Raw genomic sequence first — 56141 nt, 5'->3', positions numbered from 1 at the left:
ATGACCGATGACCGACTATGACTATATTCGCGATGGCAATGCGATCTATGAGCGCTCCTTCGCCATTATCCGTGAAGAAGCGGATTTATCCGCCTTCACCGAAGAGCAGGCGGATATCGCCATTCGCATGATCCACGCCTGCGGGCAGGTGGAAGCGGCCAGCCATTTCCGTTTCTCGGCTGACTTCGTTGCCGCTGCGCGGGGTGCGTTGCTGGCGGGAAAACCCATCCTCTGCGATGCGCAAATGGTTGCCCATGGTGTGACCCACGCCCGGCTTCCGGCTAACAATGCCGTCATCTGCACGTTGCGTGATCCACGCACACCGGAGCTTGCGAAAAAGATCGGCAATACGCGTTCTGCCGCCGCACTCGATCTCTGGGCGGATCATCTGGAGGGCGCTCTGGTGGCTATCGGCAATGCGCCGACGGCGCTGTTTTATCTTCTCGAGATGCTGGAAAAGGGTGCGCCGCGTCCTGCCGCCATCATTGGCATGCCCGTTGGCTTCGTCGGCGCGGCGGAATCGAAGGATGCGCTGGAGGCAAGTGCGCTCGGCATTCCCTATGCCATCGTCAAGGGGCGCATGGGCGGTTCGGCCATGACGGCCGCTGCCATCAATGCGGTTGCGAGGGCAGGCCTGTGAGTGCGGCTCTTTTTGAACATGCCAAAGGTAAACTGGTCGGTGTCGGCACCGGGCCGGGCGATCCGGAGCTTCTGACGCTGAAAGCGGTGCGCGCCATTGAAAATGCCGATGTGCTTGCCTTCTTCTGCAAAAAGGGCGGCAGCGGCAATGGTCGTGGCATTGTCGAAGCCTTCATCCGCCCCGGCACGCTGGAAATGCCGCTGGTCTATCCGGTGACCGTCGAAAGCGACAAGAACGGCGAGGATTATCGCGGCGCGATTGCCGCATTCTTTGATCAGTCGGCGAAAGACATCGCCGCCCATCTCGAGGCCGGGCGCAATGTGGCCGTGCTTTCGGAAGGCGATCCGCTGTTTTACGGCTCCTACATGCACCTTCATCTGCGGCTTTCGCCGTCCTATTATACAGAGGTGGTTGCGGGTATCACTGCCATGTCCGGCTGCTGGTCCATGGCCGGGCTGCCGCTGGTGCAGGGCGACGACATATTGAGCGTGCTTCCCGGAACGCTGGCGGAAGATATTCTCGCGGAACGTCTTTCTGGCACGGATGGAGCCGTGATCATGAAAGTCGGGCGCAACCTGCCGAAAATCCGTCGGGCGCTGGAAAAGGCCGGCAAGCTCAGCGAGGCGCTTTATGTGGAGCGCGGCACCATGGCAAACAGCCATGCGGTGCCGCTCATCGAGCGTGACGCATCGCCGGCCCCCTATTTTTCGCTGGTTCTGGTTCCCGGCTGGAAAACCAGACCCTCGACAGGTGAAAAGCCATGACCGGCAGCCTCGTCGTGGTTGGCCTCGGCCCCGGCAGCGCAGCGCAGGTAACGCCGGAAGCGCTGGCTGCCGTCGAGGTTTCGGAAGATTTCTTCGGTTATATTCCTTATCTCGACCGCCTGTCGCTTGGTCCTCACCAGCGCCGACATGCCTCCGACAATCGTGAAGAAATTTCCCGTGCCGAACAGGCGCTGCGGCTTGCGGCCGAAGGCGGCAAGGTCTGCGTGGTTTCCGGTGGCGACCCCGGCGTTTTCGCCATGGCAGCGGCCATTTGCGAGGCGATTGAGAATGGCCCGTCCGAATGGCGCGACATCGATTTTTCCGTAGTACCGGGTGTGACCGCCATGCTGGCGGTTGCCGCAAAGGCCGGCGCGCCGCTGGGCCATGATTTCTGCGCCATTTCGCTGTCGGATAATCTCAAGCCCTGGGGCATCATTGAAAAGCGACTGATCGCGGCAGCGGAAGCCGGATTCGTGATGGCTTTCTACAACCCCGTTAGCAAGGCGCGGCCGCACCAGCTCGGCACTGCTTTCGATCTTTTGCGTGCGCATCTGCCCGGATCGGTGCCGGTGATCTTCGGTCGCGCCGCAGGTCGGGCGGATGAGCGCATTCGGGTCGTGCCCCTGTCGGAAGCATCGAGTGATATGGCTGATATGGCCACGTGTATCATCGTCGGTTCGGTGGAAACTCGTCTGATCGAGCGTTCCGGCAAGGAACCTATCGTTTATTCGCCGCGGTTTTCGAAAAGGGAGAGCTGATGGCGGATGGCGGTGAGCGCAGACGCTATGTCCGGCACCGTCGCGCCCTTCAGGGGCGCGTCACCGAGAGGTTGCGGCCGCTCGATCATGATGACCGGCAGGCCAAGCCGTCTCGCCGCTTCGATCTTGCCGTAACTGGCGCTGCCACCAGAATTCTTGGAAACCACCGTCTCGATGCGGTTGTCCTCCAGCATACGGATTTCGTCATCCAGTGCAAAGGGGCCGCGCGCGGTGATGTAGCGCGCATCCGGTACGTTCAGCGGTGGCTCCACGGGGTCGACGCTGCGGATGAGATAATTGTGCCGGGATGCGGCTTCGAAGGGAAGAAGCTCCTGGCGGCCGAGAGCCAGAAATACACGCCTGCTTTCATCTCCGAGCACATTAACGGCCTGTTCGACGGTTTCGACGCTCTGCCACCTGTCACCCGGCTGCTGCTGCCAGGCGGGGCGCGAAAGCGCGACGAGAGGAATGTCGGCCAGCCTTGCCGCTTCAACCGCGTTGACGGAAATTCTCGCCGCATAGGGATGGGTGGCATCAACCAGAATATCGAAGCCCTCGGAGCGGATGAAATCCGCCAGCCCCGCCGCGCCGCCAAAACCGCCGCTGCGCATTGGTACCGGTTGTTCGACCGGCGAGAGCGTGCGGCCCGCCATGGACAGCAGAATTCGGTAGCCGGAGTCCTCTGCCAGCCTGCCGGCCAGAATGCGGGCATCCGCCGTACCGCCAAGGATGAGTATGGAGCGTGTCATGACGTCTGAATATTCCGGAACGGCCAGTTCTTCTACTGAAAAGATAGCTTCTAATGAAAAGAGCGCTGCCGCAGAAAAGAAAAAAGAGCCGTGGCTTTCCATCGTCGGCATAGGCGAAGACGGACTTGATGGGCTCGGCAAAAATGCACTCCGGGCGATCGAAGTGGCCGAGGTGGTTTTTGGTGGCAAACGCCATCTGGAATTGGCGGCTGCGGCCATTCAGGGCGAGGCGCGCCCGTGGCCGGTGCCGTTCGATGTGGAGATGAGCGGTGTTCTCGCATTGCGTGGCCGCCGGGTGTGTGTGCTCGCCTCCGGTGATCCGTTTTTCTATGGCGTCGGTGTTACGCTTCTGCGGCGGATTCCTTCCGGGGAGACAGTCTGCCATCCCTCGCCTTCCGCCTTTTCTCTGGCTGCGGCACGGCTTGGCTGGGCGCTGCAATCGGCCGAATGCGTTTCGCTGCACGGGCGCTCCATCGATCTTTTGCGGCCGAATCTGCAGCCCGGTGCGCGGATCATCGCGCTGACCTCGGATGAGCGTGACCCGACTTTGATTGCGGGGTTGCTGGCTGCGTCCGGTTTTGGCCGGTCGGAATTCATTCTGCTCGAGGCATTGGGCGGAACGCGTGAAAGGCGGCGGCAAGCCCGGGCGGCTGATTTTTCCTTTGATGATATCGACCCGCTGAATGTGGTGGCGATTGATGTCGTGGCGGATGAGGATGCGCGTGTCCTGCCGTTCACGCGAGGGCTCGATGACAGCCTGTTCGAACATGACGGGCAGATCACCAAACGTGAAATCCGGGCGGTGACGCTCTCCTCGCTGGCGCCCCGGCGTGGAGAATTGCTGTGGGACATTGGCGCGGGCTCCGGCTCGATCGGCATCGAATGGATGCTGTCGCATCCTTCGCTGCGCGCCATCGCCATAGAGCAACATCCGGAAAGGGCGGAACGAATCGCCCGCAATGCTGATGCTTTTGGTGTTCCGGGGCTGGAGGTCATGATCGGTGTGGCCCCGGCAGCTTTTGAAGGCTTGCCCACGCCGGATGCTATTTTTGTTGGTGGTGGCGGCAGTGAAGCAGGTGTGTTCGAGGCTGCCATGGAGGCGCTGAAACCCGGCGGTCGGCTGGTCGCCAATGCGGTGACGCTGGAAATGGAAGCGGTCTTGCTGGATGCGAATGCGCGGTTTGGCGGTTCGATGATCCGGCTGGAGGTTTCTCGCGTAGCGGCTGTCGGTTCCATGTCCGGCTGGCGTCCAGCCATGCCGGTGACGCAATGGAGCTGGGTCAAGCCATGGTGACCGTGGCTGGTATAGGCTGCTGCAAAGGCGTTCCTTCGGATGCGATCATCGCGGCCATACGCGCCGCCGAGCGAACCCTTGGCATGAAGGTTAACTCTTTGGCGACTGCTCCGCTCAAGGCCGGGGAAGCTGGCCTCGCGGAAGCGGCGAAAGCCCTATCGCTGTCGCTTGAAATCGTAACGCAGGAACGGCTCGAGGCAGTTGCCGCCGAGACGATGACATTTTCACAGGCCAGTCTCGATCACGCCGGAACGCCCAGCGTCAGTGAAGCCTCGGCGCTTGCGGCAGCTGGAGCAGGTGCACGGCTGGTTGCGCCCCGCCTCATCGTCGGTGATGTAACTGTGGCTATCGCAACGACGGGCAATGCGCCACGTGGTAACGACTGCGCTATTGAATACGGAGAAGAAGAATGACGGTTCATTTCATCGGCGCCGGTCCGGGTGCCGCAGATCTCATCACGGTGCGTGGGCGCGATCTGATCGCTGCCTGCCCCGTGTGTCTTTATGCCGGTTCGCTGGTTCCGAAGGCCTTGATCGATTATTGCCCGCCGGATGCCCGCATCGTCGATACGGCTGCACTTTCGCTTGATGAGATCGAGGCGGAATTTGTTGCCGCGGCAGAGGCAGGCAAGGATGTGGCGCGGCTGCATTCCGGTGATCTTTCCGTCTGGAGCGCCATGGGTGAGCAGATCCGTCGGCTGGAACGGCTGGGACTCGATTATACCGTCACGCCCGGCGTGCCCTCCTTCGCCGCCGCTGCCGCCGCCCTGCAGCGGGAGCTGACGGTGCCGGAAGTGGCGCAGAGCCTTGTGCTGACCCGCATTTCCGGCCGTGCATCGAAGATGCCTGACGGTGAGACGCTGAAGGCTTTCGGCGCAACGGGCACAACACTCGCCATCCACCTCGCCATCCATGCCATCGGCAAGGTGGTGGAGGAGCTGACGCCGCTTTACGGGTCCGATTGCCCCGTTGCCATCGTGGTGCGCGCCTCCTGGCCGGATGAGCGGGTCATTCGCGGCACGCTGTTCGATATTGAAGGCAGGCTTGCAGCGGAGCCGGTGGAGCGCACGGCGCTGATCTTTGTCGGGCGCGGGCTTGCCTCGACGGATTTTCGCGAGAGTGCACTTTATAGTACCGACTATGTCCGCCGGTTCCGTTCTCCGAAAGGAGATGCGGCGGGCTGATGCGACGGTGTGGAGGCGGTGCGCCCCTTGAGCGCGCCCTGACGATCGAAAACCACAATATCGAGCGCGATGGTGGGCGTGTTCAGCGCCGCCGCCGCGGTTACCCAGGCTTTTTCCGCAACGGTCGCCCCGAGGTCTATCCCCGCGCCTTCGGCCAGTTGAAAGGCGTGCGCGACCATATTGGCCTGACGGATGGCAATGGCGAGTTTGTCATCCCCTCCCGCCTCCGTGGCCAAAGCCGCCAGTGCTTCAAGGTCGGCAAGGCCTTTCTTGGAATGCACGTCGAGCATGCCCTGGGCGAGCTTGGTCATCTTGGCAACGCCACCGGCAATCGTCACCCGCTCGACCGGGTGGCTGCGCAGATATTTCAGCATGCCGCCGATAAAATCGCCCATGTCGATCAGCGCCGTTTCAGGCAGGCCATACAGCGCCTGCCCGGCCTTTTCGGAGGTGTTGCCGGTCGCGCCGAGCACGTGGGTGCAGCCGGTCGCCCGCGCCACATCGATACCGCGCCAGATGGAGTGAATCCAGGCCGAGCAGGAAAAGGGAATGACGACGCCGGTGGTGCCGAGAATGGAAATGCCGCCGAGAATGCCGAGCCTGCCATTCAGGGTTTTTTCCGCCAGTCTTTCTCCGTCACGAACGGAAATTTCGACTTCGAAATCGGCATCTGTTCCCGCCACTTCGCGAATGGCCGTCTCGATCATCCTGCGCGGTACTGGGTTGATGGCGGGTTCTCCCGGCGGCAGCGGCAGGCCTGGCCGGGTAACGGTGCCGACGCCCTTGCCGGCCTTGAAGGTGATGCCGCTTCCGGGTTCTCCCCGTCTGACCGTGCTTTCAATCAGGGCGCCATGGGTGACGTCGGGATCGTCTCCGGCATCCTTGACGACGCCGGCCCGGGCGAAGTTTTCACCTTTTTCCTCTGTCGCGAGGGAAAATGCCGGCCGTGCGCCGCTTGGAAGTTCGACCTCGACAGGGTAAGGAAATTTGCCGGTCAGAAGGGCGGCGCAGGCCGCCTTCGTGGCGGCTGCCGCGCAGGTGCCCGTGGTCCAGCCGCGGCGAAGGGTCTTTCCATCCGTTTCCATATGAATTCCTATAGCCGGGACGGCTTTTTCCGTCATCGTTAAAAAGCAGCCAAAAAGAATGTCGATACCGCAGATTTTAAACAGCATTGCCGCAAAAGGTCCGGTCTTTGAGGCCGGTCACGTCTGGCTCGCGGGCGCAGGGCCTGGCGACGTGCGGTATCTGACGCTGGAAGTGGCGCTGGCGCTTTCGCAAGCCGATGTCATCGTGCGTGATGCGTTGGTCAGCGATGATGTCGTCGCTCTTGGACCTCAAGCTGAAATCGTTTTCGCCGGCAAGCGCGGCGGCAAGCCCTCGGCGACGCAGGACGACATTACCGCGTCGCTGATCGATTTCGCCGCCCGAGGCAAAAAGGTGCTGCGGCTGAAGGGCGGCGATCCCTTCATCTTTGGACGCGGTGGCGAAGAGGCGGAGGCGCTTGTCCGCGCCGGCATTCCATTCCGCATATTGCCGGGCATGACCTCTTCGCTTGCGGCTCTTGCTTCTGCCCGTATTCCGGCCACCATGCGCGGTATCAGCCGCGCCGTGACCCTTGCCACCGGCCATGCGGCGGGCGCTGAAGAAGATCTTGACTGGCTGGCGCTGGCGAAAACGCAGGAACCCATCGTCGTTTACATGGGGCTTAAGAATATCGGCTCGATTGCTGCACTTCTGATGCAGGGCGGCCGTTCAGGCGTCACGCCGGTTGCGGTCATCATGTCGGCGACGACTGGGCAGGAGCGAATTTTTATCGGCAAGCTGGAAAGCATAGCTGACGATGCAAAGCGGGAAAACTTCGATGCGCCGGCTCTTATCGTCATCGGAGAGATTGTTTCGATGCGGGAACGGCTTGGAGTTTCAGGATCATGACGTCGCGGGCGATCATCATCGGTGCACCCCGTTCGGGGTCGGGCAAGACCAGCGTCACCATCGGTCTTCTCAGGGCATTTGCCCGGCGGGGCATCAAGGTGCGGGGCATCAAGACGGGGCCGGATTATATCGATCCCGGTTTCCACACCTTCGCCACCGGCACGCCCGGTCTCAATCTGGATAGCTGGGCCATGCAGCCGGATTTGCTGCGGCATCTGTTTTCACAGCAGACCGAGGATGCGGAACTCGTTCTGATCGAAAGCGCCATGGGCCTGTTCGACGGTATTCCGGTGGCGGAAAACCGCACCGGTTCAGCGGCGGATTTGGCGCGGCTGTTCGGCATTCCCGTGCTGCTGGTATTGGATGTGTCAGGCCAGTCGCAGACGGCTGCCGCTGTCGCCCATGGTTTTGCCCATTACGACCCTGATGTCACCATGGCGGCAGTGGTGCTGAACCGGGCCGGCAGTGAAAGACACCGGACACTCTGCACGGAAGCCATCGAAAAAATTGGCCTGCCCGTTGCCGGCTGTGTCCTGCGCGATCCCTCGCTTATCCTGCCTGAGCGGCATCTGGGGCTGGTGCAGGCCAGCGAACACCCGGAAATCGATGCGCATATAGAACGGCTGGCGGATGCGATGGAAAAATCCATCGATCTTGACGCCTTGCTTTCACTCGCTGCGCCGGTGAATGTGCCTTCCGGTTCGGTGGACGCAGCGATTGCACCGCCCGGCCAGCGCATCGCGCTGGCGGAGGATGCGGCTTTCACCTTCCTTTATCCGCATCTCAGGAAGCACTGGCATGCGGCCGGGGCAGAGATCGTGCCGTTTTCGCCGCTGGCTGATGAGGGGCCTGACGAGAGCTGCGATGTCTGCTGGCTTCCGGGCGGCTATCCCGAACTTTTTGCCGGAAAACTTGCCGATGCTACCGGTTTCAAGGCAGGTATTGCCCGTTTTGCCGCGACAAGGCCTGTTCATGGCGAGTGCGGCGGTTACATGGTGCTTGGCGAGGCGCTGGAAGATGCCGAGGGGGTGACCCATGCCATGACCGGGCTTCTGTCACATGCCACCAGCTTTGCGACGCGCAAGATGAATCTCGGTTATCGCCAGGCAACGATTGCGGCAAGTGGGCCGCTCGGCGTGGCGGGGGATGTTCTGCGCGGCCATGAGTTTCATTATGCGCGGGTTACCGATCCCGGCCGTGATGAGCCGTTTGCCCAGATCGCCGACGGGCAGGGCCGTCCGCTCGGGCCATCCGGTGGCAGAAGAGGTCTCGTTTCGGGCACCTTTTTCCACGCCATTGCCAGAAGCGGCTGATCGGCCTGCGTCATAACCTTTCCATGGGATGTGCGGCAAAGTGGAGCAAGCTGCGAAAGTTTGTAGGCTCTGGCCACTGGAAAGTGCTATAGATCGCCTCAGGGAACATGGAAAAGTGGAAATAGCGCCTGCAATACATGTTCCGTGAAGTCTGGTCGGATTGAAAGCTGTTTCATATTTTCCGGCCCGAGCCTGCTATCGCGCATTTTGTCCGAGCGTGCCTACCGATGATAAAGCCCCGATTTTTTCTCTCTGCCGCTCTTGCTGCATCCATTCTGCTGGCTCCCTTCGGTGGGGGGATTAACAGCATGTTCGCTCACGGCGGCGAAGATTATGCGACGCTGGAAAAGCTGGGCGCAGCGCTGTTCGACGATCCCAATCTTTCGATGAACCGGACCATGGCCTGTTCCACCTGCCATATGCAGGCGGCCGGGTTTTCCGATGCACGGGAGAGCGAGAAGGTCGGTCGGGATGTCTCTCTGGGTGATGACGGTATTTCGCTCGGCGACCGCAATGCCCCGACGGCGACCTATGCGAGGTTCACGCCGCCTTTCGGCAAGAATGCGGCGGGTGAGTATGTCGGCGGGCAGTTCTGGGATGGCCGGGCCTCGCTGCTGGAAGACCAGGCGGGCGGTCCGCCGCTCAATCCGCTTGAAATGGGCATGCCGGACAAAGCCTCTGTCGTAAAGCGGCTGAGGGAAAATCCTGACTATGTCGCAGCCTTCGGCACGCAATTCGGCAATGATGTCTTCCAGAGCGATGAAACCGCCTATGCCGCGATGACCAAGGCGTTGGCGAGTTTCGAGCGCTCGGACGAATTCTCGACTTTCGATTCCAAATATGACCGCTTCCTGCGCGGCGAGGAAAAGCTGACGGATCAGGAAGAGCTGGGCCGGGTTCTGATTTCCTCGACGCAATTTACCAATTGCAATACGTGCCATGAAATCCGCGGCGCCAAGGGGCTGGAAGACGGCCTGTTCACCAACCACAAATATTTCAATATCGGCGTTCCCGCCAATAGGGCGGTCAGGGCCGTGAATGGTTCGAAACCAGGTGCGATCGATCTGGGTTTGGCGCAAAATCCTGAAGTGGCCGGCGATCCGGCACAACGCGGCAAGTTCAAGGTGCCGACCCTGCGCAATGTCGCCGTCACCGGCCCTTATATGCACAATGGCGTGTTCAGGGATTTGCGCACGGTGGTGCTGTTTTACGTGAAATATAAAAGCAAGAAGCCCAGCCGACAGATCAATCCGGAAACCGGCAAGACCTGGGATGCGCCTGAGGTGCCTGAGAATATCGCCATGACGGAACTGACATCCGCGCCGGCGCTGGACGACAAGCGGGTGGATGCCATCGTGGCTTTTCTGAAGACGCTGACCGACCGGCGTTACGAGCATCTTCTGCCCAAGGAGGATGGGCAGATGGCGGTGCCGCCTGCCCAACCGGTTCCTGTCAGCGTTACGCCGAAAGCGCCTTGAATTCAGCGAGAACCGCGTCACCCATTTCACCGGTGCCGACCTGACGGCAGCCATCGGCCATGATGTCGGCGGTGCGGATGCCCTTGTCCAGCACGTTGGCGATTGCCGCTTCGAGCTTCGTCGCTTCGTCAACCATGTTGAACGAGTAGCGCAGGCACATGGCGAAGGAGGCGATCATGGCGATGGGGTTGGCGATGCTCTTGCCGGCGATGTCAGGGGCAGAACCGTGCACCGGCTCATACATGGCCTTGCGTTTGCCGGTTTTGGCATCAGGTGCGCCAAGCGAGGCGGAAGGCAACATGCCGAGCGAGCCGGTGAGCATGGCGGCAACGTCGGAGAGCATGTCTCCGAAGAGGTTGTCGGTCACGATCACGTCGAACTGCTTGGGCTTGCGCACCAGCTGCATGCCGCCGGCATCGGCCAGCATATGCTCCAGCTGAACGTCCTTGTATTTGGCGGCGTGGGTTTCGGTGACGACCTGGTTCCACAAGACGCCTGATTTCATGACGTTGCGCTTTTCCATCGAGCAGACGCGGTTGTCGCGGGTGCGGGCCAGTTCGAAAGCGACGCTGGCGATGCGCTCGATCTCGAAAGTGTCGTAGATCTGCGTGTCGATACCGCGCTTCTGGCCGTTGCCGAGATCGATGATCTGCTTCGGTTCACCGAAATAAACGCCGCCGGTCAGTTCGCGAACAATGAGGATATCCAAGCCTTCGACCAGTTCCGGCTTCAGCGAGGAGGCGGCGGCGAGTGCCGGGTAGCAGATGGCCGGGCGCAGATTGGCGAAAAGTTCGAGGTCCTTGCGCAGGCGCAGCAGGCCCGCTTCCGGGCGATGCTCGTAGGGAACGCCATCCCACTTCGGGCCACCGACGGCGCCGAACAGGATCGCATCGGCGGCAAGCGCCTTTTCCATGTCCGCATCGGAAATCGCCACGCCATGGGCGTCGTAAGCGGAACCGCCGACGAGGCCTTCTGAAACGGTGAAGCCGGCATTTTGCGCGCTGTTCATATAATCGATCAGCTTGCGGACCTCAGTCATGGCTTCGGGGCCGATACCGTCACCGGGCAGCAGGAAAAGCGAACGGACTGTCATGGGAACCCTCCTTGGGCGGCGCGCCGGAAAACATCATGAAGGGTTTTCGGTGGCGGCGAGCGCGGCGTCAAACTTGTTCCGTCCTATGCATGCCAAGTCGTACAGCAGCTGGACGGGATCGAGGGCGTCTTATCTCCGCCTCAAGGGCTTTTCAAGCAAAGCAAAAGCCGATCCGGTACGGTTTGGTACGGGATCGGCTTTTTTGAAGAGCGGAAATGCGGTCAGGCCCAGGGGCGGACCGAGGCATTCGCCTTTTCGAAAGTGTCGATGGCGCCGGAATGCTCCATGGTCAAGCCGATGTCATCGAGGCCGTTCAGCATGCAGTGACGCTTGAATTCATCGATCTCGAAAGTGATGGTGCCGCCATCGGGACCACTGATTTCCTGGCGTTCCAGATCGATGGACAGAACGGCATTCGATCCGCGCGAGGCGTCATCAAGCAGTTTTTCGAGGTTCTCGGCGCTAACTACAACCGGCAGGATGCCGTTCTTGAAACAGTTATTGTAAAAGATATCGGCAAAGCTTGTGGAGATCACACAGCGGATGCCGAAATCAAGAAGCGCCCATGGCGCGTGTTCGCGCGAAGAGCCGCAGCCGAAATTGTCGCCGGCGACAAGAATCTGGGCGTTCTGGTAAGCGGGCTTGTTCAGCACGAAATCCGGATTGGGTGAACCATCCTCAAGGTAACGCGACTCGGCGAAGAGGCCCTTGCCAAGGCCGGTGCGTTTGATGGTCTTCAGATAGTCTTTCGGAATGATCATATCGGTGTCGATATTGACCACCGGCATGGGCGCGGCGACGCCCGTCAGCTTGGTGAATTTTTCCATCTGTCGCTTCCCGTGTTTCCCTTGAACAGATCCGGCACGGGCAATGCCTGCCGGATGTTCTTTCTGGGGAAATACTGCAAAACTCAGCGCTTTAGAAGCGCAAACCCGCGTTCTTCGGTACGCCTCGTGCGGCGTCCTCGCATTTTGACCCGATTAAACGATCTCAGAGATCGATAATCGTGCCTTTGCCATCGTTCCAGACGCGCATGTCGCGCTGGTGGCGGGGCTTGACCGGAATGGGGGCCGGCTTAAGGCGCGCGGAAAGCATACGGGCAGCGCTGAGAACGGCGAGCACGCCGATGAAAGCGACCGTGAGCGATGCCGTGAAAAGAGCAGCCATGGCCAGAATTGCGATGCCGGAGGCGGCGATGAAAAATGAACGGATGCCTTGCATGATTCAACCTTTCTTTCCAGACGAATGTGGGCCTTCTTCTTCCGGCTTGCAAGAGGATTCAGTGGATTGTCAGCTTGCAGATGTCACAAAAGCTTGACACAAGTGCGGCATGGTCAATTTTTCTGAAAATATTCTTGTGAGACCGCGTCGCTCGTTGCTGTCGGTTCCGGCCATCAATGTCAGGGCACTCGAAAAAATCCGCGATCTCGATTGCGACGGCGTGATCCTCGATCTTGAGGATTCCGTCGCGCCCGACATGAAGGGCAAGGCGCGGGAAAATCTCCAAAAGCTGTTTTCAGACGCACCCTTTGCCGGGCGCGAGGCGATTATCCGCATCAATCCGCTCTCCACTCCGGACGGGAAGGCGGATTTGCAGCTCGTTCTTTCCTGCCGGCCGGATGCGGTTCTTCTGCCGAAGGTGGAGCAGCCCGCTAATATTCATGAAGTGGCCGACCTTCTGGCGGAGGCGGATGCGCCGCAGGCCATGAAGATCTGGGCGATGATCGAAACGCCGCTCGGTGTCCTCAACGCTGCGTCGATTGCCGATGCCGCCCACACGCCGGATGCGCGGCTTGCCGCTTTCGTCATCGGTCTCAACGATCTGCGCAAGGAAACCCGTGTTCCGGCCTTGCCCGGTCGCGCCTATCTTGTACCATGGATGATGCAGGTGGTGCTTGCCGCCCGAGCTTATGGCCTCGATATCATTGACAGCGTCTCCAATGATTTCCTCGATGTCGCGGCTTTTCAGGTTGAATGCGAACAGGGGCGAGCGATGGGCTTTGACGGCAAGATGCTGATCCATCCCGCCCAGATCGAACCCGCCAACCGGCAATTCGGCCCGGATGAGGCGACGGTTGCGGAAGCTCGCGAGATTATTGCCGCTTTCGCAAAACCGGAATCTGTGGAATTGAACGTCATCAACATGAACGGGCGGATGATCGAGCGGCTGCATGTGGTTGAGGCTGAGAGGCTGGTCGCCATGGCCAATATCATCGCCCAAAGAAAGGCAGAAAAGACGTGAAGGTCTATCGTTTCATAACCGGCCCCGATGACTCAAAATTCTGTCACCGGGTCACGGAAGCGCTGAACAAGGGATGGGAACTTGCGGGTTCGCCGAGTTATGCCTTCAACGCCGCAAGCGGTGTCATGCATTGCGGCCAGGCCGTGACCAAGGTGGTCGAAGGCAAGGAATATCATCCGGATATGAAGCTCGGCGAGCAATAAGACGCGCCGCGGCGGGGCTATCGCTCTGCAGCGGCCTCGTCGGCGCTTTCTTCTATCCGCTCCATGTCGTCATCCGACAGGCCGAAATGATGGCCGATTTCATGGATGAGGACATGGGTGATGATATCGCCCAGCGTTTCCTCGTTCTCGGCCCAGTAGTCGAGAATGGGGCGGCGATAAAGTGTGATGCGGTTCACCATCTCGCCCGTTTCCATGGTGAAACGTTCGGAGATGCCGCGACCCTCGAATAGTCCGAGGAGATCAAAGGGCGTTTCGAGCGCCATGTCCTCGAATACTTCATCGGTCGGGAAATCCGCGATCTCGATGATGAGATCCTTCGTCAAGGCGCGGAATTCTTCTGGCAGGTGGCCATATGCCTCGATCGCAAGCGACTCGAAGGCGGAAATTGTCGGCGCATGGCGGTCCCGCCAATCGTCGGTCTGGTCTATGCGGGCCATTTCTGCTCCTTGTTGGTAGGCCCATATAAACACTTGCTGCGCAAATTTCGAGACCTGACTGCTTCACCCGCCGAAAAAGCATGAAATTCTTGGCGTTACAGTTACTTTTCAAGCCGTCGTCATCTTGACATAAACCGGCGTCTCGCGTAATCGGCACCCAAATTGATGGCGTAGTGCGCCTTCTGTTTATTCCGCCCTCACAGGCGGCTTCACCGGCAGACATTCAAAGGGACCTCTTGTCCCGACGGGTTTCTACCAAATTCCGACTGATAAAAAGACGGCGAGCTTGCTTTGGCGGGCAGAGCCGGAACGAACATGAAAGGATAAAAAATGTTCGCAGTCATCAAGACCGGCGGTAAGCAGTACCGCGTAGCGGCCGACGCCGTGCTGACCATCGAAAAGCTGGAAGCAGAGGCAGGCGCAACTGTAGAATTCACCGAAGTTCTCGTTGTTGGCGAAGGCGCCGACGCCAAGTTCGGTGCTCCCTTCGTCAAGGGAGCCATCGTCAAGGCTGAAGTTGTCGAGCACAATCGCGGCAAGAAGGTTATCGCCTTCAAGAAGCGTCGTCGTCAGAACTCCAAGCGTTCGCGCGGCCATCGTCAGCATCACACTGTCGTCCGCATCACGGACATCGTTGCTGCCTGATCGGCGCGACACGGGAAACAAGGTTTAAAGGAGAACTCCAATGGCACACAAAAAAGCTGGCGGTTCCTCGCGTAACGGTCGCGATTCTGAATCCAAGCGCCTTGGCGTAAAGAAGTTCGGCGGCGAAGCCGTCATTCCAGGCAACATTATTCTGCGCCAGCGTGGCACGCAGTGGCATCCGGGCGCCAACGTCGGCATCGGCAAGGACCACACGATTTTTGCGCTGACCGCTGGCAATGTAAACTTCCGCACGAAGGCCAATGGCCGCGTGTTCGTATCCGTGGCTCCGAAAGCGGAAGCCGCAGAATAAGCCGGTAAGCGTCATATGCAGCCGGTGTCCCATCGACCCGGCTGAGACGTATCAGGTTCAGTCAAGAAAACAGGGGAGATGGGGCACCACCCAACTCCCCTTTTTCTTTAACCTCATGGAGGGACTGAACCATGCAAGCTGAATTGTTAAGGGTCGACCAATCACGGTCACCCGAAGAGCGGCCGAGGCCCGATCGGTCGAGGAGCGATTGCCCCGTTTTACTGTCGCAGAGGCTGGTTTTACGCAAGCCTCACGAAGAAGACATCGACGCCCTTGCCCATCTTGCCAACAATGCCAATATCGCGACCATGGTGTCGCGTATGCCGCACCCCTACACGGCCAAAGACGCCGCGGATTTTGTGCGACGCTCCAAAGCTGGCGAGATTGGCAAGTGCGTCTATGCGATTACCCGCATGGACAATGGCGAGTTTCTGGGCTGCTGCGCGCTCGAACCCCAGGAAGACGAAAAGACGCTGGAGATCGGTTACTGGCTAGGCGAACCCTACTGGAACCGCGGCTATATGACGGAAGCGGCGCATGCGCTGATCGACATGGCCTTCCGCACGCGTGAAATCGACCAGATCGATGCCCGTTGCCGGGTCACCAACATCGCGTCGCGCCGCGTCATCCAGAAGTGCGGTTTCCAGTTCCAGGGGTCCGGCATGGTCGGCTCGCTGGCGCTCGGCGGCATGGTGCCGGTCGAATGGTACAGGCTGGACCGCAAGACCTGGGTTTCGCTGAAGAGCTGGGGGGACATGGGATGAGTGCGCTCGAACTGACCCGTCGCCGGGCTGCCACCACCGTGGCGCCGCCCGGCCCCTGCCCCGTCATCGAGACGCAGCGAATGGTGTTGCGGCCGCAACGACTTTCCGATGCGGGCAGCATTGCGGAATCGCTTGGCGATTTCGCCGTGACGAAGATGCTGGCCCGCGTTCCCGCGCCCTACCACAAGCAGGATGCGCTGGAATGGCTGGTGCTGCGTACCTCCGGTACACTGCCCGACTGGGATTTCGCCATCACCAGCGGTGACGATACCCTGATCGGCATCGTCTCGGTGGAGTTGCGGCATGGCGAGTGGCATCTCGGCTACTGGCTGAACCGCTTCTACTGGGGCAAGGGTTACATGACCGAGGCGGTTGCTGCCGTGGTCGAGCGGTTTTTCCGCCGCATGCCCGGGGTGATCCTTCATTCCGGCGTGTTTGCGGATAACCCCGCTTCGCTGCGTGTGCAGGAAAAACTCGGCTTCCGGGTGACCGGTTGCCACCAGATCTACGCCACGGCGCGGGCCGCGATGGTGGCGCATATCGATACGATGATCACGGCAGAGGATTTCATCCGGCCGCACCGCTGACAATCAAAACAAGGCCGGTTTACCCCAAACCGGCCTTGTCTCACGCAGGGGCTTGCCGCACGATAGTCTTTGACCTCGTGACGAAGCGCTTGTATTCGAAACGACGATATTTTTGTTTGACGCAATGCCATGATTGTTGCGTCCGCAAACCGATAGAACGGCAGTCCGATGAAATTTCTCGATGAAGCAAAAGTCTATATCAAGTCCGGTGATGGTGGTGCTGGCGCCGTTTCCTTCCGGCGTGAAAAATTCATCGAATTCGGTGGCCCTGATGGCGGTGACGGCGGACGCGGCGGCGACGTCTGGGTCGAAGTGGTCAATGGTCTCAACACGCTGATCGACTTCCGTTTCCAGCAGCATTTCAAGGCCTCGATCGGACAGCACGGCATGGGCAAGACCCGCACCGGCGCCAAGGGTTCGGACGTGGTGCTGAAAGTGCCCGTTGGCACCCAGATTTTCGAAGAAGACAACGAAACGCTGATCATGGACCTCACCAAGGAAGGTCAGCGTTTTCGTCTTGCCGCCGGCGGCAATGGCGGTTTCGGCAATGCCTACTTCAAGTCGTCCACCAATCAGGCGCCTACCCATGCCAATCCGGGTCTGGCCGGCGAAGAAAAGACAATCTGGCTGCGGCTCAAGCTGATTGCGGATGCCGGCCTCGTCGGTCTGCCAAACGCGGGTAAATCCACATTTCTTGCGACGGTGACGCGCGCGCGTCCGAAGATCGCCAATTATCCCTTCACCACCCTTCATCCGAATCTTGGCGTGGCGACCATCGATGGTCGTGAATTCGTACTGGCTGATATTCCGGGCCTGATCGAAGGTGCGCATGAGGGCGTCGGCATCGGCGACCGGTTCCTCGGCCACGTGGAGCGTACCCGAGTGCTTCTGCACCTCGTCTCCGCACAGGAAGAAAAAGTCGGCAAGGCCTATAAAACCGTCAAGGCCGAGCTGGATGCCTATGGTGGTGGGTTGACCGACAAGCCCGAAATCGTGGCGCTGTCACAGATCGACGTGCTTGATGAGAAAGAACTGAAGAAAAAGGCCAAGGAACTGGAAAAGGCCTGCGGTCGTCCGCCGCTTCTTCTGTCGGCTGCCGCGCATATCGGCATGACGGAAGCGCTGCGCGCCCTGCGCGATATCATCGTTTCGGCAAGCAATGGCGGCGATACCGCCCTTCCAGACCGGTCGATGCCGCATGAGAGCGAGGTCGAGGAAGAGGACGATCGCCTATGAGCCTGACGCGCAAGCCGCTGGCGAGCCACCACCGGATCGTCATCAAGATCGGGTCGGCGCTTCTGGTGGACCGTAAAACCGGCCTCAAGAAAGACTGGCTGGACGCGATCTGCGAGGACATCGCTGCGCTCAAGAAAAACGGCGCGGATGTTCAGGTCGTGTCTTCTGGCGCCATCGCGCTTGGCCGCACCGTTCTCGGCCTGCCCTCCGGTGCGTTGAAGCTGGAAGAGAGCCAGGCAGCGGCGGCTGTCGGCCAGATCGCGCTGGCGCGGGCATGGTCGGAAAGCCTGTCCCGGCATGAGATCGTCGCGGGTCAGATTCTGCTGACGCTCTCCGATACCGAAGAACGCCGCCGTTATCTCAATGCGCGCGCCACCATCAACCAGTTGCTGAAGATCGGCGCCATTCCGATCATCAATGAAAATGATACCGTGGCGACCACCGAAATCCGTTATGGCGACAATGACCGTCTGGCCGCACGTGTGGCGACCATGACGGGTGCGGATCTGCTGGTGCTGCTGTCGGACATTGACGGGCTTTATACCGCTCCGCCGCATCTCGATCCGGATGCGCAATTTCTCGAGACGATTGCAGACATCACCCCCGAAATCGAGGCCATGGCGGGTGGTGCGGCTTCCGAGCTTTCGCGCGGCGGCATGCGCACCAAGATCGATGCGGGCAAGATCGCGACCGCTGCCGGGTGCGGAATGATCATCGCCTCCGGCAAGACGCTCAACCCGCTGAAGGCGATCGAAAACGGCGCTCGCTCCTCATGGTTTGCGCCATCGGGCACGCCGGTGACGGCGCGCAAGACCTGGATTGCCGGACAATTGCAGCCGGCCGGCGAAATCCATGTGGATGCCGGCGCGGAAAAAGCCCTTTATGCCGGCAAGAGCCTGCTTCCCGCGGGCGTAAGGGTGGTGAAGGGCAATTTCGGCCGCGGCGATGCAATCGCCATTATCGGTGTCGAAGGCCGGGAGGTTGCGCGCGGTCTTGCGGGCTACGATGCGGAAGAGGCGCGTCTCATCATCGGCCACAAGTCCAACGAGATCGAGGCCATCCTCGGTTATGTCGGCCGTGCGGCGATGATCCATCGCGACGATCTTGTGATGACCGGTGCCGCCGTCAAAGTGAAACATGCAAAAAAGGATGAGGTCCATGCCTGAGCAGGCCGTGAAGCAGAGCCATGATATTGACGCGCTGATGATGACCATCGGCGCTCAGGCAAAAGCTGCTTCACGACCGTTGTCAATCGCAGGGACGGACCAAAAGAACCGTGCTCTTCTTGCCATGGCATCCGCCATCGAGGCGTCGAGGGATGTGATCCTTGCCGCCAACAAGAAAGATCTGGCGGCTGCGGACACTGCCGGGCTTGCCGCTTCCTTTATCGACAGGCTTACCCTCAACGAGGCACGGATCGCCGGTATTGCCGAAGGCATTCGCTCGGTTGCTGCGCTGGCCGATCCGGTCGGCGAGGTCATCGCCGCCTGGGATCGCCCTAATGGGCTGAAGATCGAGCGCGTGCGTACGCCGCTCGGCGTCATCGGTGTTATCTACGAAAGCCGCCCCAATGTGACGGCGGATGCCGGTGCGCTCTGCCTCAAGGCCGGCAATGCCGTCATCCTGCGCGGCGGATCGGATTCGCAACATTCATCGCGTGCTATCCATGCCTGCCTTGTGGAAGGTTTGAAGATTGCCGGTCTGCCCGAACATGCCATCCAGCTGGTGCCGGTGACGGACCGCGCCGCCGTCGGCGCGCTTTTGGGTGGATTGAACGGTACCGTCGATGTGATTGTGCCGCGCGGTGGCAAAAGCCTGGTTGCCCGGGTGCAATCGGAAGCGCGGGTGCCGGTTTTTGCGCATCTGGAAGGCATTTGCCATATCTATGTCGATGCCTCGGCCGATCTCGCTATGGCAAAGCGTATTGTCGTCAATGCCAAGATGCGCCGCACGGGCATTTGTGGTGCGGCCGAAACCCTGCTGGTGGATGCCGCCGCTGTTTCCACGCATCTGGCGCCGCTCGTCAATGACTTGATCGCAGCCGGTTGCGAAGTGCGCGGTTCGCAGGCGGTCCGTCATGTGGTCGAGGGTCTGAAGGCCGCGACGGAAGAGGACTGGCGCACCGAATATCTCGATGCGATCATTTCGGTCGCCGTGGTGGACGGTATTTCGGGTGCGATCGATCATATCGGCACCTATTCCTCCAACCATACCGAGGCGGTGATCGCCGAGGATCCTCACGTGGTCGAACGTTTCTTCAATGAACTCGATTCGGCCATTCTGCTGCACAATGCCTCGACGCAATTTGCCGATGGCGGTGAATTCGGCATGGGTGCGGAAATCGGCATCGCCACCGGCAAGATGCATGCGCGCGGCCCCGTCGGCGTCGAGCAGCTCACTTCGTTCAAATACCGTGTGCATGGCACCGGCCAGACACGGACCTGATATTTGCCGACTGAGAAGCGCCTGGACCGACGTTATCTCACCATGCCGCATGCGGAGCGCGGCATGGTTGTCGGGCTGTTCGGCGGCTCTTTTAATCCGCCGCATGCCGGCCATGCGCTTGTTGCCGAGATCGCACTACGCCGGCTCGGTCTTGACCAGCTCTGGTGGATGGTCACGCCGGGTAATCCGCTGAAAAGCCGCTCCGAACTGGCGTCCCTTGAAGACCGTATCGCTGCCTGCGAAAAACTCGTGAGCGATCCGCGTATCAAGGTGACGGCATTCGAAAAATCGCTGGGCATCAGCTATACGGCCAATACGCTTGCCAAGGTGAAGGCGAGAAATCCGCATGTTCGCTTCATCTGGATCATGGGCGCCGACAATCTGAAAAGCTTTCATCGCTGGCAGAAGTGGCGCACGATTGCCGAGACTTTTCCTATTGCCGTTATCGACCGGCCCGGCTCCACCCTTTCTTACCTTTCCTCCACCATGGCGCAGGCCTTCAGCCAGGCGCGGATAGACGAGGATGATGCGGGGGTTTTATGGAAAAAGCGGGCGCCCGCCTGGGTCTTCATCCATGGTCCGCGTTCGACGCTCAGTTCCACGGCGCTGCGCAATAATCACAAATGATGTATGCGGCGGTCGTTGAAGGCTCCATATCTTGAAAAGTTAATGCTTTGATGCCACCTTTATAAAGTGACGCAGAGAATCGCGTCGCCCAGTATCTGTTTTGTCATTCTTGGAAAGGGAAAACCTCTGACAACAGTACACAGCAAGGGAAAAGCATTTGTTGCTATCCCGAAGGGTCAGGACAGTGGCGACGATGCCGCCGATCATGCCCTCGAAACCGTCCTCGCGAGCCTCGAGGACTCCAAGGCTGAAGATATCGTATCTCTCAACATTGCCGGAAAATCGGCGCTTGCTGACTACATGGTTGTAGTCTCCGGGCGATCGAACAGGCACGTTTCGGCGATTTGCGAGCATCTTCTCAAGGATATGAAGGACGAGGGGTTCGGCAACGCCCGCGTCGAAGGTCTGGAGATCGGAGACTGGGTGCTGATTGATGCCGGCGATGTCATCGTTCATGTGTTCCGTCCGGAAATTCGCGCCTTCTACAACATTGAAAAAATGTGGGCGACGCCGGAAATGTCGGAAGAAACGCTGCATTGATGCGGTGAGCCTTTGATCGAGTGCATCGCGTTTGTCGAAGGCCATCTCCGCCTTCGACACGATGTCTCTGGCCGGAAATCGAACCGGCCGCATAGGAATCCGCATTCTATGCTGTTAAGAGCGTGACCCTGTTTGTCACGACAGTCACAGGTTTGCGATGCGGATTTCAATTTTTGCGGTGGGACGGCTTAAAACCGGCCCTGAAAAGGATCTTGCGACCCGTTATATCGAACGCCTCGCGAAGACCGGCCCGGCAATCGGGCTGGAGTTTTCGCGGGTGATCGAGGTCGCGGAAAGTCGGGCGTCGAATGCGGAGACGCGCAAGCGTGAAGAAGCGGCGATGCTTGAAAAACACCTGGCCGACGGTGCAGTGCTTGTGCTGCTCGACGAACGCGGCAAGGCGCTGGATAGTCCTGCATTTGCCACGTTTTTTGGCGACCTGCGCGATAGCGGCAAGCGGGACCTTATCATTGCCATTGGCGGGGCTGACGGTCTCGATCCCGCGCTTTACGACAGGGCGGCGGCCGTTCTCAATCTGGGCAAGCTCACATGGCCACATCAGATCGTTCGTATTTTGATCGCCGAACAGCTTTACCGCGCCGTCACAATCCTTTCCGGTCACCCGTATCATCGGGTTTGAGCGGGTTTAGGGTATAAAACTCGTCTCAATTTCAACATGAAGCTCCGCGACACGAAAAGGCGCAGATGGCTTTGCCGTTGCCCTCTTTCAGGCCTCTTGGAAGATCGCAGCAAAATCTCTAGTATCAGCGCCTCTGCTTCGGCATCAAAGAAAGATCAAATGGACAAAAGGTCTCAACGAAAACAGCGCGCTGCCCTTGCGGGCGCGGTTATTGCTGCTTTCGTCATGGGGGCCGGTCCAGCCTATTCGCGGGACGAGGCGGGCGCGGTTCCGGCCGAGAATGGCGATTCATCGCCGGACGAGTTGCAGACACTGGAGAAGCGCCGTGACCAGAACCGCCAGGATCTGGAGGAACTGGTCGACAGCATCGGCCTTTCGGAGGACAAGACCCGCAATCTTGAGGAAAGCATCGCTTCCCTCAATCAGGACAGCGCCCGCATCCGGGAAGAGCTGATCGCATCTGCGGCGCGGCGCAAGGCCCTGGAAACCAAGATCAGTGACGGTGAGGATCGCCTCGCCAAGCTTTCCGTTCGCGAAGACGGAGTGAAAGCGTCGTTACGTGAAAGGCGCGGCGTTCTGGCGGAAGTTTTGGCTGCATTGCAGCGCATGGGCAGAAACCCGCCGCCTGCCCTTCTCGTTTCGCCGGAGGATGCACTTGCTTCCGTGCGTAGTGCTATTCTTCTCGGTGCCGTCGTTCCGGGCATTCGTGGTGAAACCGACAAGCTGGTGTCCGCTCTCAAAGAATTGACCGATCTCAGGCAGGCAATCGCTCGCGAAAAGGACGATCTTACGGGTATGATGACGGCAAGTCTGGAAGAGGAAAAACGCCTCGACCTGCTGATTGCCGAAAATGAGCGCAAGAACACCCAGACGGCGGCAGAGCTTGAGGCGGAACGCAAACGATCCGAGGAACTGGCAAGCAAAGCGACCAGTCTAGAAGGTCTGGTCAGTTCGCTTGAAGGCGAGATTACGTCAGTACGGGAAGCCATGGAAAAAGCGCGGGCTGAAGAGCAGCGCGTGGCCCGTCTTTCGGAAGCAGAACGTGAAAAGGAGCGCGCTGCGGCTGCGGCTGGAATGCCTGATAAAAACCGCATTGCGCCCGCATATCCCTTCGCGAGTTTGAAGGGAAAACTGGAGGTTCCGGTCGCGGGCGAGGTGCTCAGGCGCTTTGGTGATGCTGACGGTACTGGCCATTTTTCCAAGGGAATTGTCGTTGCGAGCGGACCCGAAGCCATCGTGACGGCGCCTGCAGACGGCTTTGTGGTGTTTGCCGGAGATTTTCGCAGTTACGGCCGGATGATCATCCTCAACACGGGGGATGGATATCATGTGGTGATGACGGGCATGGACAATGTGAGGACACGGCAGGGAATGTTCGTGTTCTCCGGAGAGCCCATCGCCTCCATGGGTGCAAAAAGAGTAGCGAGTGCAGCAGCATTGGCGCTGGAAACCGACAGGCCAACGCTTTACATTGAGTTCAGGAAAGATGGTGTGCCGGTTGATTCCCAACCTTGGTGGACCGCAAAAAATACCGGAAGGGCGCACAATGATTCGTAAGGTTTCGCTTCTCCTTATCGGTGGGCTTATGGGCGCCACGGCGATGAGCGTGATTTATTCGGCGAGCATGCCGGCACAGGCGGCCGGGCCTTCGACCTACAAGGAGTTGTCGATATTCGGCGACGTGTTCGAGCGCGTGCGCGCACAATATGTGACGCCGCCGGATGACGAGAAGCTGGTGGAAAATGCCATTAACGGCATGCTCAGCTCGCTCGATCCGCATTCCAGCTTCATGAATGCCAAGGATGCCACCGACATGCGCACCCAGACCAAGGGTGAGTTCGGCGGTCTCGGCATCGAAGTGACCATGGAAAACGAACTGGTCAAGGTCATCTCGCCAATGGATGATACGCCGGCTTCCCGCGCGGGTATTCTTGCTGGCGACTTCATTTCGGAAATTGACGGTACACCGGTTCGCGGCCTCAAGCTGGAGCAGGCTGTTGAAAAGATGCGCGGTGCGGTCAAGACGCCGATCAAGCTGACGGTCATCCGCCAGGGCGCTGACAAGCCGCTTGAAATCACCGTTGTGCGTGACATCATTGCCGTTCGTGCGGTCAAGTCCCGCGTTGAGGGTGACAATGTCGGTTATCTGCGTGTCATTTCCTTTACCGAGAAGACCTATGACGATCTCGAAAAGGCGATCAAGAAGATCAAGGCGGATGTGCCGGCCGACAAGCTGAAGGGTTACGTGCTTGACCTGCGCCTCAATCCGGGCGGTCTGCTTGATCAGGCGATCAATGTCTCCGACGCTTTCCTTGAGCGTGGCGAAGTCGTTTCGACTCGCGGCCGCAATCCGGATGAGACCCGCCGCTTCAATGCGACGGCAGGCGATCTGACCGACGGCAAGCCGGTGATCGTACTTGTCAACGGCGGTTCGGCTTCGGCCTCGGAAATCGTTGCCGGCGCCCTGCAGGATCTGCGTCGTGCTACCGTTGTCGGTACGCGCTCCTTCGGTAAGGGTTCGGTCCAGACGATTATCCCGCTCGGCGAAGCCGGTGCGCTGCGTCTGACCACGGCGCTTTATTACACGCCGTCGGGCAAATCCATCCAGGGCACGGGCATCGAACCCGATATCAAGGTGGAACAGCCGTTGCCGCCGGAATTGCAGGGTAAGGTGACCACCGAAGGTGAATCCGGTCTTTCTGGTCACATCAAGGGCCAGAGCGAAACGGATGAAGGTTCTGGCTCTTCCGCCTATGTTCCGCCGGAAGCCAAGGACGATATTCAGCTCAACTATGCGTTGGATCTGTTGCGCGGCAGCAAGACTGATCCGTCTTTCCCGCCGAACCCGGACAAGGCTGTGGTCAACAAGCAGTAAGATAGATGCGCCGGCCAGCCGGCGCATTTTTTCGATTGCTTAGAGCGGGTCGCGATTTCCAGATGCGCTGCCTTTGCTTTAAGTCCCTGTTTTTTCGCATGTCATCCTCGCAAACTGCCGCATAGTTTTCTGCGTGACATGCTTTGACCGTTTGGACGGATCGTTCATTGCCTTCGGACCTGCGAAAACCGCTTCTGGGTCGTCAGAAAAAAAGCGTCGGTATCAACCGGCGCTTTTCCGTCATTATGGTTTTGTCCGTGCTTGCGGTTTTCTCAATCGGCGGGCTGTCCGTCTATACCGCGCTCTCGCCAGGCAACCTGCAGAAGACAGGCCCCGGGCCGGATGTTCAGCCACAGCCGCCCCACAGCGCGCCTGAAACGGCGGTTACCGATGGGGCCGGTTCTGCCGAGACGGCCGGCCTGAAACCCGAAAGCGGTCGTTCTGGCGCCAACATCAACCGGGAAACCATGCCGGACGGCAATGTCGTATCGGTTTATTCTCCTAGACCCCGCGATGGCAATGGGCCGGTGCTGATGAGTGGCCAGACCTATGGTCAGGACCCGCGCATGGCCACTCGTCCCAATGAAGAGTTGCTGGAAGAGTCCGCTTTCGGACCGCTGCCGGTCGTTGGCGCCGATGGCCTGCGGCCGATGGAGCAATATGCACGGCCCTGGTCGGGTGCCCGTGGCACCCGGGTGGCAATCGTCGTCGGCGGCCTTGGCCTCAGCCAGACGGGTTCGCAAAAGGCGATCCGGGATCTGCCGCCGGAGGTGACGCTTGGTTTTGCCGCAAGCGGCAACAGCCTGCAGCGCTGGATGCAGGAAGGGCGTCGAGAGGGCCATGAAATCCTTCTGCAGATACCGCTGGAGCCTTTCGGTTATCCCGGCACCAACCCAGGGCCGGACACGCTGCTGGCCGGCGATCCTGCGAAGGTCAACATCGACCGGCTGCATCGCTCCATGGCGAAAATCACAAATTATACTGGCATCATGAACTATCTTGGCGGGCGTTTCCTCGCGGAACAGGCGGCGCTGGAGCCGGTGATGCGCGATATCGGCAAGCGCGGGCTGCTGTTTCTGGATGATGCTTCATCGGCACAGTCGTTGAGCGGCGGGATTGCCAAGGCGATCTCCGCCCCGCAGGGTTTTGCCGATGTTCTGCTCGATGGCGAAGTGACTGAAAGCGCCATCCTGCGCAAGCTGGATGAGCTTGAGCGAATTGCACGCCGCAACGGCCAGGCGATCGGTGTGGCTTCGGCTTTCGACGAAAGCATTGCCGCCATCTCCAAATGGTCGCGGGAAGCGGGCGGGCGGGGTATCGAGATCGTTGGCGTTTCTGCGCTTGTTTCGCAGCCGGCGGGGCAGTAAACCTTCTGCGCGGCCATTTCATGCGCTTTTGCGGCGCTCAGCAATGCGGGTTTCCCATGATAATCAAAGCAGAAGATTTGCCTTACCGCCCCTGCGCGGGAATAATGGTTCTCAACGCCGAAGGCCTTGTCTGGGCCGGCCGGCGCATCAGTGAAGGCAATTCCGAATATGACGGCTCACCGCAATTGTGGCAGATGCCGCAGGGCGGCATCGATGATGGCGAGCGGCCTTTGACGGCGGCCATTCGCGAACTTTATGAAGAGACCGGAATGAAGACGGTGACTCTGCTTGCGGAAGCGAGTGACTGGATCAACTACGATCTGCCGCCCGAACTGATCGGTATCGGTTTAAGGGGCAAATATCGTGGGCAGGCGCAGCGCTGGTTCGCTTTCCGTTTCGAAGGCGATGAAAGTGAAATCCAGATCGACCCGCCGCCGACGGGCCACACGGCCGAATTTGATGCCTGGGGCTGGAAGCCGATGGAAAGCCTTCCGGAATTGATCGTACCGTTCAAGCGCGCGGTCTACGAGCAGGTGGTGGCAGAGTTCCGGCACCTCTCCGGCAGATAAATAAAAAGGCGGCCATGGGCCGCCTTTTCCTTGTCCAGTGTCGAAAGCTTATTCCGCTTCGTTGGCGGAATCGGCGTTGAGCTGACCATATTTTTCCACACCGATCTTGCCGAGCAGATCAAGCTGGGTTTCGAGGAAGTCGATATGGCCTTCTTCGTCGATCAGCAGGGCTTCAAACAGCTTCATGGAGACGTAGTCTCCGGCCTCGGAACAGATGTCACGCGACTTCTTGTAGGAGGTGCGTGCGTCGTATTCGCCCGCCAGGTCGGCTTCCAGCACTTCCTTGACGTTCTGGCCGATGCGCAGCGGAGCCAGCGTCTGAAGGTTGGGATGGCCTTCAAGGAAGATGATACGATCGATGATCTTGTCGGCGTGCTGCATCTCTTCGATGGATTCAGCGCGCTCCTTCTTTGCGAGCTTTGTGTAGCCCCAGTCGTTCAGCAGCCGGTAATGAAGCCAATACTGGTTCACTGCACCGAGTTCGAGAAAAAGGGCCTCGTTAAGCCGCTCGATGACTTTTTTGTCGCCTTTCAATGTCCGCTCTCCTGTTCTCTTCATGGAATCGCTTCAGGCGGGACATAAAATCAAAAACATCGGCCTCAGTCGAGTGGCGACGGGCGTGATATTCTTCGGTGGTCTTGATGATCAGATCGACAACGGTCGGGAAACAGCCGCAACAGCGGCCACGTTTTTCCATGGCATGATACACTTTGGCGGGAACGATCAGCTGCCAACAGTCCTCGTCGAGGAGTTCGTTGATGACGTCCCGGATATCGTGATCGGTGATGTAATTGCAGCTGCAAACCAGCATGATGGACTGCCTGTATGACGCAACACGTTGTTTTCGTTCTTAAACCAAAACAGGACACCAAATGTCAAGAAAAACCTCCTTTTGAATCGGAGTGGAATTTCTAGAGTCATTCTAAACTATACAAAAACTGTCGTATTTTCATTGGTTTAGCGAATGGTACTTTCCAGTGTTTCGTGCTCAAGTTTTTGTGCGCGGCAAAATTACGGAAGTAATTATCACGAAAAGTTTACTGACTTGGCTGTCGCCGAAGTGAAGGGTGGCCGATCTCAGGCGAAATATTGCCCGCCATTGGCCGTCATGGTGGAGCCAGTGATGAAGCCGGCCTCGTCGGAAACCAGAAACAGGACGCAGCGGGCGATTTCTTCCGGTTCGCCCAGCCGCCCGACCGGAATTTGCGGGACGATCCGTTCGGCAAGCACTTTTTCCGGTATCGCTCTCACCATCTCGGTACCGATATAGCCGGGGCAGATGGCGTTGACGGTGATGTTGCGGCTGGCGCCTTCCTGGGCGAGCGCCTTGGTGAAGCCGATATCGCCCGCCTTGGAAGCGGAATAGTTGGCTTGCCCCGCCTGACCCTTCTGACCGTTGATCGAGGAAATATTGACGATGCGGCCGAAACCGCGATCGCGCATACCCGGCCAGACGGGGTGCGTCATGTTGAAGACGCCTGTGAGGTTGGTGTCGATCACCTCGCGCCATTGTTGCGGCGACATCTTGTGAAACATCGCATCGCGGGTGATGCCGGCGTTGTTGACGAGAACCTCGACGGGACCGAAGGTCTCTTCCACCTTTGCAATGCCGTCTACGCAGGCGTCATAGTCGCGAACGTCCCATTGAAAAGCAGGGATGCCGGTTTCTTTCTGAAAGGCTTCAGCCCTGTCGGTCGTGAAGGCGTAATTGACGGCGACCCGGTAGCCGGCCGCCTGCAAGGCGCGGGCAATCGCGGCGCCTATGCCGCTTGTCCCGCCGGAAATCAACGTAACCCGGCTCATATCGGCCTCCATGTCCTGAACTGCTTTTGCCGTGCTCAACGGCCACAGAAATACGGCCAATGGGAGGCCGCTTCTACCCTATTGTTCGCCGAACAGGAATTGATTTTTGGAAAGCCGTACAGCCGTTTCAGAGCGCCTCAATGCACATGGCAACACCCATGCCACCACCGATGCAGAGTGTCGCAAGGCCCTTGGACACGTTGCGGCGGCGCATCTCGTAAATAAGGGTGTTGAGGACACGTGCACCGGAAGCACCGATCGGATGGCCGATGGCGATTGCACCACCATTGACGTTGACGATATCAGGATCGAGGCCCAGTTCGCGCACGACCGCACAGGATTGGGCGGCAAAGGCTTCGTTGGCTTCGACAAGGCCGATATCATTGATCGACCAGCCGGCCTTGGCCAGCGCCTTGCGGGAGGCGGGAATGGGGCCGGTGCCCATGATCTGCGGATCAACGCCCGCCGTTGCCCAGGAGGCGATGCGCGCCAGCGGCTTGATGCCGCGTTTTGCCGCTTCCTGTTCCGACATCAAAAGTGTTGCGGCTGCGCCATCATTCAGGCCGGAGGCATTGCCTGCTGTCACCGTGCCTTCCTTGTCGAAGGCGGGGCGAAGCTTCGCCATGGTTTCCAGCGAAGCGCCGGCGCGGATATGTTCGTCCGCATCGATGATGATATCAGCCTTGCGGCCTTTGACCGTGAAGGCGACGATTTCATCGGCGAAACGGCCGGCATTCTGTGCAGCTTCCGCCTTGTTTTGCGATGCGACAGCAAATTGATCCTGTTCATCGCGGGAAAGTTGCCATTGGCGGGCGATGTTCTCGGCAGTGATGCCCATGTGATAACCATAGAATGCGTCGGTCAGGCCGTCTTTCAGCATGGTGTCGATCATCTTGAAATCACCCATTTTCACGCCGCCGCGCAAATGTGCGCAATGGGGCGCCATGGACATGGATTCCTGACCGCCGGCAATGATGATAGCCGCGTCGCCGGTAACGATCTGCTGCATACCGAGGGCGACGGCGCGCAGGCCGGAGCCGCAGAGCTGGTTGAGACCGAAGGCGGTCGCCTCCTGCGGAATGCCGGCTTTCATGGCCGCCTGCCGCGCCGGGTTCTGCCCTTCGCCTGCCGTCAGTACCTGACCGAGAATGACTTCATCGACTTCGTTTGCCGCAACACCCGCGCGTTCCAGCACGGCGTTGATGACGGTTGCCCCCAGCTCGTGGGCGGGTGTGTTGGCGAAGTGGCCATTGAAGGAACCGACGGCGGTGCGCGCGGCGCTGGCAATCACGATTGAAGGCAGGGTCATCTCTATTCTCCTCACATGCGGGCGGAGACTGGCAAAGCTTTCAATACAAGTCAAATGCCGAAAGTTGCTTTAAAAGATGTTGCTAAATCACCCGGGAATCTTGCGAAAAATTGCTGCGCAAAAAACAAACTGTTGCGATGCACAAAACATTTGTCAGAGGGCTCGTTTTGCGCATACACTTTGCGCCGGGAAGAGCACGAAGACCAAAAAAAAGAAAATACCATCATCGCGAGGAGGCGGGCATGGCGAAACACGACGGCGAAACAATCATTAAAAAATACGCCAACCGGCGGCTCTATAATACCGGCACGAGCACCTATGTGACGCTCGATGATCTCGCGCAGATGGTCAAGCGCGGTGAGGACTTCAAGGTTCAGGACGCCAAGTCGTCCGAAGACATCACCCATGCGGTTCTGACGCAGATCATCGTCGAACAGGAGGCCAAAACCGGCAATACGTTGCTGCCGACGGCGTTTCTGCGGCAGTTGATCTCCTATTATGGCGACCAGATGCAGATGGTCGTGCCGACATTTCTCGAACATTCGATGAAGACATTCTCGGACCAGCAGAGCCAGATGCAGGAGCATATGGCCAAGGCGTTCGGCGACGGCTCGCTTGCCCGCAATTTTCAGGCGCCGCTGCAAATGATGGAAGAGCAGATCCGCCGCAATACGGAACTGTTCCGGCAGGCGATGCAGGGTTTTACGCCTTTCGCAATGCCGCAGGCGCCGAAGGAAACCCGCAAGCCGAACGCGTCCGAAATCGACGAGCTGAAGGCGCAGCTGCGCGCATTGCAGCAAAAACTCGATCAGCTCTGATCCTGTTCTGTGCGGGCCGATGCCGGGTTTGATCAACCGCATCGGCTGCTGCGTCGAAGTTTCAGCCTGCCGTTCTTTCCGGCACGCGCAGCAACAGCAGAAATCCAGCTCCCAGGAACAAGATAAGCGTGGCCATGCCGATATGGGCGGAACCGCTTATGTAGGTTGCCATGGAAAATGACAGCGTCGCCATGAAACTCGTGGCGCGTCCGGAAAGCGCATAGATGCCGAAGTAACGGCCCGCTTCTGCAACAGTGATATTGCGGGCGAGATAAGAGCGGGACGATGCCTGGACGGGGCCGAAGGCAAGGCCGATCAAAACGCCATAGAGCAGATAGGCTTTTTCCGCGCCTGTCGCGAAGATGCCGCCATCGTCCGCCGTCGATAATTGTATCCAGCCAAACAGGGTCGAGCCCTTTTCCGTGGAGACGATGCCGAGCGTGGCGAGTAGCAGCAACACCAGGCTGATGAGGATGGTGATGCGCGATCCGAGTTTGTGATCGACCCGCCCGGCGGCAAAACAGCCCGCGATGGCGACGACGTTGAGGAGGATGCCGAAGAGGCCGATTTCCATCGTCGCCCAGCCAAACATGCCGGCGGCAAATGCTCCGCCCAGTATGAGAACACCATTGACGCCATCCTGATAAAGCATGCGCGCGATCAGGAACCGCAAAAGCACGGGGCGGTAGCGCAGCTCGCGGAGCGTGATCTTCAGTTCCCCCAGCCCCGAACGGATTGCTGCCTTGAAAGGCAGGCCTTTTTCGGCGTCCGGGGTCAACAGAAACATCGGCAGAATGAAGATGAGGTACCAGAGCGCGGCGAGCGGGCCGGTTATTCTGGCATCCTCACCGGTTGCCGGGTCGAGACCGAAAAGCGGCTTGATGCCGGCGATGGTCAGCCCGGTCTGTGGGCTTGCGGCCAGAAGCGTCACCACCGCAATCAGCACCACCATGCCGCCGAGATAACCGAGCCCCCAGGCGAGATTGGAGATGCGGCCGACATTTTGCGGGTTGGTCAGTCGCGGCATCATGGAATCGTTGAAGACAATCGAAAACTCCGCCGCGATGGAGGCAAGGATCATGCAGATGATCGGCAGGATAAGCGGTGAGCCCGGCGCTGCAAACCAGAGGAAAAACAGGCTGACGATCTTGATGATGGCAAAAAAGGCGATCCACGGTTTGCGCGCGCCGGATTGATCAGCGATGGAGCCGAGGATGGGTGAGAAGAGGGCGATGATGATCGAGGAGACCGTCGCCATGTTGCTCCATGTCGCCTGCGCGGCAATCGGATCATCGGTAAGACGGGCGACGAAATAAGGCCCGAAAACGAATGTGGTGACGACGGTGAAAAACGGCTGCGCCGCCCAGTCGAACATGACCCAGCCCCAGATGCCGCGTTTGGCAACCACTGTTTCCGCGTTTTGGGAGGGGACAGTCATTCATCGTCCTATCGGATAATCGGGAAGATAGAGTGCGGGATGCCGGTCATCCGCTTGGTTTTTCGCCATCCGGGTCGATAACCCGGATGGCGTTTTTAAGACTGCCGATCAGCGTGCCTGAACGATATCGCCAAGCAACCCCGCCGCCACGGTCAGGCGGGCAAGGTTGGTATCGCCGCTTTCACTGAGCGCGCCCAGCTCGGAGACGATGCGGTTCACCCGCACGCGGTCGGCGGCATACCAGGCCTGAACCGGATCTTTCTCCTTTGCATATTCCGTCAGCGCAGAGATGACGATCCGGCGTCGGGAGGAGGAGATCTGGTCCTGGCTGCGCAGAAGAGCCAGGCTCTCGTAATGATCGGCCGGTGCGATGCGCTGGCTGGCATCCAGCAGGCGTGCCACACGGAAGGTCGAGGAAACGGTGGCATAGCTTTCGGCGGCGCGGGCAAGCGTCGTGCCCGCGCTTTCGGCGATACGCATGATTTCAGGCACATAGACCAGCAGGGAAAGCGTATCCAGCTCTTCCAGAAGGGCGGAAGGAACACCGTCGATTTCCGTGACGCCAAGCTCGCGGCGATATTTCGCCGCTGCCGGCGACAGCGTCTTGATGGCGGTTTTCAGTCGCTCGATCTCGGTCGCCATGTCGCCTGTTGCAGCGCCTGCGCTTCGGGTCTGCAGGTAAAGCCTGCTCGCATCGGAGAAGATGCGGGCGATGGTGGCATAAAGCCCGTTCTGGACTTGCCCACCGATCTTGCCATCAAGCGCGTCGACCTCACTCCACAGACGTTTGAGGCCGAAACCATCTTCGACAATGACGGCCGCCTTGACGACGTCAGCTGCGAGAAGACCGCTTGCATCGCCAAGTTTCTGCACGAAGCCCGGACCACCGCGGTTGACCACGGCGTTGGCGAGCGCGGTTGCAACGATCTCGCGGTGCAGGCGATGCGCCTTGATATCGTCGGCATAGTTCTTCTGCATCTTGGCCGGGAAATAGTCGACCAGCAGATGCTGGAGATAAGGCTCATCCGGCAGCGGGCTCGCCACCAGTGCGTCGAACAGCGTCAACTTGGCATAAGACAGAAGCACACCGATTTCCGGTCGGGTCAGCGGCTTGCCAGAGGCATATCTTTCGCTGAACTCGGCATTATCAGGCAGGGTTTCGACCTTGCGGTTCAACTGCCCGGTCGCCTCCAGTGCGCCCATCAGGCGGCCAAGCTCTTCGCGGTTTGCGAGCCCCAGCCGTTCCGTCAGAGAGATCGCCAGTGATTGCAGGTAGTTGTTGCGCAGCACCAGTTGCGCCACTTCCGGCGTCATGGAGGCAAGAAGCTGATTGCGCTTCGGCATCGTCAGGCGGCCGGTATTGACGGCGGAGGCGAGGGCGATCTTGATGTTGACCTCGACGTCGGAAGAGTTCACCCCGGCCGAGTTGTCGATGGCATCGGAGTTGCAACGTCCGCCCGAAAGCGCATAGGCAATGCGGCCCTTCTGGGTGATGCCCAGATTGGCACCTTCGCCGATGACCTTGGCGCGCAGTTCGGTGGCGTTGACACGGATCGGGTCGTTCGCCCTGTCACCCACCTCGGCATTGGTTTCCACCGCCGCCTTGATATAGGTGCCGATGCCGCCGAACCAGAGGAGATCGGTCGGCGCCTTCAGAATGGCGGTCATGATCTCGAAGGGCGTGGCGACGGATTTGTCGATGCCGATGGCAGCCACGGCTTCCGGCGTCAGCGTCACGGATTTTTCGGAACGCGAGATGATCATCGCACCGGCGGATAGGGCCGAGCGGTCATAATCCTGCCAGCTGGAGCGCGGCAGTTCGAAAAGCCGCTTGCGCTCTGCAAAGGACCTGTCGGTATCGGGGTCCGGATCGATGAAGATGTCGCGGTGATCGAAGGCGGCGATGAGCCTGATCTTTTCCGACAGCAGCATGCCATTGCCGAAGACGTCACCGGACATGTCACCCACACCGGCCACGGTGAACGGCGTGGTCTGGATGTCGGTGTCCATTTCACGGAAATGGCGCTTTACCGTTTCCCATGCGCCGCGTGCGGTGATGCCCATTTTCTTGTGGTCATAACCGGCGGAACCGCCCGATGCGAAGGCATCGTCCAGCCAGAAGCCGGCGTCGTGGGCAAGGCCGTTTGCCGTATCGGAGAATGTCGCCGTCCCCTTGTCGGCAGCAACGACGAAATAGGGGTCGTCACCATCAAGCCGCAGCGTATCGGCAGGCGGTATGATGGCGTCATCGACGATATTGTCGGTGATGGAGAGCAGGGTGCGGATATAGGTCTTGTAGGCCTCGCGGCCGGCATTAAAGACCTCATCGCGGGAGCCGCCGGCGGGAAGGTTCTTCGGGAAGAAACCGCCCTTGGCGCCAACCGGCACGATCACCGCATTCTTGACCTGCTGCGCCTTCACGAGGCCGAGCACTTCGGTGCGGTAATCCTGGCCGCGATCCGACCAGCGCAGACCGCCGCGTGCAACCTTGCCGAAGCGCAGATGCACGCCTTCGACCTCGGTTCCGTAAACGAAGATTTCGCGGAAGGGACGCGGATCAGGCAGGCCGTCCAGGTGTTTCGGATCGAACTTGAACGCCAGGAGGTCTCTTGGCGTGCCGTCGGCATTTTTCTGGAAGTAGTTGGTGCGCAGCGTCGCGTCGATGGCGTTGACGTAACGCCTCAGCGTGCGATCTTCATCGAGATTGGGAACGCCGCTCAGTGCCGCTTCGATCGCCTTGTGTATTTCAGAGAGTTTTTTCAGCCGCTTCTTTTCGTCGACAGACGGGTCGAAGCCAGCCTTGAACAGCGCGAAAATATTGCGGGAAATGGCCGGATATTTGAAGAGCGTTTCGGAGATATGCTCCTGCGAATAAACAATGCCGGTCTGACGAAGATAGCGTGCATAGGCGCGCAAAACGGAGACTTCGCGCACGGACAGACCGCAGGCGAGGATCAGCCGATTGAAGTTGTCATTATCAACCTTGGCCGAAAAGGCGGCAAGGAAGGCCTCCTCGAGTTTCGGCCCGTAATGCGGCAGGTCGAGTGTCGTGCCCGTCGCAACGGATAGCTCCATGTCGTGCAGCACGATGTCGCGCTTTCCGTCATCTGAAACGACCCCGATATCGAAGGTACGTTCGCTGATGACGTTGAAGCCCAGATTTTCCAGCAGCGGCACGCGGCGCGAAAGCGGCAGGTGGCCGTCGCGGTGGAAAATCTTCAGCGACAGCGTGTCGGCGGACTGGCCATCCTGCTGGTAGAATTCAATGCGGACCGGCTCACCATTGGCGGCAGCCAGAATGTCCGGCATGTCGCCGATCGCTTCTTCGGGCGTGAAGGCTTCCTGATAGGCCTGATCGACCTCCAGCACCGGTGCACCCGGTTCGGACAGGGTGACGAGGTGGTCTATCCAGCGTGCCGCAATATCGCTGACGGCGTCTTCCAGCCTGTCCTGAGCGATGCGCGGCGTCTTGCCTTCCGTGCGGCCGACGATGAAGTGAACGCGGGCAACGGCGCCTTCCGGGAAGGCGGGATAATAAGCGGAAATATGCCCGTCATAGACCTTGCTCAGATAATCGCCGATCTTCTCGCGGACATAAGAATTGTACTCCTCGCGCGGCACGAAGATAATCGCCGAAACGAACCGGTCGAACCGGTCGATACGGGCGAGGACGCGTACACGCGGCCGGTCGCTCAGTTCCATGATCTGCTCGATGAAGCGGATCAGAAGATCCGTCTCGATCTGGAAGAGATCGTCACGAGGGTAGGCTTCCAGCGTGTTCTGCAGGATGCGGCCGGAGTGGCTGTTCGGATCGAAGCCGAAATGCCGCTCGACATCCGCGACCTTGGCGCGCAGCAGCGGGATCTGCTTGACTGAACGCGTATAGGCAGTCGCCGTGAAAAGGCCAACGATGCGCAATTCGCCGATGACGTTGCCGTCCTCGTCAAAGCGCTTGATGCCGATGTAATCCATATAGGCACGACGGTGCACGATCGATTTTACATTGGCCTTGGTGACGATGAGGAAATCCGGGCCATCAAGGAAGGCAAGGATCTCAGGCGTCGTCGTTACGGCATTCTTGCCGAGGCGCAGCACGCGTACATCCGGATCGCTGAGGCTGCCCAGGCCGACGCCGTCACCGCGTTCGATCTTGGCGTGCTTCCCCTTGCCGGAATAGGTGTAATCCCGCATGCCGAGGAAGGTGAAATTGTCATTGCGAAGCCAGTTGAGGAATTCGACTGCTTCCGTACGCTCGGTCTTGCGCCGCGAGGAGCCGCGCTTGGACAATTCGTCCAGCGCCTCGTCAAGCTTCGCCAGCATCGGCCGCCAGTCACGATAGGCGGATTGCACCTGTGTGAGAACAAAGCGCAGCCGTTCTTCCAGCGTTGCGGCGGCCTGCTGTGTCAGCGGCGCAATATGCAGCTGGATGAGGCTGATATTGTCAGCGGGATCATCCTCGGGTTCTGCAAGGCGGTAACCGGCCTGCGCCTCGTCATCACGCACGAGGATGGGATGCACTGCGAGGTAAAGGCCGCGATAGGTGCTGGTGACCTCACCCATGACAGAATCATAAAGGAAAGGCATGTTGCGGCCGATAATGGTCAGGACCGTTACCGGAATCTCGCGCGGCGAAACACCTTCTACCTGAGCAATGCTGATGTGGGGTGTCTCTCCGGACCAATGCGAAAGCGCCTGGAAACTGTGAGCCGCGCTCGCAGCCAGCATCTCGGCGGAATAATATTCTATATCGTCGGCACTTGCCCTTCCATAAAGAATACCTGGATCAAGAAATTGGACATTTTCGGCAATTGCCTGCTGGCGCGCTTTTTCGATCTGTTTTTCGCGTTTTGGATTATTTCTGTAGCCCATTTGACGTGGATTCCTCCAAAAATCACACTTTAATGTAAAAAAGCATCGTCAATTTACGGATTTTGCCTTTTCAGTCGAATCGGATATTGGCGTGGAATTACGAAGAGTTTAAGAGGCTTTCGTATTTCTTTGGTCGGTAAGTGAAATTTTTTTGCTTCTTTTGCCATGAGGGTCTGTTGCAAAGCATTTGACAGTATTTTAGCGGCTAATTTTTAGGCGGTTATTGAGCCGCCATGTGATGTTGCGGCCACGGTCGAAGCAAATTATTGATTTGCGCCTATTTTTGTGGTACACCAACGACACTGATCCACAGCGTGGCATTTGTGTGCCCAAAAACACCACGAAAGCAACACCTCTTTTGCACGCGGTTTCCGTGACATATCGAGCGTTTACGTTATCGAACCCCGCAAGACGGGAAGGTGTTTTTTTGCGTGCACGGCTGGACCAGTGCGGAGTCACCTGACGGTTCCCCCGTCTCATCAGGGCCTGACCGACCCAACCCCGGCATTGCCGGGTATGTAACAGGGAGTTTTTAGAACGAATGACGACCCAGCAGAAGAAATCTCCAGCACATCACGGTTTCAAGACCGGTGAAGCGATTGTGTATCCCGCTCATGGTGTCGGTACCATTTCTGCAATCGAGGAACAAGAAGTTGCCGGCATGAAGCTTGAGCTTTTTGTCATCGATTTCGAAAAAGACAAGATGCGTCTTAAAGTTCCCGTCGCCAAAGCTGTCAGCATCGGCATGCGCAAGCTTTCCGAAGGCGATTTTGTCGAGCGGGCGCTGAAAGTGGTGCAGGGCAAGGCACGCGTGAAGCGTACCATGTGGTCGCGCCGCGCCCAGGAATATGATGCGAAAATCAATTCCGGCGATCTTATCGCAATCGCGGAAGTGGTGCGCGATCTTTACCGTGCCGAAAATCAGCCGGAGCAGTCCTATTCCGAGCGTCAGCTTTATGAAGCTGCTCTCGATCGCATGGCGCGCGAAATTGCCGCCGTCAACAAGATGTCCGAAACCGAGGCTGTTCGCCTGGTGGAAGTCAACCTTGCCAAAGGCCCCAAGCGTGGCAAGGCTGTTGAAGAGGACGATTCTCAGGACGAAGCCGCTTAACACAAGGCTTCTCCTTTCTAAAAAAACCCGCCGGAATGGCGGGTTTTTTGTTATCCGATTGCAGGATGCGTCTCAAAGGATGCGAATTTTCGTGCCCTTGCGCATATGCGGCAGAATGCGCCGCATGTCTCTGGCGTGCAGGGCGACGCAGCCAGCGGTCGGCTCATATCCCGGGCGGATCAAATGCATGAAGATCGCCGAGCCTCGGTTGCGGCTTCTCGAGGTGATGTTCCAGTCAAGCACCAAGCAAACGTCGTAGAGACCGTCCTTGCGCATCATTTCCTCATGGCTTGGCGCAAACGGCGCCTTGGCCAGCCTGTTGTAATTGGCGTTACGGGGTTCGTCGCACCACAGCATGGACCCGCGCGTCCGCTGCATCGGCAATGTTGTGGTGATGCCGGTATTACGGTCGCCGCGATAAAATCCGTGCAGCAGGCGGGTGAGGGAAATGGGTGATTTGCCGTCTCCCTCGCGTTTCATCGCGGTGCGGCCGTTGCGCCCGATTGCGGCGGGAAAGGTGAGGTGTCCGAGCTGGACAATGGCACGGCTGATTTTTGACGGAGCCGGCCGAACCACGAGCGTTGATGCGCGTTTACGTTGTCTTGGCGAGGGTTTGCTCATGTTTTTCACGAGATTTTGCTTTGCAGGTTATTTAACGTGAAGTCATAGCACTTCGTTATATCATGGCAATGGGTTGACCTTTTACCGGCAAACCGCTGAATTGGCTGATAATTAGAGCGCCGCGCGTCATTATCGATGCATAGCGAATGCTCTAACTCTTTTAAACTAGGCATCGTGCTTCCCTAAAATCGAGCCCGATTTTTTGAGCCGAGGCGCTAAAGTAAGAAAGGCTGAGAATCCGAATGACGGCTCGCACTATCCTTCTGGTGGACGATGACGACGATCTTCGGGAGACGCTGACCGAGCAATTGTCTCCCTATGAGGAATTCTCGCTACTGAGCGGTGCAAATGCCGCGCAGGCGATGCAGACCGCCAAGACCGCCCAGGTTGATCTCCTCATCATGGATGTCGGCCTCCCGGACATGGACGGCCGAGAGGCCGTGAAGCTGTTGCGCAAGGGCGGCTTCAAAGCGCCGATCATCATGCTGACCGGCCATGACACCGATTCCGACACGATCCTCGGGCTTGAAGCAGGCGCCAATGATTACGTGACGAAGCCGTTCCGCTTTGCCGTGCTTCTGGCGCGCATTCGGGCGCAGCTGCGTCAATATGAACAGAGCGAGGATGCGGTTTTCACCGTTGGTCCCTATCAGTTCAAGCCCAGCCAGAAGCTCTTGACGACCGAAGACGGCAAGAAAATCCGGTTGACGGAAAAGGAAGCGGCGATCATCCGTTATCTCTACCGCGCCGGCAGCGCCGTTGTTACCCGCGACGTCCTGCTGGAAGAGGTGTGGGGTTATAATTCCGGTGTAACGACGCATACGCTCGAAACGCATGTGTATCGTCTGCGTCAGAAGATCGAACGCGACCCTTCCAACGCTGAAATTCTGGTCACCGAGAACGGCGGATACAAGATCGTACCCTGAGCAGTGCGCTCTCTAGGTCCCCCATATGTCGCAGTTTAAGGTTCACGCCGCGCGTCCGAAAGGGCGCGCGGCGTTCTAACACCTTGTATTTTGAAGGCTGATATTGGAAAACCGCTATAGTGATGCAGGCGGTTTTCCGGAGTAACGAACGACATGGCCTTGACGGACGATATCATGCTGCTGGGGCAAGTGCCGTTGTTTGCGGGGTTCAGCGACGATCAGTTGCGGCTCATAGCCTTCGGTGCGGAACGCCGCAGGGTATCGGCGGGCCAGACGCTGTTCCGGGAGCATTCGCCGGCGGAATGCGCCTTTGCGGTGACATCAGGCCATTTCGAGCTTTTTACTGCGGGGCGGGACGGCAAACCCGAACTGCAGGCAACACCGGGCAAAGGAGCGCTTCTGTCCGAGCTTGCGCTTTTTACCCTCTGTGAACGGAAGTTCACTGCCGTTGCGGCGGAGGATTCCGAAGTCATCCGGATAACGCGTATCCTGTTTCACCGGCTGGTGGAGGAGTTTCCGGAGGTTGCCGATATCGTGTCGGCACGCATCCGTGACAACATCGCCGCGCTCGCGGCGGGTGCGGCCCGTTTACAGAACCGCTTCGTTTGAGGCCGCCTGGAAAACGCTGCTTCAGAACCGGAAATGGGCCGTAACCGGAACGTGGTCCGATGGCCGGTTCCAGCCGCGTGCCTCCTGCAATATGTCGATTTTTTCGAGCGAGGGGCCGAGATCCTGCGATGACCAGATATGGTCGAGACGCCGGCCACGATTGGCCGCTTCCCAATCCTTGGCGCGGTAGCTCCACCACGTATAGATCTTTTCCGTCTCCGGCACGTTCAGGCGCATCAGATCAAGCCAGTTGCCCTGCTTCATGATATCGAGCATGCCGTCGGTTTCGACAGGCGTGTGGCTGACGATCTTCAGCAGTTGTTTGTGTGACCAGACGTCATTTTCAAACGGTGCGATGTTGAGATCGCCGACAAGGATGGAGGAAGTGCCGGGCACACCATCGGCGCGCAGCGCCTTCATTTCCTCGATGAAATCGAGCTTGTGGCCGAACTTCGGATTGATCGACCGATCCGGCTCGTCGCCACCGGCCGGAACGTAGAAATTGTGCAGCCGCACGCGGCGCGATCCGACCTGAAAAATCGCCGAGATGTGCCGCGCATCGCCAATACCGCAATAGTCCTGCCGGTGGTCTTCGGTCAGCGGAATTTTCGAGGCGATCGCCACACCGTGATAGCCCTTCTGGCCGTGGATGATAACGTGCTCATAACCCAGCGCCTTCAGCGGTTTCATCGGAAACTCGCCATTCGGGCATTTCGTTTCCTGCAGGCAAAGAATGTCGGGTTTGTAACGCACCAGAAACTGCTCAACGATCGGCATTCTCAGCCGGACAGAGTTGATGTTCCAGGTGGTTATCGAAAACGACATACTGTGCTCCGCGTTTGCTGCCCCGAACTCCGCTGTTTCGAGACATGTTTCCGGGGCGCAGGCTTATAACATCGCGATGAAAACGGGAATGTATTTTAGCGGCAAAATGAAAAAGGCGACCGCAAGGCCGCCTTCGAATCGTTTTTCCAAAATAGAGCGTGCTCAGCCGCGCTTGCGCACTTCCTCATAGTTGATGTTGAAGACGCGCTCATCGAGGTTCACGCCCGTCTGCACGTTGAAGATCATGACGGTGGTGTCCTTGTTCTGCGCATCGGTCGTCGTCCATTGCCTGAGATCGAAGGTTTTCGGGTCGAACATCAGGGTGATGGTCGAATCGCCGAAGATGCTCTTGTCGCCCAAAACGATGGTGGTCAGGTCCGATTCTTCCTTCACATCCCGCACCTTCTGGTTGCCGAGGTCGATCTTGTCGGACAGAAGCAGGCTGAGAGGCGTCTTGGACAGCGGATAGAGATCCCATGTCTTCAGCTTCATGTTGCCGATGACGACATTCTTGCCATCGGCGATGACCCGCATGGGTGAGGGGTCTTCATAATTGAAGCGAAGCTTGCCGGGCCGTTCGATGTAAAATTTGCCGCCGGTCTGTTCGCCGCGCGGGCCAAACTGCACAAATTCGCCCATCATGGTTTTGACCGACGAGAAGTGATTGGCGATTTTCTGCGCGGTTGCGCCATTGCCGGCTGCCTGGGCAAAGGCGTCAAGCGGCGACAGGCCCGCCATGACCGCGGCCATGGAAAATGCCGTCAGCACGCCACGCCGCGTCATCCCGTTTTCAGGTGCGCTTGCGGTGGCCGTTTCGCCGGTGGTGAGGTCGTTCATTCTGTTCTCCTTCATCGCAGCGATTGTCCGCATAAAAGGCGGCGGCTTCATGACGTTGGAAGCGTGTAATAACGCTTCTTGGCGCCGCTTGGTTGCGCGAGGCGTCGGGCCTTTGCCTTGTGCATGTCGTTATCCCGAAACCGCTATGCACTTTCGGGGGGCATGCCATTACCGCTCGATGATATCCGCTTCCGTGGGTACGAGGATTTCGCGTTTTCCGGCATGATTGGCGGGGCCGATGATGCCCTCCTGCTCCATGCGCTCGATCAGCGAGGCGGCGCGGTTATAGCCGATGCCGAGACGCCGCTGCACATAGGAGGTGGAGGCTTTTCCGTCCCTCAGCACGACGGCGACAGCCTGGTCATAGGGGTCTTCGGAATCGGAGAAGTTGCCAGTGCCGGCCGGGCCGCTGCCAGCGCCATCCTCGTCGTCTTCCTCGGTGATCGCCTCCAGATATTCCGGCGAGCCTTGTGTCTTCAGATAGGCGACGATTTCCTCCACCTCGTTGTCGGAAACGAAGGGGCCGTGCACGCGCTGGATGCGCCCGCCGCCCGCCATGTAGAGCATGTCGCCCATGCCGAGCAGCTGTTCGGCGCCCTGCTCTCCAAGAATGGTGCGGCTATCGATCTTCGAGGTCACCTGGAAGGAGATACGGGTGGGGAAGTTGGCCTTGATGGTGCCGGTGATGACATCGACGGACGGGCGCTGGGTGGCCATGATGACATGGATGCCGGCGGCGCGCGCCATCTGCGCCAGGCGCTGCACCGCGCCTTCGATGTCTTTGCCCGCTACCATCATCAGGTCGGCCATTTCGTCGATGATGACGACGATATAGGGCAGGGGCTTCAGATCGAACTCTTCCGTCTCGTACATCGCTTCGCCGGTCTGGCGATCGAAGCCGGTCTGCACGGTGCGGGTGAGGATTTCGCCCTTGTCGAGTGCCTGCTGCACGCGGCTGTTAAAGCCGTCGATATTGCGCACGCCGATCTTCGACATCTTCTTGTAGCGTTCCTCCATCTCGCGCACCGTCCATTTCAGGGCCACGACGGCCTTTTTGGGATCCGTGACAACGGGGGAAAGCAGATGCGGAATGCCGTCATAGATGGAGAGTTCGAGCATTTTCGGGTCGATCATGATCAGGCGGCACTGTTCTGGCGACATGCGGTAAAGCAGCGACAGGATCATAGTGTTGATGGCGACCGACTTGCCCGAACCGGTGGTGCCGGCGACGAGAAGATGCGGCATTTTGGCGAGATCGGCGATGACGGGCTCGCCACCGATCGTCTTACCGAGCGCCATTGCGAGCTTGGCCTTGCTGTTTTCGAAATCGCGGCTGCCAATCAGTTCGCGCAGGAACACGGTTTCGCGCGTCTGGTTCGGCAGTTCGATACCGATGGCGTTGCGGCCGGGAACAACCGCGACACGGGCGGCAATCGCGCTCATGGAGCGGGCAATGTCATCCGCGAGGCCGATGACACGTGAGGATTTGATGCCGGGTGCCGGCTCAAGTTCATAGAGCGTGACGACGGGGCCGGGGCGGACATGGATGATTTCGCCCTTGACGCCGAAATCCTCAAGGACCCCTTCCAGCAGGCGAGCATTCTGCTCGAGTACTTCTTCGCTCAGCATATTGTCGCGCACGACATTCTTCGGTTCCGCCAGAAGATGAACGGTGGGCAACTGGAAGCCGTCTGCGGCGATAAACGAGGACTGCGCTTCCCTTGCCACGCGTTCGCTGGGTTTGGGGCGTGCCGAGGCAGCGGTTATTCTGGGCTGCCCGCGTCCGGGTGCCTGTCTTGGGGTGAATTTCTGATCGGCCTCGTCGGCATTGTCGTCATCCGAGAGGATGCCGCTCGGCAGACGGCGTCCATCCGTATCGAAAGACGCTTCGTCATCCATGTCGCCATCATGATCGAGCGCGATGGAGGGAGGCGACATCTGCCGGCGTGATGCGGCGCGTTCCTCGAAAGATGGTTCGGAGCGCTGGTCAAGGCGGTTGATTGCGGTCTTCAGGCGTGAGGGTTCGTTCAGCGTGCCGAATTCATATTCGTTGAAATCGTAGGGATGTTCGAATTCATCGTGCAGGGACTTCGACTTCAGGCCGAACAGGCGGCGTAAGCGCGCCTGCGTGGTGTACCAGTAATGTGTGAGCGCGCCGAAGGCGAGAATGTTGGCGAAGAAGCCCTCACCGTCGTCTTCGTCATCCTCTTCGATCTCACGCGCGGCACGAGCCTTGCTCGCAACCGGCGCCGGTTCTTCCCGTTCGAGTTCGTCGTCCAGGCCGCCGACAACGCCTGCGGCAAACAGCATCAGCCAGGCGGCGGGCGCTGCGAATATGACGCCCAGCACGGTGGCAATGGTGCCGGTTGGGTAAGCGCCGATAAAAAGGGCGGGAAAGCGGAGAATCATGTCGCCGATGACGCCGCCGATGCCGTTTGGCAGCGGCCAGGTGACGGGGGCGGGAAAACAGCCAAGCGAGGCGGCGCAGACGATGGTGCCTGCGACCCAGGCGACGAGGCGTGCGGGTAGCCGGCCGAATTTGCGGCCCGCGATCAGGGTGATTGCCCAGGCGATGACCGGCAGCAAGGAAATGATTGCGGAAAGCCCCAGGAACTGCATGACGATATCGGCGAAGATGGCGCCGCCGTAACCCAGGAGATTGGTGGGCTGGTTCCCCGTGGCGTAGGACAGGCTTGGATCGGCGACATTCCATGTGGCGAGAGCGGCAATGCCCAGCGCGATCGTCGCAAGCAGGGCAAAACCGGCCAGAGCCATGATCTGACGCACGAAAAACGCCGTCAGCACGAAGCGCGTGTGACGACCATCGAATGTCGGAGATTGCATTCTGCCCATGTCCCTGAACCCGTCGTTTTTGTGGTTTCGGCAAGATCCGGCAGTTGACCTGATCCCGGATTGACAGGGAAAACTAACCGCTTGCTGGTTAATGTCGTGTTAACCATGCGGATTTTTGACGTTGCCGGCAGATTTGCGGCAAAGAAAAAGGCCCGTCGAAACGGGCCTTTCTTTTTGGCAAAGGGGATGGAGAACCCCTTTTCAAGATATCAGGAGTGGTAAGCGGCTTCGCCGTGGGTTGCGAGGTCGAGACCTTCGCGTTCTGCTTCCACCGGAACTCTGAGGCCGACGATCACGTCAACGATCTTGTAGAGGATCGCCGAGACGATGGCGCACCAGACGATGGTGATGGCGACGGCGACGAACTGCGTCCAGACCTGCGAGGCAATGGAGAAGTCCGCCTTGCCGGTGCCGCCGAGCAGCGGCGAGGTGAAGATGCCGGTGCCGAGGGCGCCGATGATGCCGCCGATGCCGTGCACGCCGAAGACGTCGGCCGTGTCGTCATAACCGAACTTGTTCTTCACCACGGAGACGAAGAAGTAGCAGATCGGCGAGACGATGAGGCCGAGAACGATGGCACCCATCGGGCCGACAGAGCCGGCAGCAGGCGTGACGGCGACGAGGCCGGCGATCATGCCCGAAGCGGCGCCCAGCATGGAGGCCTTGCCGCGGGTGAAGCTTTCAACCAGCGACCAGGAAACGATGGCGGCAGCCGTTGCGAGGAAGGTGTTCATGGTTGCGAGAACCGCACCGCCGGATGCTTCGAGGTTGGAGCCGGCGTTGAAGCCGAACCAGCCGAACCACAGCATGGCTGCGCCGACCAGCGTCAGCGTCATGGAGTGGGGTGCCATCATGTCCTTGCCGAAGCCGGTGCGCTTGCCGACCATGATCGCGCCGATCAGACCTGCAATACCGGCATTGATGTGAACGACCGTGCCGCCGGCGAAGTCGAGAGCGCCCATGCCGAAGATCAGGCCATTTGCGTCCCAGACCATGTGTGCAATCGGGAAGTAAACGAAGGTGGCCCACAGGATGGTGAAGAGGATGACGGCGGAGAACTTGACGCGTTCCGCAAACGCACCAACGATCAGCGCCGGTGTAATGGCCGCAAAGGTCATCTGGAAGGCGATGAAGGTGTATTCGTAGATCACCACGCCTTCCGAGAAGGTCGCCGAGGTGCTGTCAAGCGAAACGCCGGACAGGAACAGCTTGCCGAAGCCGCCGAAATAGGGACCGGTGCTGCCGCCGAAGGCGAAGGAGTAACCGTAGATCACCCAGACGAGCATCATGACTGCGGCAACGACCGTGCACTGCATGAGAACGGAGAGCATGTTCTTGGTGCGGACAAGGCCGCCGTAAAACAGCGCCAGACCGGGAATGATCATGAACAGCACGAGGATCGTCGCGACATACATGAAGGCTGTGTCGGCTTTTTCCGGAACGGGTGCCGCTGCTGCTGCCGGCGCGGCATCCTGGGCAAAGGCGATGGCCGGGGCCATCAGGGCTGCCATACCGGCGCCCAGCTTGCCGAGTGTTGAAAACTTGTTGAATTGCATAGCGAGAAAACTCCCCTGTCAGCCGTGCTTCAAAGCGCTTCTGTGTTGGTTTCGCCGGTACGGATGCGCACGGCCTGTTCGATAGAGTAGACGAAGATCTTGCCGTCACCGATCTGCCCGGTCTTTGCCGCGGATGCGATCGCCTCGACAGCCTTGTCGACGACGTCGGATGCGACGGCGATCTCGATCTTCAGCTTGGGAAGGAAGCTCACCGCATATTCCGTGCCGCGATAAATCTCGGTATGCCCCTTCTGGCGTCCGTAACCCTTCACTTCGGTCACGGTCAGGCCCTGGATGCCGACGCCGGTGAGCGCTTCGCGCACCTCATCCAGCTTGAACGGCTTGATAATGGCCATCACAATTTTCATCTGGTTTCCCATCCTTTGTTTGTCCTCGGCACGGAGCCGACTCTCCTTGCCGCTGGCAGATCAGTAACAGCGACTGCGGACATACATTCAAAGGGCGTGCCAGTTTTGGATGGGGCGTCTAACTTATTGAAATATAAAACTTATATGACAGGCGTCTGAAAAACGGGCACGAAGACGCGCAGTTTTCGTCTATTAAATGTGCGGTTTTTGAAAAAAGCACATTATTTAATCAGTTGCCCTTTTGCGGATCAGACCTTCCTGTGCCACGGATGCGACCAGTTCACCCTGTCTGGTGAAAATATTGCCACGGGTCAGGCCGCGGGCGCCTGAGGCGCTGGGGCTGTCCTGCGTATAGAGCAGCCAGTCGTCCAGCCGGCAGGGACGGTGGAACCACATGGCATGATCGAGGCTCGCCACCTGAATGGATGGGTCGAAGATCGTCGTGCCATGGGCATAAAGCGAGGTGTCGAGCAGGGTCATGTCCGAGAGATAGGCGAGAATGGCCGATTGCAGGCGCGGATTGTCAGGCACGTCGCCAACGGCGCGGACCCAGATGTCCTGCTGCGGTTCCAGTTTTTCCTTCGAGATATAATGGGTCAGTGAAACCGGTCGTATCTCGATCGGCCGCTTGTTGCTCCAATAGTTCCGGATCGAAGCCGGCGCCTTGGCCAGAAAGGCTGCCTGCATCTGCTCTTCACTCATCAGTTTTTCGGGCGGCGTCACATCAGGCATTTTTATCTGATGGGTAAAACCGTCCTCGAAGATCTGAAACGACGCCGACATGGAAAAAATCGCCTTGCCATGCTGGATGGCGACCACGCGGCGGGTGCAGAAGCTTGCGCCGTCGCGGATACGCTCCACCTGGTAGACGATAGGCACCAGCGGATCGCCGGGGCGCATGAAATAGGAGTGCAGCGAATGCACCTGGCGGTTATCATCCACCGTTCTTTGTGCCGCAATCAGGGCCTGAGCGATGACCTGGCCGCCGAAAACCCGCTGCCAGCCGATTTGCGGGCTTTCGCCGCGAAACAGGTTCTCTTCCAGCTTCTCGAGATCGAGCGTGGCAATGAGATTGACCATCGGGTCTGACGTTTGCGAGGGATGCGACATTTTTTCGACCTGCTCCGGCTGTAGGAAGATGTCACATGGTCTATAGTGCGGCTATGATGCGTGCACAAGATTTGAGGAGAAGCGCGATGCTGGACGTGGTGGTGGCAGGCGGCGGATATGTCGGCCTTTCGGTTGCTGTCGCAATCAAGCAGGCGGCCGGGCACCTCAATGTGCAGGTGATTGAGGCTGCTCCTGATGATGTGTGGAAGAAAGATGTGCGCGCCTCCGCCATTATTGCGGCGGCCACGCGCATGCTTGATGTCTTCGGCATATGGAGCGAAATCGAGCCTGAAGTGCAGCCCATCAACAGGATGATCGTCACCGATTCGAAGACTGCCGATCCGGTTCGCCCGGTGTTTCTGACCTTCGATGGAGCGGTGGAAGAGGGCAGGCCGTTTGCCCATATGGTTCCGAATGTTGCGATGGTCGGGGCGCTGAGGGGCCTGTGCGACCGCCTCGGCATCGAAATCCGCCACGGGCTCAGTGTTTCCGGCTTCACCGCGGGTGCGCAGTCGACGGCAATCAGCCTTTCCGACGGCTCATCTGTTGACGCGCGATTGTTGATTGGCTGCGACGGGGTTCGCTCAGCGCTGAGAGATATGGCCGGCATCAAGACCGTGCAATGGGATTATGACCAGGCCGGTATCGTCACCACTGTCGAACATGAGCGGCCACATGAGGGCTGCGCGGAAGAGCATTTCCTGCCGTCAGGACCTTTCGCCATCCTGCCGCTCAAGGGAAACCGGTCGTCGCTTGTCTGGACCGAACGCAAGGCTGATGCCGACAGGCTGGTGGCCTCCGATGATCTGGTGTTTGAGGAGGAACTCGAGCGCCGGTTCGGCCATAAGCTCGGATCTATCCGCCCCGTCGGCCCCCGCCGGGCCTTTCCGCTGGGTCTGACGCTGGCGCGCTCCTTTGTCGCCCCTCGTTTTGCGCTTGCCGGCGATGCGGCGCATGGCATTCACCCGATCTCGGGGCAGGGTCTCAATCTCGGCTTCAAGGACGTCGCGGCTCTCGCCGAAACCGTGGTCGAGGCCGATCGTCTTGGTCTCGATATAGGCTCTCTCAATGTTCTGGAGCGTTATCAGTCCTGGCGGCGTTTCGATACGTTGCGAATGGGCGTGACGACGGATGTGCTGAACCGGCTTTTCTCCAATGATGTCGGTCCCATCCGCATCATGCGCGATTTCGGTCTTGGCGTGGTCGATCGTTTGCCGGGTCTGAAATCCTATTTCATTGGTCAGGCAGCCGGCACGACGGATGCAAATGCGCCGCGCCTGCTTACCGGCCAGACGCTCTGATCCAGCCCCTTTCGCAGGTTCCGGATCGGCTTTTCCGCGATTGCCGCTTGACAGTCGATTCCGGTATTTTCTGTCTGAAGGTTTTGCCATAAAGCTGAATCCGGCCAAGGACTTATCCGGATTCATAATCTTGTATGGGCCGTGCTTTCACCAACCAGATGTTGCGGAGAACAAAAGCTGAATCACCGTGAGTCAGCGATTCGTATTCGATTCGTTCGCAGACTGTTCTTTGCCATGCCTGATTCCGTTTTCGCCGGATTCTTTTTTCTTGATTAACCGGCTGAATCTGCATGGAAAATTGCGGGAATGAGGCATCTTGCATCAGTTTGCAATCAAGGCCTATTGCCTTTGCGGACGGGCGTTGCCATGTGTGGTGCGCGTGACCACGTCCATGATGGCGGCAGGGCACGGCAAGCAGATGAAGTCGATTCGCGGATAGTACGTTGAATTTTCGCCCCATGATCCTGAGCGGCCGCGGTGTCACGGCCGTTCTCGGCCCCACCAATACCGGCAAGACCCACTACGCGATCGAGCGCATGGTCGCGCATGGCAGCGGTGTTATCGGCCTGCCGCTGCGTCTTCTGGCGCGCGAGGTTTATACCCGCCTGGTGGAGAAGGTGGGTGCGCCGAATGTGGCGCTGATCACCGGCGAAGAAAAAATATCTCCTCCCAAAGCCAAATATTCCGTCTGCACCGTGGAAGCCATGCCGCGCGAGACGACCGCCGCCTTTGTCGCGATCGACGAAGTTCAGCTCGCCGGCGATCTGGAGCGCGGCCATATCTTCACCGACCGTGTGCTGCACCTGCGCGGGCGGGAGGAAACACTGCTTCTGGGTGCCGGCACGATGCGCCCGATCCTCGAAAAGCTGCTGCCGGGAATTACGGTGGTCGAGCGGCCACGCCTGTCGCAACTCTTTTATGCAGGGCAGAAAAAGATTACCCGCCTGCCGCAACGCACGGCAATCGTCGCGTTTTCGGCAGAAGAAGTTTATGCCATCGCCGAGTTGGTGCGCCGCCAGCGCGGCGGCGCGGCCGTGGTTATGGGCGCGCTCTCGCCGCGCACGCGTAACGCCCAGGTCGGGCTCTACCAGTCCGGCGATGTTGAATATCTGGTGGCGACCGACGCCATCGGCATGGGTCTCAACCTCGATGTCGATCATGTCGCCTTTGCGCAGGACCGTAAATTCGACGGTTATCAGTTCCGCAATCTCAATCCCGGCGAAATCGGCCAGATCGCCGGCCGCGCCGGCCGCCATCTTCGCGACGGCACCTTTGGCGTAACGGGGCGCGTCGATCCGTTCGACGACGAGCTGGTGGAGCGGATCGAAACCCATCAATTCGATGCGGTGAAAGTGCTGCAATGGCGGACGAAAAATTTCGATTTTTCCTCCATCGCCAATCTGCGTATGAGCCTTGATGCCGCGCCGACAATCCAGGGACTTTCCCGAGCCTTACCCGCCATCGACCAGCAGGCACTGGAATATCTGTCGCGTTACCCCGAAATCATCGACGTGACGACGAGCGATGCGCGGGTGGAAAAACTCTGGGAGGCCTGCGCGCTTCCCGACTATCGCCGTATCGCGCCAGCCCAGCATGCCGACCTGATCTCGACGCTTTACTTTGACCTCGTGAAACGTGGTGCGGTGAACGAAGATTTCATGGCTGAGCAGGTGCGCCGCGCCGACCGCACGGATGGAGAGATCGATACATTGTCTGCGAGGATTGCGCAGATCAGAACATGGACTTATGTATCGAACCGCCCAGGATGGCTTGCCGATCCGACACACTGGCAAGAAAAGACGCGGGAAATCGAGGATCGATTGTCCGATGCGCTACATGAAAGGTTGACGAAACGCTTTGTTGATCGCAGGACATCTGTGCTCATGAGGCGCCTGAGAGAGAATGCGATGCTTGAAGCTGAAATCAGTGTAAATGGTGATGTCTTCGTAGAAGGACATCACGTCGGCCAATTGGCCGGATTCCGGTTCACGCCGGTGTCGGGAATGGAAGGGCCGGATCAGAAGGCCGTGCAAGGTGCGGCCCAGAAGGCGCTCGCTCTCGAGTACGAGGCGCGTGCAGCGCGTCTGCATGCCAGTGGAAACGGCGATCTCGCTTTGAGCTCCGATGGTCTGGTTCGCTGGTTGGGCGAACCGGTGGCCCGCCTTTCGGCAGGTGATAACATCATGAAGCCGCGGGTGATCCTGCTGGCCGACGAACAGTTGAGCGGCAATGCCCGTGACCACGCGCTGGCGCGCGTCGAACGTTTCGTCAATCATCAGATTGCGACCGTGCTGAAGCCACTGGATGACATTTCGCGCGCCGAAGACCTTCAGGGTCTGGCGAAGGGTCTGGCGTTCCAGCTGGTCGAAAATCTTGGCGTTCTGTTCCGCCGTGACGTCACCGAAGACGTGAAGTCGCTGGATCAGGATGCACGTGCCTCCATGCGCCGCTACGGCGTGCGTTTCGGTGCCTATCACGTCTTCCTGCCTGCACTGCTGAAGCCGGCTCCGGCCGAGCTTGTCACGCTGCTCTGGGCGCTGAAGAATGACGGCCTCGGCAAGCCGGGTTATGGCGATCTCATTCCGGTTCTGGCCGCCGGCCGCACCTCGGTGGTGACCGATCCCGCTTTCGAGCGGATGTTCTACAAGCTTGCCGGTTTCCGTTTCCTTGGAAAGCGCGCCGTTCGTATCGACATTCTCGAGCGCCTGGCCGATCTCATCCGTCCGCTGTTGCAGTGGAAGCCCGGCCAGCAGCCGCGTCCGGAAGGCGCTTATGACGGCCGCCGTTTCACGACGACGACCGCGATGCTTTCCATTCTCGGCGCAACGCTTGACGACATGGAAGAGATCCTCAAGGGTCTTGGTTACCGCGCCGATCAGGTGACGGCGGAAGAGGCGCAGGCCTTCCTCGCCAATCAGGCCGGTGCTGCTGCTCCGGCCACTGCCGATCAGGTGACGGCCGACGAGGAAAGCGCTGAAACCGAGCAGGACGAGCCGGCTTCCGAAGAGCAGGCATCCGAGACGGTGGCTGTTGCGGAAGTCGAAGCCGCTGAAGAAGCGCCGGTTGCGGAAGCTGTCAGCGAGGAGGCTGCTGTCGGCGAAGCCGTACCCGCTGAAAGCGCTGAGGCAACCGAGCCGAAGCCCGTTCTTCTGTGGCGTCCGGGTGGCCGCAATGAAAACCAGCGCGGCGACAACCGTCGTCCCGGCAATCGCGGTCATGGTCGTGAGCAGGGCCGTGAACAGGGAGCGCGCGAGCAGGGCGAGCGTCGTGGCGAAGGCCGTCGTGACAATCGTGACGGTGCAAATCGTGACGGAGCAAATCGCGAAGCTGCCAATCGCGGCGGTGAGGGCGAGCGCAAGCGTGATGGCGGACGCCCTGATCGCGGCAATCGCAATGATCGTCAGGATCGTGGCGAGCGCAAGGACAGGCCTGATCGTAACGACCGCGGCGGAAAGCCGCAGGGTCAGCAGCGTTTCGAAGCCAAGCCACCCCGCAAGGAGAAGCCGATCGATCCGGATTCGCCTTTCGCAAAGCTCGCTGCTCTCAAGGAGCAGCTGAAGAAGTAAGCCCATGGGGAGCAACGAACAGCCACTGGAGAGCACGCGTCAGCGTCTGGACAAGTGGCTGTTCTTTGCCCGCATGGCCAAATCCCGTTCGCTTGCCCAGGGCTACGTTCAGTCGGGTCAGGTCAAGGTCAACGGTGTCACTATTCGCCAGCCCAGCCATACGGTAAAGGCAGGTGACAGGCTCGATATCGGTTTCGAGCGCATGGACAGGGTGCTGGTCGTAAAGTCCGGAGGGGCACGGCGCGGACCCTACGAAGAAGCAAAACTTCTCTATGACGATCTGACGCCGCCCCGCGACCCATCCGACCGGTTTAGTCCGCTGGAGCAGGCGATGCGTGAACCGGGCAGCGGTCGTCCGACAAAAAAAGAGCGCCGGGCGCTCGACAGGTTTCTGTCTGATAGTGACGGAAGCAAAGATTAGAATAAACCTCCCGGCCGGACCCGTTTTTCAGAATTGTTTATCCTTGCTATCTGAAGTCAAAGGCATTACGTCCTTTGCGAAATTGCCCTGTCTGAATTCCGGGCGTCGGCTTGTGTTCCGAAGCCCAAAGACCCGGTCTGCATATTCTGGAGTTCATCATGACATATGTCGTGACCGACAATTGCATCCGCTGCAAATACACCGATTGCGTTGAAGTCTGCCCCGTGGACTGCTTTTACGAGGGTGAAAATTTCCTCGCCATCAATCCTGACGAATGTATCGATTGCGGTGTGTGCGAACCGGAATGTCCCGCCGAGGCGATCAAGCCCGATACAGAGCCGGGTCTCGACAAATGGCTGACGCTCAATGCTGAGTATGCAGCGATCTGGCCGAACATTACGATCAAGCGTGACCCGATGCCGGAAGCCAAGGAAATGGACGGCGTCGCAGGTAAGCTGGAGCTTTATTTCTCCACCGAGCCCGGACAGGGCGACTGATTTTTCAACGATAGGGCGTCTTCTGCGCTGTTATTTTTAAACCCTCGCAGCCCAGGCGCGAGGGCTTTTTGCTGCAGTTCAGCAGGTCATCCGCCGCGGCCGGATTGCAGGGTGGTCGACAGCAGCGTCAAAAGAGCCACGCTGTCTTCCAGGTTCTGCCGCTGGCGGCTTTGCAGTATGGCGGCCTGCAGACGGTTCATTTCGCGGGCGATCGCCGCTGGCTGCCATGTCCGCAACGCCCTTTCGATGATCGGCTTTCGGCGAAAATGGATGTGGCGTCCTAGTGTCTGCATCACCTGCCCGGCCTGCTGCTTTTTCTCGTCCATCTCCGCCCGCATCTGGTCGAGCAGCTGGAATTGCTTGAGGCACCCCTGAAGCACGAGGAAGATCGGCGTCTTAGATGCAACGATCTTCTGGGTGGCGTGGAAAAAGGCGTTCCTGTCGCCTTTCAGGATGGCATCAACGGCATCGTCAGCGGAAACCGTGCTGGCATCGCCGATGATCGCCAGCACGTCTTCTTCTTCAATCACTTCCGCGCCACGGCAATAAAGCGCCAGCTTGCGGATTTCGTTGCGCGACGCGATGCGGTCGCCGCCGAGGGATTCGATCAGCCTTTGCCGTGCGGCGGGCGCGATGCGCAGATTGTCGCTGGAAAGCTCCTGATCGATCAATGCGTTCAACGATCGCGCATCGTCCGCATAACACGGGATCGCGGCGATTGAGCGCGCGGGTTCCGCGATCTTGCGCAGCCCCGTGCCCTTCTTGATATCGCCAGCCTCTATGATCAGGAAGCTTGCCTCAGGCGGAGTCTCGGCCAAAATCTGGAGCGCGTCCACCAGCGCTTTTTCGGCCGCCGCACCCTTTACCCAAACGAGTTTCTCACCACCGAAAAGGCCGATGGCGTTCACCTCATCGAGAAGGCGACCGGGATCGCCCTGCAGATCGGATGCGGTCAACTTCAGTGATGCGAAGGCGTCATCGGGATCGATGCCGGTCTTTTTGGCGATGAGGCTTGCCCGCTCCGACACAAGGCCGCGATCCGGACCATAGAGCACGAAAACGCGAAAGCGCTCCGCCGGATTTTCGGCGAAGCGCTCAAACTCATGCGATTTTATCTCCGCCACGGCCGCGCTTCTCAGCGGCCGAGGGTGGCGGCAATATCGGTGCGGATGATTTCAGCCAGTTCCCGGGCCGCCCGGTTTTCGGCGTCGCGGGTCGCCCTGATCTTGGCGAATTCCTGCTGCGGCAGGTCCACCTGTGCCGTCACGTTGCGGCGTGCGGAGCGCAGGATCTGGCCATCGGAAATACGCGTCAGGACATATTGACCGCTCATCACCACGCGGCCGGGATAAGGGCCGTCATAGTTGTTGTTGGTGCGGGTCGTCAGGTCGTAATTCTCGACCTCCGTGGAGGTGGCGCTCGAGCTTACGGAAATCTTTACATTATACTGCGCCGTGGCCGGTTCACCCGCGCCGCCGGCCATCAGGAAGATCAGCTGGTTGCGGACTTCCTGTCCAACCCTGCCACCAACCTCGGAGACACTGACGGCTGCCAGCCTCTCCTTGGTTCCGGAGGCCTCGCCATAAAGCGGGCGCACCTGGCAGCCCGCCAGAAGACCAGCCATCATCACGACGGAAATTGCTGCCGCGACGCGGCTCCATCTCGAAAAAACGTCAGACAACAATGTTCACAATCCTCTGAGGAACCACGATGACTTTCTTGGGCTCGCCACCGGCAAGAATAGATTTGACGGCATCCAGAGCAAGGGCAGCCGCACGGACCGCATCTTGATCCGCATCGCGCGCGATTGTCAATTCACCGCGCTTCTTGCCGTTGACCTGCACCGGCATGACCACGTCATTTTCCTCGACCAGCGAGGCAACGAAGACCGGCCATGGCGTCTGGGCCACGAGACCCTCATTGCCCAGCGCCGACCAGCACTCTTCCGCCAGATGCGGTGTCATGGGGGCGATGATACGAATGAGGATTTCAACGGCGTCACGCGCCGCTGCCTTGGCGTCGTCAGACTTGCCGCCTGCCGCGACGTCCGCAAGCGGTCCAGCCAGGGCATTGACGAGCTCGTAGATGCGGGCGATCGCCTTGTTGAAGGCGAGCTTGTCCAGATCGTCCTGAACGGCCTTCAGCGTCTTGTGGGCGGCCTTGGAGGCTGTCAACCCTTCGCCCTCGGTCGCCGGCTTCGGCTTGACGTTCTTCAGCTCCCCGGCAACTTCGCCGATGATGCGCCAGACGCGCTGGACGAAGCGGTTTGCACCCTCCACCCCGGCTTCGGACCAGATGACGTCGCGATCCGGCGGAGAGTCCGACAGAACGAAGAAACGTGCGGTATCCGCCCCATAGGATGCGATGATATCGTCCGGGTCGACCACGTTCTTCTTGGACTTCGACATCTTCTCGATGGAGCCGATCTTCACTTCCGCGCCGGAAGACAGGAGGAATGCCCGGCGTGCGCCTTCCGTCTCTTCGATGCGCAGGTCCGCGGGGGCTATCCATTCGCGGCTCATGCCTTCGCCGTGGCTATAGGTTTCGTGAACCACCATGCCCTGCGTAAACAGACCCTTGAAGGGCTCCTT

Annotated in this window: 56 protein-coding genes (2 of these 56 only partly in view); 34 read left to right on the top strand and 22 right to left on the bottom strand. The window is 59.1% G+C overall.

Annotation, left to right across the window (positions count from 1 at the left end):
• The 4 genes in view from cobG to PL640_RS16045 are tightly spaced (each overlapping or abutting the next) and all read left to right on the top strand, a layout consistent with a single transcriptional unit that may run on beyond the window.
• A protein-coding gene (gene cobG / locus PL640_RS16060; RefSeq protein ID WP_271362660.1) for a precorrin-3B synthase crosses the window boundary here: on the top strand, positions 1–11 show its 3' portion. It extends 1348 nt beyond the left edge of the window; the window shows 11 of its 1359 coding nt (coding positions 1349–1359); the start codon falls outside the window, past its left edge; the stop codon is at positions 9–11.
• Positions 8–640 carry a precorrin-8X methylmutase gene (locus PL640_RS16055; protein ID WP_271362594.1) on the top strand — a complete coding sequence of 211 codons (633 nt, stop codon included), beginning with the start codon at positions 8–10 and terminating at the stop codon, positions 638–640. The genes cobG and PL640_RS16055 overlap by 4 nt, the downstream gene beginning before the upstream one ends.
• Positions 637–1404, top strand: a complete 768-nt coding sequence (locus PL640_RS16050; RefSeq protein WP_269700859.1) for a precorrin-2 C(20)-methyltransferase — start codon at positions 637–639, stop codon at positions 1402–1404. The genes PL640_RS16055 and PL640_RS16050 overlap by 4 nt, the downstream gene beginning before the upstream one ends.
• The gene (locus PL640_RS16045; RefSeq protein WP_271362593.1) at positions 1401–2162 is read left to right on the top strand and encodes a precorrin-3B C(17)-methyltransferase; all 762 of its coding nucleotides are present in this window, start codon (positions 1401–1403) and stop codon (positions 2160–2162) included. The genes PL640_RS16050 and PL640_RS16045 overlap by 4 nt, the downstream gene beginning before the upstream one ends.
• On the opposite strand, the gene PL640_RS16040 is transcribed toward PL640_RS16045, so the two are convergent.
• A complete protein-coding gene (locus tag PL640_RS16040; protein ID WP_271362592.1) occupies positions 2129–2911 on the bottom strand; it encodes a cobalt-precorrin-6A reductase in 783 nt (260 codons plus the stop codon). The genes PL640_RS16045 and PL640_RS16040 overlap by 34 nt on opposite strands.
• On the opposite strand from PL640_RS16040, the gene cbiE reads away from it, so the two are divergent.
• The 3 genes from cbiE to cobM are packed head-to-tail and all read left to right on the top strand — an operon-like array spanning position 2910 to position 5388.
• Positions 2910–4205: a precorrin-6y C5,15-methyltransferase (decarboxylating) subunit CbiE gene (cbiE, locus tag PL640_RS16035; RefSeq protein WP_271362591.1), complete on the top strand. Its 1296-nt coding sequence runs from the start codon at positions 2910–2912 to the stop codon at positions 4203–4205. The two genes, PL640_RS16040 and cbiE, sit on opposite strands and share 2 nt — an antisense overlap.
• Positions 4199–4618 carry a cobalamin biosynthesis protein gene (locus tag PL640_RS16030; RefSeq protein WP_271362659.1) on the top strand — a complete coding sequence of 140 codons (420 nt, stop codon included), beginning with the start codon at positions 4199–4201 and terminating at the stop codon, positions 4616–4618. The genes cbiE and PL640_RS16030 overlap by 7 nt, the downstream gene beginning before the upstream one ends.
• Positions 4615–5388: a precorrin-4 C(11)-methyltransferase gene (gene cobM, locus PL640_RS16025; protein ID WP_271362589.1), complete on the top strand. Its 774-nt coding sequence runs from the start codon at positions 4615–4617 to the stop codon at positions 5386–5388. The genes PL640_RS16030 and cobM overlap by 4 nt, the downstream gene beginning before the upstream one ends.
• Here cobM and PL640_RS16020 read toward each other — a convergent pair.
• Positions 5343–6473 (bottom strand): cobalt-precorrin-5B (C(1))-methyltransferase, encoded by a 1131-nt coding sequence (locus PL640_RS16020; RefSeq protein WP_271362588.1) that lies wholly within the window; start codon positions 6471–6473, stop codon positions 5343–5345. The two genes, cobM and PL640_RS16020, sit on opposite strands and share 46 nt — an antisense overlap.
• Positions 6474–6531: 58 nt before the next feature.
• On the opposite strand from PL640_RS16020, the gene cobA reads away from it, so the two are divergent.
• The 3 genes from cobA to PL640_RS16005 all read left to right on the top strand — a co-directional run bounded on the left by cobA (position 6532) and on the right by PL640_RS16005 (position 10111).
• On the top strand, positions 6532–7320 hold the full coding sequence (gene cobA / locus PL640_RS16015; protein ID WP_271362586.1) for a uroporphyrinogen-III C-methyltransferase: 789 nt from the start codon (positions 6532–6534) through the stop codon (positions 7318–7320).
• Positions 7317–8633, top strand: coding sequence for a cobyrinate a,c-diamide synthase (locus PL640_RS16010; RefSeq protein ID WP_271362585.1), 1317 nt, complete (start codon positions 7317–7319; stop codon positions 8631–8633). The genes cobA and PL640_RS16010 overlap by 4 nt, the downstream gene beginning before the upstream one ends.
• Before the next feature lie 227 nt (positions 8634–8860).
• Positions 8861–10111: a cytochrome-c peroxidase gene (locus tag PL640_RS16005; protein ID WP_271362584.1), complete on the top strand. Its 1251-nt coding sequence runs from the start codon at positions 8861–8863 to the stop codon at positions 10109–10111.
• Here the strand turns inward: PL640_RS16005 and leuB are convergent.
• From leuB to PL640_RS15990, 3 genes are all read right to left on the bottom strand, one after another.
• Entirely contained in the window at positions 10092–11204 is a 1113-nt protein-coding gene (gene leuB, locus PL640_RS16000; protein ID WP_271362583.1) for a 3-isopropylmalate dehydrogenase, read from the bottom strand. The genes PL640_RS16005 and leuB overlap by 20 nt on opposite strands.
• Before the next feature lie 221 nt (positions 11205–11425).
• Complete coding sequence (leuD, locus tag PL640_RS15995) at positions 11426–12031, bottom strand: 3-isopropylmalate dehydratase small subunit (RefSeq protein WP_142842171.1); 606 nt, start codon at positions 12029–12031, stop codon at positions 11426–11428.
• A 163-nt stretch (positions 12032–12194) separates the two neighbouring features.
• Entirely contained in the window at positions 12195–12425 is a 231-nt protein-coding gene (locus PL640_RS15990; RefSeq protein ID WP_046799661.1) for a hypothetical protein, read from the bottom strand.
• A gap of 109 nt (positions 12426–12534) precedes the next feature.
• Here PL640_RS15990 and PL640_RS15985 point away from each other — a divergent pair, with 109 nt between their 5' ends.
• Together PL640_RS15985 and PL640_RS15980 are read left to right on the top strand one after the other, a co-directional pair.
• Positions 12535–13446, top strand: coding sequence for an HpcH/HpaI aldolase/citrate lyase family protein (locus PL640_RS15985; RefSeq protein WP_271362582.1), 912 nt, complete (start codon positions 12535–12537; stop codon positions 13444–13446).
• Positions 13443–13649 (top strand): DUF1737 domain-containing protein, encoded by a 207-nt coding sequence (locus PL640_RS15980; protein WP_003492695.1) that lies wholly within the window; start codon positions 13443–13445, stop codon positions 13647–13649. The genes PL640_RS15985 and PL640_RS15980 overlap by 4 nt, the downstream gene beginning before the upstream one ends.
• 17 nt (positions 13650–13666) lie before the next feature.
• On the opposite strand, the gene PL640_RS15975 is transcribed toward PL640_RS15980, so the two are convergent.
• On the bottom strand, positions 13667–14107 hold the full coding sequence (locus PL640_RS15975) for a metallopeptidase family protein (protein WP_046799659.1): 441 nt from the start codon (positions 14105–14107) through the stop codon (positions 13667–13669).
• Positions 14108–14437: 330 nt separating this feature from the next.
• Between PL640_RS15975 and rplU the strand changes: the two genes are divergently transcribed.
• The 14 genes from rplU to PL640_RS15905 all read left to right on the top strand — a co-directional run bounded on the left by rplU (position 14438) and on the right by PL640_RS15905 (position 26712).
• Entirely contained in the window at positions 14438–14752 is a 315-nt protein-coding gene (rplU, locus tag PL640_RS15970; RefSeq protein WP_003492690.1) for a 50S ribosomal protein L21, read from the top strand.
• A gap of 40 nt (positions 14753–14792) precedes the next feature.
• Positions 14793–15062: a 50S ribosomal protein L27 gene (gene rpmA, locus PL640_RS15965; protein ID WP_003492686.1), complete on the top strand. Its 270-nt coding sequence runs from the start codon at positions 14793–14795 to the stop codon at positions 15060–15062.
• Positions 15063–15193: 131 nt separating this feature from the next.
• A complete protein-coding gene (locus PL640_RS15960) occupies positions 15194–15826 on the top strand; it encodes a GNAT family N-acetyltransferase (RefSeq protein ID WP_003505256.1) in 633 nt (210 codons plus the stop codon).
• Positions 15823–16413 carry a GNAT family N-acetyltransferase gene (locus tag PL640_RS15955; protein WP_271362581.1) on the top strand — a complete coding sequence of 197 codons (591 nt, stop codon included), beginning with the start codon at positions 15823–15825 and terminating at the stop codon, positions 16411–16413. The genes PL640_RS15960 and PL640_RS15955 overlap by 4 nt, the downstream gene beginning before the upstream one ends.
• A 168-nt stretch (positions 16414–16581) precedes the next feature.
• The gene (obgE, locus tag PL640_RS15950) at positions 16582–17649 is read left to right on the top strand and encodes a GTPase ObgE (protein ID WP_006310970.1); all 1068 of its coding nucleotides are present in this window, start codon (positions 16582–16584) and stop codon (positions 17647–17649) included.
• Positions 17646–18815 (top strand): glutamate 5-kinase, encoded by a 1170-nt coding sequence (proB, locus tag PL640_RS15945; protein ID WP_271362580.1) that lies wholly within the window; start codon positions 17646–17648, stop codon positions 18813–18815. Before obgE ends, proB begins: the two co-directional genes overlap by 4 nt.
• Positions 18808–20094: a glutamate-5-semialdehyde dehydrogenase gene (locus PL640_RS15940; RefSeq protein WP_271362579.1), complete on the top strand. Its 1287-nt coding sequence runs from the start codon at positions 18808–18810 to the stop codon at positions 20092–20094. Before proB ends, PL640_RS15940 begins: the two co-directional genes overlap by 8 nt.
• Positions 20095–20097: 3 nt before the next feature.
• A complete protein-coding gene (locus PL640_RS15935) occupies positions 20098–20721 on the top strand; it encodes a nicotinate-nucleotide adenylyltransferase (protein WP_269700946.1) in 624 nt (207 codons plus the stop codon).
• Positions 20722–20787: 66 nt separating this feature from the next.
• A complete protein-coding gene (gene rsfS / locus PL640_RS15930; RefSeq protein WP_237681429.1) occupies positions 20788–21261 on the top strand; it encodes a ribosome silencing factor in 474 nt (157 codons plus the stop codon).
• A gap of 157 nt (positions 21262–21418) precedes the next feature.
• Positions 21419–21901, top strand: a complete 483-nt coding sequence (gene rlmH / locus PL640_RS15925) for a 23S rRNA (pseudouridine(1915)-N(3))-methyltransferase RlmH (protein WP_142842174.1) — start codon at positions 21419–21421, stop codon at positions 21899–21901.
• Between the two features lie 159 nt (positions 21902–22060).
• A complete protein-coding gene (locus PL640_RS15920; RefSeq protein WP_271362578.1) occupies positions 22061–23458 on the top strand; it encodes a murein hydrolase activator EnvC family protein in 1398 nt (465 codons plus the stop codon).
• On the top strand, positions 23448–24776 hold the full coding sequence (locus tag PL640_RS15915; protein ID WP_142842176.1) for a S41 family peptidase: 1329 nt from the start codon (positions 23448–23450) through the stop codon (positions 24774–24776). The genes PL640_RS15920 and PL640_RS15915 overlap by 11 nt, the downstream gene beginning before the upstream one ends.
• Positions 24777–24943: 167 nt before the next feature.
• The gene (locus PL640_RS15910; RefSeq protein ID WP_271362577.1) at positions 24944–26143 is read left to right on the top strand and encodes a divergent polysaccharide deacetylase family protein; all 1200 of its coding nucleotides are present in this window, start codon (positions 24944–24946) and stop codon (positions 26141–26143) included.
• Between the two features lie 56 nt (positions 26144–26199).
• Positions 26200–26712, top strand: coding sequence for an RNA pyrophosphohydrolase (locus tag PL640_RS15905; protein WP_271362576.1), 513 nt, complete (start codon positions 26200–26202; stop codon positions 26710–26712).
• Between the two features lie 48 nt (positions 26713–26760).
• Here PL640_RS15905 and bfr read toward each other — a convergent pair whose 3' ends face one another.
• From bfr to PL640_RS15885, 4 genes are all read right to left on the bottom strand, one after another.
• A complete protein-coding gene (bfr, locus tag PL640_RS15900) occupies positions 26761–27246 on the bottom strand; it encodes a bacterioferritin (protein ID WP_046799648.1) in 486 nt (161 codons plus the stop codon).
• Complete coding sequence (locus PL640_RS15895) at positions 27212–27523, bottom strand: (2Fe-2S)-binding protein (protein ID WP_080600126.1); 312 nt, start codon at positions 27521–27523, stop codon at positions 27212–27214. The genes bfr and PL640_RS15895 overlap by 35 nt, the downstream gene beginning before the upstream one ends.
• A gap of 266 nt (positions 27524–27789) precedes the next feature.
• Positions 27790–28515, bottom strand: a complete 726-nt coding sequence (gene phbB, locus PL640_RS15890; RefSeq protein WP_271362575.1) for an acetoacetyl-CoA reductase — start codon at positions 28513–28515, stop codon at positions 27790–27792.
• A 127-nt stretch (positions 28516–28642) separates the two neighbouring features.
• The gene (locus tag PL640_RS15885; RefSeq protein ID WP_269700962.1) at positions 28643–29824 is read right to left on the bottom strand and encodes an acetyl-CoA C-acetyltransferase; all 1182 of its coding nucleotides are present in this window, start codon (positions 29822–29824) and stop codon (positions 28643–28645) included.
• Between the two features lie 242 nt (positions 29825–30066).
• Here PL640_RS15885 and phaR point away from each other — a divergent pair, with 242 nt between their 5' ends.
• A complete protein-coding gene (gene phaR, locus PL640_RS15880; RefSeq protein ID WP_003520279.1) occupies positions 30067–30642 on the top strand; it encodes a polyhydroxyalkanoate synthesis repressor PhaR in 576 nt (191 codons plus the stop codon).
• A 61-nt stretch (positions 30643–30703) separates the two neighbouring features.
• Here phaR and PL640_RS15875 read toward each other — a convergent pair whose 3' ends face one another.
• Positions 30704–32080 (bottom strand): MFS transporter, encoded by a 1377-nt coding sequence (locus PL640_RS15875; protein ID WP_271362574.1) that lies wholly within the window; start codon positions 32078–32080, stop codon positions 30704–30706.
• A 108-nt stretch (positions 32081–32188) separates the two neighbouring features.
• Positions 32189–36949 carry an NAD-glutamate dehydrogenase gene (locus PL640_RS15870; RefSeq protein ID WP_271362573.1) on the bottom strand — a complete coding sequence of 1587 codons (4761 nt, stop codon included), beginning with the start codon at positions 36947–36949 and terminating at the stop codon, positions 32189–32191.
• A gap of 541 nt (positions 36950–37490) precedes the next feature.
• Here PL640_RS15870 and PL640_RS15865 point away from each other — a divergent pair.
• Entirely contained in the window at positions 37491–38060 is a 570-nt protein-coding gene (locus PL640_RS15865) for a CarD family transcriptional regulator (RefSeq protein ID WP_004444078.1), read from the top strand.
• 72 nt (positions 38061–38132) lie between these two features.
• On the opposite strand, the gene PL640_RS15860 is transcribed toward PL640_RS15865, so the two are convergent.
• Positions 38133–38681 carry a L,D-transpeptidase family protein gene (locus tag PL640_RS15860; protein ID WP_271362572.1) on the bottom strand — a complete coding sequence of 183 codons (549 nt, stop codon included), beginning with the start codon at positions 38679–38681 and terminating at the stop codon, positions 38133–38135.
• Between the two features lie 242 nt (positions 38682–38923).
• On the opposite strand from PL640_RS15860, the gene PL640_RS15855 reads away from it, so the two are divergent.
• Positions 38924–39607: a response regulator transcription factor gene (locus tag PL640_RS15855; protein WP_003492637.1), complete on the top strand. Its 684-nt coding sequence runs from the start codon at positions 38924–38926 to the stop codon at positions 39605–39607.
• Positions 39608–39760: 153 nt separating this feature from the next.
• Positions 39761–40216, top strand: coding sequence for a cyclic nucleotide-binding domain-containing protein (locus tag PL640_RS15850; RefSeq protein ID WP_046799641.1), 456 nt, complete (start codon positions 39761–39763; stop codon positions 40214–40216).
• A gap of 21 nt (positions 40217–40237) precedes the next feature.
• Here the strand turns inward: PL640_RS15850 and PL640_RS15845 are convergent, their stop codons facing one another.
• From PL640_RS15845 to tesB, 6 genes are all read right to left on the bottom strand, one after another.
• On the bottom strand, positions 40238–41041 hold the full coding sequence (locus tag PL640_RS15845) for an exodeoxyribonuclease III (RefSeq protein WP_271362571.1): 804 nt from the start codon (positions 41039–41041) through the stop codon (positions 40238–40240).
• 162 nt (positions 41042–41203) lie between these two features.
• Positions 41204–41929 carry an outer membrane lipoprotein carrier protein LolA gene (locus PL640_RS15840; RefSeq protein WP_161991382.1) on the bottom strand — a complete coding sequence of 242 codons (726 nt, stop codon included), beginning with the start codon at positions 41927–41929 and terminating at the stop codon, positions 41204–41206.
• Between the two features lie 117 nt (positions 41930–42046).
• Complete coding sequence (locus PL640_RS15835) at positions 42047–44722, bottom strand: DNA translocase FtsK (protein ID WP_271362570.1); 2676 nt, start codon at positions 44720–44722, stop codon at positions 42047–42049.
• A gap of 218 nt (positions 44723–44940) precedes the next feature.
• Positions 44941–46287, bottom strand: coding sequence for an ammonium transporter (locus PL640_RS15830; protein ID WP_271362569.1), 1347 nt, complete (start codon positions 46285–46287; stop codon positions 44941–44943).
• 29 nt (positions 46288–46316) lie between these two features.
• Complete coding sequence (locus PL640_RS15825) at positions 46317–46667, bottom strand: P-II family nitrogen regulator (protein WP_019565993.1); 351 nt, start codon at positions 46665–46667, stop codon at positions 46317–46319.
• Between the two features lie 213 nt (positions 46668–46880).
• Entirely contained in the window at positions 46881–47765 is an 885-nt protein-coding gene (gene tesB / locus PL640_RS15820; RefSeq protein WP_142842186.1) for an acyl-CoA thioesterase II, read from the bottom strand.
• 56 nt (positions 47766–47821) lie between these two features.
• Here tesB and PL640_RS15815 point away from each other — a divergent pair, with 56 nt between their 5' ends.
• From PL640_RS15815 to fdxA, 4 genes are all read left to right on the top strand, one after another.
• Entirely contained in the window at positions 47822–49066 is a 1245-nt protein-coding gene (locus tag PL640_RS15815; RefSeq protein ID WP_271362658.1) for a ubiquinone biosynthesis hydroxylase, read from the top strand.
• A gap of 458 nt (positions 49067–49524) precedes the next feature.
• The gene (locus tag PL640_RS15810) at positions 49525–52632 is read left to right on the top strand and encodes a helicase-related protein (protein WP_271362657.1); all 3108 of its coding nucleotides are present in this window, start codon (positions 49525–49527) and stop codon (positions 52630–52632) included.
• Between the two features lie 4 nt (positions 52633–52636).
• Positions 52637–53053, top strand: a complete 417-nt coding sequence (locus PL640_RS15805) for an RNA-binding S4 domain-containing protein (protein WP_046799633.1) — start codon at positions 52637–52639, stop codon at positions 53051–53053.
• Positions 53054–53211: 158 nt separating this feature from the next.
• Entirely contained in the window at positions 53212–53550 is a 339-nt protein-coding gene (fdxA, locus tag PL640_RS15800; RefSeq protein WP_271362567.1) for a ferredoxin FdxA, read from the top strand.
• Positions 53551–53636: 86 nt separating this feature from the next.
• On the opposite strand, the gene holA is transcribed toward fdxA, so the two are convergent.
• The 3 genes in view from holA to leuS are tightly spaced (at most 11 nt apart) and all read right to left on the bottom strand, a layout consistent with a single transcriptional unit that may run on beyond the window.
• On the bottom strand, positions 53637–54674 hold the full coding sequence (gene holA, locus PL640_RS15795; protein WP_271362566.1) for a DNA polymerase III subunit delta: 1038 nt from the start codon (positions 54672–54674) through the stop codon (positions 53637–53639).
• Between the two features lie 11 nt (positions 54675–54685).
• The gene (gene lptE, locus PL640_RS15790; protein WP_161991384.1) at positions 54686–55231 is read right to left on the bottom strand and encodes an LPS assembly lipoprotein LptE; all 546 of its coding nucleotides are present in this window, start codon (positions 55229–55231) and stop codon (positions 54686–54688) included.
• A protein-coding gene (leuS, locus tag PL640_RS15785; RefSeq protein WP_271362565.1) for a leucine--tRNA ligase crosses the window boundary here: on the bottom strand, positions 55224–56141 show its final stretch. The gene runs 1713 nt beyond the window's last position; the window shows 918 of its 2631 coding nt (coding positions 1714–2631); the start codon falls outside the window, past its right edge; it ends in the stop codon at positions 55224–55226. Before leuS ends, lptE begins: the two co-directional genes overlap by 8 nt.

It is taken from the genome of Agrobacterium sp. ST15.16.024 (assembly GCF_027956545.1).
Classification (GTDB): Bacteria; Pseudomonadota; Alphaproteobacteria; order Rhizobiales; family Rhizobiaceae; genus Agrobacterium; species Agrobacterium cucumeris.
The sequence above is the reverse complement of the archived record's forward strand: the minus strand, read 5'-3'. Positions and strand labels throughout refer to the sequence as shown.

What these genes read in the sequence shown, in the direction of transcription:
- PL640_RS15940 (WP_271362579.1), top strand. Translation starts at nt 18,808, where the DNA reads ATGCCTGAGCAGGCCGTGAAGCAGAGCCATGATATTGACGCGCTGATG.
- phbB (WP_271362575.1), bottom strand. Translation starts at nt 28,515, where the DNA reads ATGAGCCGGGTTACGTTGATTTCCGGCGGGACAAGCGGCATAGGCGCC.
- PL640_RS15985 (WP_271362582.1), top strand. Translation starts at nt 12,535, where the DNA reads ATGGTCAATTTTTCTGAAAATATTCTTGTGAGACCGCGTCGCTCGTTG.
- PL640_RS16030 (WP_271362659.1), top strand. Translation starts at nt 4,199, where the DNA reads ATGGTGACCGTGGCTGGTATAGGCTGCTGCAAAGGCGTTCCTTCGGAT.
- PL640_RS15955 (WP_271362581.1), top strand. Translation starts at nt 15,823, where the DNA reads ATGAGTGCGCTCGAACTGACCCGTCGCCGGGCTGCCACCACCGTGGCG.
- PL640_RS15870 (WP_271362573.1), bottom strand. Translation starts at nt 36,949, where the DNA reads ATGGGCTACAGAAATAATCCAAAACGCGAAAAACAGATCGAAAAAGCG.
- rlmH (WP_142842174.1), top strand. Translation starts at nt 21,419, where the DNA reads ATGCGGATTTCAATTTTTGCGGTGGGACGGCTTAAAACCGGCCCTGAA.
- PL640_RS15825 (WP_019565993.1), bottom strand. Translation starts at nt 46,667, where the DNA reads ATGGGAAACCAGATGAAAATTGTGATGGCCATTATCAAGCCGTTCAAG.
- PL640_RS15895 (WP_080600126.1), bottom strand. Translation starts at nt 27,523, where the DNA reads ATGCTGGTTTGCAGCTGCAATTACATCACCGATCACGATATCCGGGAC.
- PL640_RS16055 (WP_271362594.1), top strand. Translation starts at nt 8, where the DNA reads ATGACCGACTATGACTATATTCGCGATGGCAATGCGATCTATGAGCGC.
- rplU (WP_003492690.1), top strand. Translation starts at nt 14,438, where the DNA reads ATGTTCGCAGTCATCAAGACCGGCGGTAAGCAGTACCGCGTAGCGGCC.
- rpmA (WP_003492686.1), top strand. Translation starts at nt 14,793, where the DNA reads ATGGCACACAAAAAAGCTGGCGGTTCCTCGCGTAACGGTCGCGATTCT.
- PL640_RS15875 (WP_271362574.1), bottom strand. Translation starts at nt 32,080, where the DNA reads ATGACTGTCCCCTCCCAAAACGCGGAAACAGTGGTTGCCAAACGCGGC.
- PL640_RS16010 (WP_271362585.1), top strand. Translation starts at nt 7,317, where the DNA reads ATGACGTCGCGGGCGATCATCATCGGTGCACCCCGTTCGGGGTCGGGC.
- PL640_RS15960 (WP_003505256.1), top strand. Translation starts at nt 15,194, where the DNA reads ATGCAAGCTGAATTGTTAAGGGTCGACCAATCACGGTCACCCGAAGAG.
- PL640_RS16040 (WP_271362592.1), bottom strand. Translation starts at nt 2,911, where the DNA reads ATGACACGCTCCATACTCATCCTTGGCGGTACGGCGGATGCCCGCATT.
- PL640_RS15915 (WP_142842176.1), top strand. Translation starts at nt 23,448, where the DNA reads ATGATTCGTAAGGTTTCGCTTCTCCTTATCGGTGGGCTTATGGGCGCC.
- tesB (WP_142842186.1), bottom strand. Translation starts at nt 47,765, where the DNA reads ATGTCGCATCCCTCGCAAACGTCAGACCCGATGGTCAATCTCATTGCC.
- proB (WP_271362580.1), top strand. Translation starts at nt 17,646, where the DNA reads ATGAGCCTGACGCGCAAGCCGCTGGCGAGCCACCACCGGATCGTCATC.
- PL640_RS15885 (WP_269700962.1), bottom strand. Translation starts at nt 29,824, where the DNA reads ATGACCCTGCCTTCAATCGTGATTGCCAGCGCCGCGCGCACCGCCGTC.
- cobM (WP_271362589.1), top strand. Translation starts at nt 4,615, where the DNA reads ATGACGGTTCATTTCATCGGCGCCGGTCCGGGTGCCGCAGATCTCATC.
- fdxA (WP_271362567.1), top strand. Translation starts at nt 53,212, where the DNA reads ATGACATATGTCGTGACCGACAATTGCATCCGCTGCAAATACACCGAT.
- PL640_RS15975 (WP_046799659.1), bottom strand. Translation starts at nt 14,107, where the DNA reads ATGGCCCGCATAGACCAGACCGACGATTGGCGGGACCGCCATGCGCCG.
- PL640_RS16045 (WP_271362593.1), top strand. Translation starts at nt 1,401, where the DNA reads ATGACCGGCAGCCTCGTCGTGGTTGGCCTCGGCCCCGGCAGCGCAGCG.
- PL640_RS15805 (WP_046799633.1), top strand. Translation starts at nt 52,637, where the DNA reads ATGGGGAGCAACGAACAGCCACTGGAGAGCACGCGTCAGCGTCTGGAC.
- PL640_RS15810 (WP_271362657.1), top strand. Translation starts at nt 49,525, where the DNA reads ATGATCCTGAGCGGCCGCGGTGTCACGGCCGTTCTCGGCCCCACCAAT.
- PL640_RS15920 (WP_271362578.1), top strand. Translation starts at nt 22,061, where the DNA reads ATGGACAAAAGGTCTCAACGAAAACAGCGCGCTGCCCTTGCGGGCGCG.
- leuB (WP_271362583.1), bottom strand. Translation starts at nt 11,204, where the DNA reads ATGACAGTCCGTTCGCTTTTCCTGCTGCCCGGTGACGGTATCGGCCCC.
- PL640_RS15835 (WP_271362570.1), bottom strand. Translation starts at nt 44,722, where the DNA reads ATGCAATCTCCGACATTCGATGGTCGTCACACGCGCTTCGTGCTGACG.
- obgE (WP_006310970.1), top strand. Translation starts at nt 16,582, where the DNA reads ATGAAATTTCTCGATGAAGCAAAAGTCTATATCAAGTCCGGTGATGGT.
- PL640_RS15830 (WP_271362569.1), bottom strand. Translation starts at nt 46,287, where the DNA reads ATGCAATTCAACAAGTTTTCAACACTCGGCAAGCTGGGCGCCGGTATG.
- PL640_RS16020 (WP_271362588.1), bottom strand. Translation starts at nt 6,473, where the DNA reads ATGGAAACGGATGGAAAGACCCTTCGCCGCGGCTGGACCACGGGCACC.
- PL640_RS16005 (WP_271362584.1), top strand. Translation starts at nt 8,861, where the DNA reads ATGATAAAGCCCCGATTTTTTCTCTCTGCCGCTCTTGCTGCATCCATT.
- PL640_RS15840 (WP_161991382.1), bottom strand. Translation starts at nt 41,929, where the DNA reads ATGAAGCCGCCGCCTTTTATGCGGACAATCGCTGCGATGAAGGAGAAC.
- PL640_RS15850 (WP_046799641.1), top strand. Translation starts at nt 39,761, where the DNA reads ATGGCCTTGACGGACGATATCATGCTGCTGGGGCAAGTGCCGTTGTTT.
- PL640_RS15865 (WP_004444078.1), top strand. Translation starts at nt 37,491, where the DNA reads ATGACGACCCAGCAGAAGAAATCTCCAGCACATCACGGTTTCAAGACC.
- PL640_RS15990 (WP_046799661.1), bottom strand. Translation starts at nt 12,425, where the DNA reads ATGCAAGGCATCCGTTCATTTTTCATCGCCGCCTCCGGCATCGCAATT.
- cobA (WP_271362586.1), top strand. Translation starts at nt 6,532, where the DNA reads ATGTCGATACCGCAGATTTTAAACAGCATTGCCGCAAAAGGTCCGGTC.
- PL640_RS15905 (WP_271362576.1), top strand. Translation starts at nt 26,200, where the DNA reads ATGATAATCAAAGCAGAAGATTTGCCTTACCGCCCCTGCGCGGGAATA.
- PL640_RS15860 (WP_271362572.1), bottom strand. Translation starts at nt 38,681, where the DNA reads ATGAGCAAACCCTCGCCAAGACAACGTAAACGCGCATCAACGCTCGTG.
- PL640_RS15845 (WP_271362571.1), bottom strand. Translation starts at nt 41,041, where the DNA reads ATGTCGTTTTCGATAACCACCTGGAACATCAACTCTGTCCGGCTGAGA.
- phaR (WP_003520279.1), top strand. Translation starts at nt 30,067, where the DNA reads ATGGCGAAACACGACGGCGAAACAATCATTAAAAAATACGCCAACCGG.
- PL640_RS15815 (WP_271362658.1), top strand. Translation starts at nt 47,822, where the DNA reads ATGCGTGCACAAGATTTGAGGAGAAGCGCGATGCTGGACGTGGTGGTG.
- cbiE (WP_271362591.1), top strand. Translation starts at nt 2,910, where the DNA reads ATGACGTCTGAATATTCCGGAACGGCCAGTTCTTCTACTGAAAAGATA.
- leuD (WP_142842171.1), bottom strand. Translation starts at nt 12,031, where the DNA reads ATGGAAAAATTCACCAAGCTGACGGGCGTCGCCGCGCCCATGCCGGTG.
- PL640_RS15855 (WP_003492637.1), top strand. Translation starts at nt 38,924, where the DNA reads ATGACGGCTCGCACTATCCTTCTGGTGGACGATGACGACGATCTTCGG.